The organism is Clostridioides sp. ZZV15-6598 (genome assembly GCF_020657705.1).
Classification (GTDB): domain Bacteria; phylum Bacillota; class Clostridia; order Peptostreptococcales; family Peptostreptococcaceae; genus Clostridioides; species Clostridioides difficile_F.
Map to the genome: position 1 here is coordinate 1 of NZ_JAGWCS010000023.1, position 44,296 is coordinate 44,296.

At 28.9% G+C, this 44,296-nt stretch carries 42 protein-coding genes; 31 read left to right on the forward strand and 11 right to left on the reverse strand.

Translation table 11 applies throughout. The features are described from left to right. Positions 1 to 340: 340 nt before the first annotated feature. Positions 341 to 2,983 (forward strand): bifunctional acetaldehyde-CoA/alcohol dehydrogenase, encoded by a 2,643-nt coding sequence (adhE, locus tag KGF50_RS06665; RefSeq protein ID WP_227847349.1) that lies wholly within the window; start codon positions 341 to 343, stop codon positions 2,981 to 2,983. A gap of 379 nt (positions 2,984 to 3,362) precedes the next feature. Here the strand turns inward: adhE and KGF50_RS06670 are convergent, their stop codons facing one another. The 4 genes from KGF50_RS06670 to KGF50_RS06685 form a co-directional block, all read right to left on the reverse strand. Next, positions 3,363 to 3,704 carry a hypothetical protein gene (locus KGF50_RS06670; protein WP_227847350.1) on the reverse strand — a complete coding sequence of 114 codons (342 nt, stop codon included), beginning with the start codon at positions 3,702 to 3,704 and terminating at the stop codon, positions 3,363 to 3,365. A 157-nt stretch (positions 3,705 to 3,861) separates the two neighbouring features. Further along, the gene (locus KGF50_RS06675) at positions 3,862 to 8,928 is read right to left on the reverse strand and encodes a DUF4132 domain-containing protein (RefSeq protein ID WP_227847351.1); all 5,067 of its coding nucleotides are present in this window, start codon (positions 8,926 to 8,928) and stop codon (positions 3,862 to 3,864) included. A 24-nt stretch (positions 8,929 to 8,952) separates the two neighbouring features. Further along, positions 8,953 to 9,372 (reverse strand): hypothetical protein, encoded by a 420-nt coding sequence (locus tag KGF50_RS06680; RefSeq protein ID WP_227847352.1) that lies wholly within the window; start codon positions 9,370 to 9,372, stop codon positions 8,953 to 8,955. Between the two features lie 233 nt (positions 9,373 to 9,605). Continuing rightward, positions 9,606 to 9,857 (reverse strand): hypothetical protein, encoded by a 252-nt coding sequence (locus KGF50_RS06685; protein WP_227435489.1) that lies wholly within the window; start codon positions 9,855 to 9,857, stop codon positions 9,606 to 9,608. Between the two features lie 88 nt (positions 9,858 to 9,945). Here KGF50_RS06685 and KGF50_RS06690 point away from each other — a divergent pair, with 88 nt between their 5' ends. From KGF50_RS06690 to KGF50_RS06745, 12 genes are all read left to right on the forward strand, one after another. Further along, the gene (locus KGF50_RS06690; protein ID WP_227847353.1) at positions 9,946 to 10,692 is read left to right on the forward strand and encodes a YkgJ family cysteine cluster protein; all 747 of its coding nucleotides are present in this window, start codon (positions 9,946 to 9,948) and stop codon (positions 10,690 to 10,692) included. Positions 10,693 to 10,736: 44 nt separating this feature from the next. Further along, complete coding sequence (locus KGF50_RS06695) at positions 10,737 to 11,648, forward strand: MBL fold metallo-hydrolase (protein WP_413926800.1); 912 nt, start codon at positions 10,737 to 10,739, stop codon at positions 11,646 to 11,648. A 50-nt stretch (positions 11,649 to 11,698) separates the two neighbouring features. Continuing rightward, positions 11,699 to 12,511, forward strand: coding sequence for a GTP pyrophosphokinase family protein (locus KGF50_RS06700; RefSeq protein WP_227847355.1), 813 nt, complete (start codon positions 11,699 to 11,701; stop codon positions 12,509 to 12,511). A gap of 107 nt (positions 12,512 to 12,618) precedes the next feature. Further along, positions 12,619 to 13,311: a metallophosphoesterase gene (locus KGF50_RS06705; RefSeq protein WP_227847356.1), complete on the forward strand. Its 693-nt coding sequence runs from the start codon at positions 12,619 to 12,621 to the stop codon at positions 13,309 to 13,311. A gap of 86 nt (positions 13,312 to 13,397) precedes the next feature. Further along, positions 13,398 to 14,333, forward strand: coding sequence for a hypothetical protein (locus KGF50_RS06710; protein WP_227847357.1), 936 nt, complete (start codon positions 13,398 to 13,400; stop codon positions 14,331 to 14,333). Positions 14,334 to 14,369: 36 nt separating this feature from the next. Further along, on the forward strand, positions 14,370 to 15,527 hold the full coding sequence (locus KGF50_RS06715; protein ID WP_227847358.1) for a class I SAM-dependent methyltransferase: 1,158 nt from the start codon (positions 14,370 to 14,372) through the stop codon (positions 15,525 to 15,527). A 151-nt stretch (positions 15,528 to 15,678) separates the two neighbouring features. After that, a complete protein-coding gene (locus KGF50_RS06720; RefSeq protein ID WP_227847359.1) occupies positions 15,679 to 16,239 on the forward strand; it encodes a 5' nucleotidase, NT5C type in 561 nt (186 codons plus the stop codon). A gap of 28 nt (positions 16,240 to 16,267) precedes the next feature. Then, positions 16,268 to 16,759: a hypothetical protein gene (locus KGF50_RS06725; RefSeq protein WP_227847360.1), complete on the forward strand. Its 492-nt coding sequence runs from the start codon at positions 16,268 to 16,270 to the stop codon at positions 16,757 to 16,759. A 228-nt stretch (positions 16,760 to 16,987) separates the two neighbouring features. Then, on the forward strand, positions 16,988 to 17,539 hold the full coding sequence (locus tag KGF50_RS06730) for a helix-turn-helix domain-containing protein (protein ID WP_227847361.1): 552 nt from the start codon (positions 16,988 to 16,990) through the stop codon (positions 17,537 to 17,539). A gap of 85 nt (positions 17,540 to 17,624) precedes the next feature. After that, positions 17,625 to 18,557: a D-aminoacyl-tRNA deacylase gene (locus tag KGF50_RS06735; protein ID WP_227847362.1), complete on the forward strand. Its 933-nt coding sequence runs from the start codon at positions 17,625 to 17,627 to the stop codon at positions 18,555 to 18,557. 71 nt (positions 18,558 to 18,628) lie between these two features. Continuing rightward, entirely contained in the window at positions 18,629 to 19,492 is an 864-nt protein-coding gene (locus KGF50_RS06740; RefSeq protein WP_227847363.1) for a GRP family sugar transporter, read from the forward strand. A gap of 159 nt (positions 19,493 to 19,651) precedes the next feature. Further along, positions 19,652 to 20,926, forward strand: a complete 1,275-nt coding sequence (locus KGF50_RS06745; RefSeq protein ID WP_227847364.1) for an MFS transporter — start codon at positions 19,652 to 19,654, stop codon at positions 20,924 to 20,926. A gap of 136 nt (positions 20,927 to 21,062) precedes the next feature. Here the strand turns inward: KGF50_RS06745 and KGF50_RS06750 are convergent, their stop codons facing one another. The 3 genes from KGF50_RS06750 to KGF50_RS06760 all read right to left on the reverse strand — a co-directional run bounded on the left by KGF50_RS06750 (position 21,063) and on the right by KGF50_RS06760 (position 23,582). Next, the gene (locus tag KGF50_RS06750) at positions 21,063 to 21,659 is read right to left on the reverse strand and encodes a TIGR04100 family radical SAM protein (protein ID WP_227847365.1); all 597 of its coding nucleotides are present in this window, start codon (positions 21,657 to 21,659) and stop codon (positions 21,063 to 21,065) included. Between the two features lie 26 nt (positions 21,660 to 21,685). Then, on the reverse strand, positions 21,686 to 22,213 hold the full coding sequence (locus KGF50_RS06755; RefSeq protein ID WP_227847366.1) for a TIGR04002 family protein: 528 nt from the start codon (positions 22,211 to 22,213) through the stop codon (positions 21,686 to 21,688). Between the two features lie 370 nt (positions 22,214 to 22,583). Then, on the reverse strand, positions 22,584 to 23,582 hold the full coding sequence (locus tag KGF50_RS06760; RefSeq protein WP_227847367.1) for a D-2-hydroxyacid dehydrogenase: 999 nt from the start codon (positions 23,580 to 23,582) through the stop codon (positions 22,584 to 22,586). A 689-nt stretch (positions 23,583 to 24,271) separates the two neighbouring features. Between KGF50_RS06760 and hadA the strand changes: the two genes are divergently transcribed. The 9 genes from hadA to KGF50_RS06800 all read left to right on the forward strand — a co-directional run bounded on the left by hadA (position 24,272) and on the right by KGF50_RS06800 (position 33,843). Further along, the gene (hadA, locus tag KGF50_RS06765) at positions 24,272 to 25,471 is read left to right on the forward strand and encodes an isocaprenoyl-CoA:2-hydroxyisocaproate CoA-transferase HadA (protein ID WP_227847368.1); all 1,200 of its coding nucleotides are present in this window, start codon (positions 24,272 to 24,274) and stop codon (positions 25,469 to 25,471) included. A gap of 38 nt (positions 25,472 to 25,509) precedes the next feature. Further along, positions 25,510 to 26,310: a 2-hydroxyisocaproyl-CoA dehydratase activator HadI gene (hadI, locus tag KGF50_RS06770; protein WP_227847369.1), complete on the forward strand. Its 801-nt coding sequence runs from the start codon at positions 25,510 to 25,512 to the stop codon at positions 26,308 to 26,310. A 14-nt stretch (positions 26,311 to 26,324) separates the two neighbouring features. Beyond that, entirely contained in the window at positions 26,325 to 27,551 is a 1,227-nt protein-coding gene (hadB, locus tag KGF50_RS06775) for a (R)-2-hydroxyisocaproyl-CoA dehydratase subunit HadB (RefSeq protein ID WP_169468259.1), read from the forward strand. Continuing rightward, on the forward strand, positions 27,551 to 28,678 hold the full coding sequence (gene hadC / locus KGF50_RS06780; protein WP_227847370.1) for a (R)-2-hydroxyisocaproyl-CoA dehydratase subunit beta: 1,128 nt from the start codon (positions 27,551 to 27,553) through the stop codon (positions 28,676 to 28,678). The genes hadB and hadC overlap by 1 nt, the downstream gene beginning before the upstream one ends. 47 nt (positions 28,679 to 28,725) lie before the next feature. Further along, positions 28,726 to 29,859: a putative isocaproyl-CoA dehydrogenase AcdB gene (acdB, locus tag KGF50_RS06785; RefSeq protein WP_227847371.1), complete on the forward strand. Its 1,134-nt coding sequence runs from the start codon at positions 28,726 to 28,728 to the stop codon at positions 29,857 to 29,859. Between the two features lie 32 nt (positions 29,860 to 29,891). Continuing rightward, complete coding sequence (etfB, locus tag KGF50_RS06790) at positions 29,892 to 30,677, forward strand: electron transfer flavoprotein subunit beta (RefSeq protein WP_227829325.1); 786 nt, start codon at positions 29,892 to 29,894, stop codon at positions 30,675 to 30,677. A gap of 18 nt (positions 30,678 to 30,695) precedes the next feature. Further along, the gene (locus KGF50_RS06795; protein WP_227847372.1) at positions 30,696 to 31,733 is read left to right on the forward strand and encodes an electron transfer flavoprotein subunit alpha/FixB family protein; all 1,038 of its coding nucleotides are present in this window, start codon (positions 30,696 to 30,698) and stop codon (positions 31,731 to 31,733) included. Between the two features lie 351 nt (positions 31,734 to 32,084). After that, the gene (locus KGF50_RS22320; protein ID WP_255654787.1) at positions 32,085 to 32,219 is read left to right on the forward strand and encodes a hypothetical protein; all 135 of its coding nucleotides are present in this window, start codon (positions 32,085 to 32,087) and stop codon (positions 32,217 to 32,219) included. After that, positions 32,212 to 33,843: a sigma 54-interacting transcriptional regulator gene (locus KGF50_RS06800; RefSeq protein WP_227847373.1), complete on the forward strand. Its 1,632-nt coding sequence runs from the start codon at positions 32,212 to 32,214 to the stop codon at positions 33,841 to 33,843. Before KGF50_RS22320 ends, KGF50_RS06800 begins: the two co-directional genes overlap by 8 nt. A gap of 202 nt (positions 33,844 to 34,045) precedes the next feature. Here KGF50_RS06800 and fba read toward each other — a convergent pair whose 3' ends face one another. Continuing rightward, positions 34,046 to 34,972, reverse strand: coding sequence for a class II fructose-1,6-bisphosphate aldolase (gene fba / locus KGF50_RS06805; protein WP_227847374.1), 927 nt, complete (start codon positions 34,970 to 34,972; stop codon positions 34,046 to 34,048). A 204-nt stretch (positions 34,973 to 35,176) separates the two neighbouring features. On the opposite strand from fba, the gene KGF50_RS06810 reads away from it, so the two are divergent. The 3 genes from KGF50_RS06810 to rlmD all read left to right on the forward strand — a co-directional run bounded on the left by KGF50_RS06810 (position 35,177) and on the right by rlmD (position 37,715). Further along, positions 35,177 to 35,506 carry a DUF1904 domain-containing protein gene (locus KGF50_RS06810; protein WP_227847375.1) on the forward strand — a complete coding sequence of 110 codons (330 nt, stop codon included), beginning with the start codon at positions 35,177 to 35,179 and terminating at the stop codon, positions 35,504 to 35,506. Then, positions 35,506 to 36,228 carry a pseudouridine synthase gene (locus tag KGF50_RS06815; protein ID WP_227847376.1) on the forward strand — a complete coding sequence of 241 codons (723 nt, stop codon included), beginning with the start codon at positions 35,506 to 35,508 and terminating at the stop codon, positions 36,226 to 36,228. The genes KGF50_RS06810 and KGF50_RS06815 overlap by 1 nt, the downstream gene beginning before the upstream one ends. A 131-nt stretch (positions 36,229 to 36,359) precedes the next feature. Further along, positions 36,360 to 37,715, forward strand: coding sequence for a 23S rRNA (uracil(1939)-C(5))-methyltransferase RlmD (gene rlmD / locus KGF50_RS06820; RefSeq protein ID WP_227847377.1), 1,356 nt, complete (start codon positions 36,360 to 36,362; stop codon positions 37,713 to 37,715). Between the two features lie 81 nt (positions 37,716 to 37,796). On the opposite strand, the gene KGF50_RS06825 is transcribed toward rlmD, so the two are convergent. Beyond that, complete coding sequence (locus tag KGF50_RS06825) at positions 37,797 to 38,924, reverse strand: site-specific integrase (RefSeq protein WP_227847378.1); 1,128 nt, start codon at positions 38,922 to 38,924, stop codon at positions 37,797 to 37,799. A 292-nt stretch (positions 38,925 to 39,216) separates the two neighbouring features. On the opposite strand from KGF50_RS06825, the gene KGF50_RS22470 reads away from it, so the two are divergent. Then, positions 39,217 to 40,779, forward strand: a complete 1,563-nt coding sequence (locus tag KGF50_RS22470; RefSeq protein WP_413926801.1) for a cell wall-binding repeat-containing protein — start codon at positions 39,217 to 39,219, stop codon at positions 40,777 to 40,779. A 15-nt stretch (positions 40,780 to 40,794) separates the two neighbouring features. Here KGF50_RS22470 and KGF50_RS06835 read toward each other — a convergent pair whose 3' ends face one another. Beyond that, a complete protein-coding gene (locus tag KGF50_RS06835; RefSeq protein ID WP_227847379.1) occupies positions 40,795 to 41,031 on the reverse strand; it encodes a helix-turn-helix domain-containing protein in 237 nt (78 codons plus the stop codon). Between the two features lie 630 nt (positions 41,032 to 41,661). Between KGF50_RS06835 and KGF50_RS06840 the strand changes: the two genes are divergently transcribed. Next, a complete protein-coding gene (locus KGF50_RS06840; RefSeq protein ID WP_227847380.1) occupies positions 41,662 to 41,799 on the forward strand; it encodes a hypothetical protein in 138 nt (45 codons plus the stop codon). A 28-nt stretch (positions 41,800 to 41,827) separates the two neighbouring features. Here KGF50_RS06840 and KGF50_RS06845 read toward each other — a convergent pair whose 3' ends face one another. Next, positions 41,828 to 42,220: a helix-turn-helix domain-containing protein gene (locus tag KGF50_RS06845; RefSeq protein WP_227847381.1), complete on the reverse strand. Its 393-nt coding sequence runs from the start codon at positions 42,218 to 42,220 to the stop codon at positions 41,828 to 41,830. Between the two features lie 187 nt (positions 42,221 to 42,407). On the opposite strand from KGF50_RS06845, the gene KGF50_RS06850 reads away from it, so the two are divergent. The 4 genes from KGF50_RS06850 to KGF50_RS06865 are packed head-to-tail and all read left to right on the forward strand — an operon-like array spanning position 42,408 to position 44,125. Beyond that, complete coding sequence (locus KGF50_RS06850; RefSeq protein ID WP_227847382.1) at positions 42,408 to 42,602, forward strand: helix-turn-helix domain-containing protein; 195 nt, start codon at positions 42,408 to 42,410, stop codon at positions 42,600 to 42,602. Between the two features lie 46 nt (positions 42,603 to 42,648). Continuing rightward, positions 42,649 to 43,440 (forward strand): phage antirepressor KilAC domain-containing protein, encoded by a 792-nt coding sequence (locus KGF50_RS06855; protein WP_227847383.1) that lies wholly within the window; start codon positions 42,649 to 42,651, stop codon positions 43,438 to 43,440. Positions 43,441 to 43,475: 35 nt separating this feature from the next. Continuing rightward, positions 43,476 to 43,730 (forward strand): hypothetical protein, encoded by a 255-nt coding sequence (locus KGF50_RS06860; protein WP_227847384.1) that lies wholly within the window; start codon positions 43,476 to 43,478, stop codon positions 43,728 to 43,730. Positions 43,731 to 43,768: 38 nt separating this feature from the next. Next, the gene (locus tag KGF50_RS06865; protein WP_227847385.1) at positions 43,769 to 44,125 is read left to right on the forward strand and encodes a hypothetical protein; all 357 of its coding nucleotides are present in this window, start codon (positions 43,769 to 43,771) and stop codon (positions 44,123 to 44,125) included. The last annotated feature ends 171 nt before the right edge of the window (positions 44,126 to 44,296 follow it).

Consider the following 44,296-nt stretch of genomic DNA (forward strand, 5'->3'; position numbering starts at 1 on the left):
TGTACAAATAACATATAAAATTTAATAAGTTAAAAAAATGAAAGATATAAATTATCATTTTAGTGTTTTATTTAGTTAAATTAAATTATTTAAATGAAATACATCTCATTTAAGTAAAAAATTTTAATAATAGTAAAAAAAATAATGTATTTGTTAAAAAATAAATTGACGAAATATTCAGAAAAAAACTTCTTGACCTAGAGCAATAAAGTAAATAAAATCTAAAGTGTAGAGATTAAATCTATAAAATTATTTTAAGTATAGGTTAAAAGATATAGATAATGCATTTAAGATTTATAAAAAATATGAGGATGCATAATTATTTAGGGAGGTTTTTGGTATGGATAAAAAAGAAAAGATTGTAGAAGCAGTGAATGTTGAAGTATGTAGTCCTGAGATTGTCAATAGTGTTGAAACATTAAAGATAAGGCTAGAAGAAATAAGATTAGCACAAAAAGAATTTGCAACATTTACACAAGAACAAGTAGATAAAATTTTCTTAGCAGCTTCAACAGCGGCAAATCAACAGAGAATTCCTCTAGCAAAAATGGCAGTTGAAGAGACTGGTATGGGTATTGTTGAAGATAAAGTTATAAAAAACCATTTTGCTTCAGAATATATATACAACGCTTATAAAAATACTAAAACTTGTGGTGTAATAGAAAAAGATGAGGCATTTGGATTTACGAAAATTGCTGAACCAGTAGGTGTATTATCAGCAGTTATACCAACAACTAACCCTACATCAACTGCGATATTCAAGTCACTAATAGCCCTAAAAACTAGAAATGGTATAATTTTCTCTCCTCATCCAAGAGCTAAAAACTGTACTATAGAAGCGGCTAGAGTTGTACATGACGCAGCAGTTAAGGCAGGAGCACCAAAAGGTCTTATAGGTTGGGTAGATGTGCCTTCAATTGAATTGACTAATGTTGTTATGGCAGAAGCAGACCTTATATTAGCTACTGGTGGACCTGGAATGGTTAAATCTGCATATTCTTCAGGTAAACCAGCTGTTGGAGTTGGACCTGGAAATGTACCAGCAATAATAGATGAGAGTGCAGATATAAAAATGGCTGTAAGTTCAATATTAGTATCAAAATCATTTGATAATGGTATGATATGTGCTTCTGAGCAAGCAGTAATAGTACCAGAAAAAATATATGAAGAAGTTAAAAAAGAATTTAAATATCGTGGAGCACATTTCTTAAATAAAGAAGAAACAGAAAAGGTAGGTAAAGTAGTAATAATTGATGGAACTTTAAATGCAAAAATAGTTGGACAACCAGCCCATGTAATAGCTAAAATGGCAGATGTAGAAGTGCCAAAAACAGTTAGGATAATAATTGGCGAAGTTGAATCTGTTGAAGTAGAGGAACCTTTTGCACATGAAAAACTTTCTCCTGTCCTTGCAATGTACAAGTCTAAGAGTTTTGAAGATGCAGTTGCTAAGGCCGAAAAATTAGTTGCTGATGGTGGGTATGGTCATACTTCATCATTGTATGCAGACTCTATAAATCATCCAGATAGAGTAGAGAAGTTTGTAAATGCTATGAAGACTTGTAGAGTATTAGTTAATACTCCATCATCACAAGGTGGTATAGGTGATTTATATAACTTTAAATTAGCTCCATCTCTTACACTTGGTTGCGGTTCTTGGGGTGGAAACTCAGTATCAGAAAACGTAGGAGTTAAGCATTTACTTAATATCAAGACAGTAGCTGAAAGGAGAGAGAATATGCTTTGGTTTAGAGCCCCAGAAAAAGTTTATTTCAAAAAAGGATGTTTAGGTGTAGCAGCAAGAGAATTTAAAGATGTTATGGACAAAAAGAAAGCTTTTATAGTAACAGACTCTTTCCTTTACAATAATGGTTATACTAAAAAACTAACTGATTTATTAGATGAAATGGGCATTAAGCACACTACATTCTTTGATGTTGCTCCAGACCCAACACTAGCTTGTGCAAGAGAAGGGGCTAAGGCTATGGCTGATTTCCAACCAGATTTAATAATATCTGTAGGTGGAGGTAGTGCAATGGATGCTGGTAAGATAATGTGGGTAATGTATGAGCATCCAGAAATAGATTTCCAAGATTTAGCAATGAGATTTATGGATATAAGAAAAAGAGTATATGCATTCCCTAAGATGGGTGAAAAAGCATACTTTGCAGCTATTCCGACTTCAGCAGGAACTGGTTCAGAAGTAACTCCATTTGCAGTTATAACTGACCAAGATTCAGGCGTAAAATATCCATTAGCAGATTATGAATTAATGCCAAATATGGCTATAATTGATGCAGATATGATGATGGAAATGCCACCAAGATTAACAGCAGCATCAGGTGTTGATGCCTTAACACATGCACTAGAAGCATATGTATCTATGTTAAGAACTGAACCAGCTGATGGACTAGCGCTTCAAGCAGGTAAAATAATATTTGAGTATTTACCTCGTGCATATAAAAATGGAAAGACTGATAAAGTAGCAAGAGAAAAAATGGCAATGGCATCTACTATGGCTGGTATGGCTTTCGCGAATGCTTTCTTAGGAATTTGCCACTCTATGGCACATAAACTTGGTGCATTCCACCATGTTCAACACGGTGTTGCAAATGCATTATTAATAAATGAAGTAATTAAGTTCAATTGTGCAGAGGCTCCAAATAAGATGGGTGCATTTTCACAATACAGACACCCTGATTGTATACAAAGATATGCTGAATTTGCTTCTTTTGCAGGAATTAAGGGGAATACAGACCAAGAAAAAGTGGATAATCTTATAAAAGCAATAGATGAATTAAAGGCAAGAGTGGGTCTTCCTAAGACTATAAAAGAGGCAGGAGTAGATGAAGCTAAATTCTTAGAAGGATTGGATGCTATGGTTGAACAAGCATTTGATGACCAATGTACAGGTGCTAATCCTAGATATCCATTAATGAGTGAATTAAAAGAGATATATTTAAAAGTTTATTATGGTAAATAATATTCATTTTAGAATATTAATTATATTGGACTTGAATATAAGTTATTAAACTTGTATATGAATTATTAGATTTGCATATAAATAGAACTTTATTAGGACCATATAAATAATTTGCTAATAATAGATTATAACTTAAAACCTAAATAAAAATGATAAAAGGCAAGAAAATTCATATTGATTTTGAATATGTATATTTAATCAATTAACTTTAAAATTAGTCACAAAATTTTTTTATTACATATAATTTTAAAGTAAAATATATAAAAAACTTTATGAAAAAATTATAAAAATATTCAGAAAATTCTATTGACTAATCCTTTTATCATGATATAATAGGTATAGAAAACAAAAAAAACTGGGGCCTATTAAGGCCCCCTTATTACTTTTTGATAGATTTATTTAGAATAACTTTCTCATTTTGATTTTTTATATTTATTATAGAGTCAGTATAATCTACTTCAAAGTTAGCAAAAGCAGAAAATAAATCTATATCTCTTAACAAATGAATTGTCATGTAATGATTGTTTTTATTCAACCTTAAAATTAATGCTCTTACAAATGGGAATTGGATTCTAGAATTAAATAAGTTAGAACCATCAGTATCTATATCTAAACTACGATAATTAATATCTATAAATATATCTACATCATCATTTTCCTCTCTTATTATTCGATAGTCAAAATCCAAATCTAAGTTTAAATTACCTAAAACTAATAACATTTAAATCCTCTTTTCTATAAATAGTTTTTGAGTGTTAGTTTAACTAAGCTCTCCATCTATTATAGATATAATTCTGTCTGCTTTTCTAGTAATATTTTTATTGTGTGCTACAAATGTATTTTATAAATTACTTAGTTATAGTATAAGATGTAGCATTTTAAAGATTACTTAAGATACTAGGGTCTTTAATCTTATTATCTTCAGCAAGTAATAATATCTTAGACATAATCTCAGCAGTCTTAGGGTCTTCGTCAGCAAATGGAAGGAATATCTTACCTCTACTTTGAGAATGTACAGGAAGTATATTTAAAGCACCCATTCCTTTTTTATGTACAATACCAGAGCCCATGTGTACAGAATAATCACCTAAATTACCTGCTATAAGAGCATGAGAGCCTTCAAAATTGACATTCTTAATCTTTAATAGCAATAGTAGCTCTTTAGCAATAGCTATACGCATCTCCACAGTAGAGTGGCTTGTCTCAGGGTCAACACCACCAGCATGAGCTACACTTACAACAAGGTCTATATCACGCATAACTTCAGAGAAAAGAATTGGTGGTATAGAAGTTAATTCTAAGCTTTTATAAGTCTTTCTATTAAAGAATTCTACTGTTTCAATAGTTGGAGGTTCAATGTCTGCTGGTGAAAACCAATCTGCAAGTGCAAACATCTTTGCTACTATATTTTCTTTATAGAATACTTTTTGTAAACCTTCCTCATAGTCAACAGTCCAAAGTTGATTTCTAAGAAGTGCTACAGTTTTCTTTGGCTGTATTTGATGACCAGCATATCTGCGAGATATAGTCTTTTCAGACAACTCATCAGCATTTATTCTATAATATTCACGGAATACTTGCTTAAATGGTTGAACAATTTGCTTATCAAATAAGTCATGTTGGAATTCACTCCATTTACCAGATTCAAACAGGTGAACTGGATGTGCAAGTTTTAATTTATTTTTTGCAGTTAATCTATAAGATTCACCAGTTGTATCACAAATAAAGAACTTAGACTTATCATTATAGATATATCCAATAGTATCATCACATACCCAAACTAGATTTTTAACTAAAGGACAAATAACTGGGTTTTTATAAATATTGGAGATTTCCTTAACTGTAAAGACTGTTTCATTTTTCATAGCTTGCTCTAAACTTTGTTTTGCACGAGAATATTGGCTTTTTAAATCTTTTTGTACTGATTTAAGCTCAAGTACATATGGATGTTTTGCAAGAGCTTTTGGTACACTTTTTAAAGCCTTATCGCCTTTTTGGACTTTTATAGATGTTTTTCCTTTTTCATCAACATCTATCCAAAGTGAAGTTCCATCAATATCTTTTGGTTTAAATATATGAGCAACCTCATTTAGTTTTTCCGTTTCAAGAGCCCACATCATACGATTGATATCTTCAAAACCAGCACTCCTTGCTAAGTTTTCCATTGCTATTGCACAAGCTTTTGATTCACTTTCACGACGCTGTGCACCAAATTGTTTGCTTTCTTTAGCAAACTTTTGAATAAATTCATAACGGAAAGTTGCTTCTTTAAGGTCACCTTTTTTCATAGGAAGTAAAGAGAAACTTCTCAATTTATCTTGATTTCTATTTGTTTCAATTTCTTTCATCAGCATGTCTTTATCAAGCTTTCCAAGTGTAGCATCAGCATAAAGTTGTGCACGTCTGTGAGAGTTTCCACCACTAGTTATGTATTTAGCTGATTTGTAAAGGATATTGAATCTTTCTTCTCCAATAGTTTTGTATGAATCCAAAAACCAATCCACATCAAATGCCCCATCCATGAAACTCTGTGGAGATATAGGAGAGAATAAAGCAACCTCTGATTCTTTTTGAGCAGAGAAGCCTTCATTTATATGTGCATGGAAATACCAAATTGTACTCTTTAGACCCTTCCAGTTTAAATATTTTTCAATTATGTTTACCCATTGAGGAGCATACATAGCAGCTTCTATTAATCTTAATTCAGTAATATCAGTAGTTTTAAGTAAATTTTTTAATTCCTTAGAATTATCTTCTTTAGTAGGATAACAATTTTTAAGTAGAGAACTCAAAACATCTTTTTTTGAATAGTTACTACCATATGAATATCCTCTCTGGAAAGTTTCTTTACCAAGAGCAACTAAGATATTTACAAAATAATTCATACCTTCAAAATGTTGTATATTATCAGCTAGATGAGAAACTTCTGTTGGCATATCACCTCTACGTGATTCAATTTCTATAATCCTATTTGTAACAGTTTTTATATTGTTTTCAAGCCATGGATGTTTTTCTAATGTATCACCACTCCATCTAGGATTTGTTAAAATTCTTATTATATTTGTTGCATTGTATCCAGTTACAATTTCTCGATTGATTTGTTCCTCAGTCATTAATCCCAATTCATATGCACGAGCAAATATGTCTATATTAGTATAAAATGGGAATTTATATTCTAAAAGTTGATAATTTGCAAATGTAGTATAGAAGAACTTAGTAAAAGAAATATCATCATAAATAAATGAATGTGCTTTTCCAAGCCAATAGTTCAAAATTGGGGCATCTAAAGCAGGGCAGTATTCATTTTGTCTATAGTAGTTTTTAGTAAATTCGACTCTTTGTTTTTTACATTGTTCAGTAGTCAATAGATTTCTTAGTTTGTAATATGTATCTAAACAGTATTCAAAAGTTTCTTTCTGGTCAAATTCATTTAGTAATACTGAAAGTATTCTTCTTGTAAGAACATCAAATTTTAATTTATCTAATTTTGAATATAACTTCTTTTGTTTTTTTTCATCAAGGACATTTGAATATATAGATGAAAACCAACTTTTTTCTATTTCATGATAAGCACATGGGCGTATACTATAAAATAAAATATCAAGGATTGTTTTATAATCTAAATTGAGTTTCTTGCTAGTTTCTCTCCAAAGCTCAGCTAATGGATAATTATCAATAGTATCCTTATTATTTCCAGTTATACGTTTAATAGGAGTTAGGTTATATGTAGAGTAACCTAAAAGTATTTTATCCATATTACCTGACCATCTCTCAACTTCATACTCATAATCTGCATTTTCAATAATAAGTTCATCAAATTTTTCATATACTTTTAATATTTTATTTATATCTACATCAAGAATCTTCTTAGCTTCTTTTTTAGTTGATATAGAAACAGAATCTTCATTAGAAGATAAGCTTAAATTGGAAATAATCTTATTAAGTTTTGATGGATTATAGGAATCGTATTTAAAATCAAATTGTTCAGGAATTTGAACCTTATTTTCAGGATTGTATATGCCAAATCCATTTTCTTTACAATAATCATTTTTTGCTTTACCTAATAAATTATCAATTAATATCTGAACTTGAGATGTATTCTTTTTAGACTTATCAACACTTTCTACTAATAAAATAAGTTTATTATATAGCTCTTGTCTATCAGCATTGTCTTTTAATAAGTTTACAATTTCAAGCCCTCCAAGACATTTTTGAGAATTTGAAGATTTTATTAAAGAAGAAGCAATATTTTCTAGTTTTAAATCATCTTGTTCAAGTAAAATCTTTATTACTGTTTGTCTGATGGAGCTTGTTTTTAAAGCAAGTAAGTTGTTTATTTTGTCTAATTCTACATCTGATAAGTCAAGTCTTTTAAGTAAACTTAATACAATTTCTCTATTGGAAACACTCTTATCGCTCAAGCATTCTAATAAGAAACTACGTTGTTTGTCTGTTTTTGGCTCATTTATAAAATTAGCTATAAGTGAAGCTCTTAAATCCGAACTCATAAGATGACAGTTGTCCATTAGAACATCCATAAATTGAGTATTCATATCATATGCTGTTAATGTCATCATGCATCTAAGTATATTGTGAGAAGAAATTTCAACCCAAGACCATGGGAATACACTTCCAGAAAATTCCTTAGTTTTTGAATTTAAAAGTTCTAAAGTATGTTTTAGGTTTTCAAATTGTTCCTTTCTAGCATCAAAGTCTTTATCAATAGGAGAATCTGATAAGTCAAAATCAACTTTTTTGTTTTGCCAATTATAGTAGTAACCAACAGAACTTTCTACATAAAAGTTTCTAATTACCCATGCAAGTATCTCTAAATCGTCGCCTTTAATATTTTTAGATGCGACAGAGTGCTTAAAATATGTACTTTCTGTATTTGATAAGAAGTAAAGTGCCACAAGTTTTTTGTACTTTTCATCATGTGAAAGTAATTTTTCAATAAGAGAGTAGGAATCATAGATATTGTAAGTTGCAGTTGCCCATAAAGCAAAATAAATTTCAAGGTTGTCATTACTGTTAATTGACTTCATACGAAACTCTTCATCAGTCAATGATTTATATGAAAGTTCTAAGCACTTACGAATTATTCCAGGTTTTTGGTCTGAAAAGCCAAGTCCTGTCCATGTATCCAAGGCTCTTATAACAGAACTAAATCTTTCTAAATTGTTATCTAGGATAGTTTTTAACATATAGACAGATGCAGGAATTGTACCTTCATCTAGACTTTCTACAATTTGTTGCCTAAGGCCTTCTTGTTGTTTAGCTGCTAGAAGAAGTTTAGAAAGCATTTCATAGCACTTTTCACTATGGCTTTTCATAATACCAATTATCATTTGTCTAGTAAGTAGGGCAGTCTGATTTTCTCCAAAAATTACTTCTTCTAAAGCATTGATTACATCATTATTTCCTTTATCTATTTCTAGTGCGATTTTATCGCTCATTATATAGTCATATTGAAGAACTTTATTTGGAAGTGTAAGATAATCTAAGGCAGAAAAATCATAATATATCAAACTAACATAATGTGAAATAAGCCTAATTATACTTCTAAAATAATCTTTAAGTCTATTTGAGCGATATCCTTTACGATAGTATCCTCCTGAATATGTATAATCCATTTTTCTTTTAATTAATTGGCAAAGTTCTTCTACTTGCTCAGGAGTAAACATTAATTCTAAAGCATTTTTTAAAGGGCCAGAGAGTAAAGTATCTACACTTTCAATTTCGTAGTAATAACAATTGTAGTATTTTTTTATCATATTTAAGAACTTATTTTCATCTTTTACATCATAATAGTATGATTCTTCTTTTACACAATCCCAAAGAGCTTTAGCTAAATCGTAATATGGTTTTGAAGACGATTTAGTAAAGTTTTGCTTGAAATCTTCAATTATTTTAGGATTTTTTTCTACTCTAGTACGTTCTGACATTTATGTACCTCCAATTTATTTATTTTAAAACATTCTTCCAGCAAGTAGAGTAAGTCTTATAAAAGTGAATATATCACTATCTTTTAAATTTATAGGAGAATTGAGTTCTTCAATGACATCTTCGTTTATAAGAACTTTATAGATTCCATCTTCAAATGCTTGTAGTGCAACTTCTATGGCTTTTTCTACAGATTGTTTGTTTTCATTGTAGATAGAGCCAAATCCAACTTTTCCAATGGAAGCTTGAGACTCAATCTCTTCACTAGTTAAAAAGCTTATTATTGATTTTTCTGGGGTCTTTTCATTATATTCAAGAACATTTTTAGATACAATTTCAGAGATAGCCTCTTTTAGGCAATTGATGTTGTCAGATAAATCAAAGGGGGTAAGTTCTAGCATAGGTCTACGTTTGCCAACAGCTTTAACTCTAAAATAAATTTGCATAAAATCACCTCGCAAAATATTAAGTATTGAGAAACTTAAAAAATTTATCTATTTGTTATATTATATCATTTTGTGAATTATTAGTGTAAATTATGGAATTATTTTACAAAAAATAGAAAAAAAGCTATCTTAAAGTCTAAAAAAGAGATAAAAGATAACTTTTGATTATGAAAATATATAATAACAACTACAGATAGTTATTAAAATTTAATTTAGATGATTCGTTTTAATAACTATCTTTTTTTATTTATGAATTTTACGCCTAAATATTTTTTGATATCTTCTTCAGGTGAAAAGTCATCAATAAGTATTTCTTTGCCAGTATCTTCAAATACTACTAGAACTTCACAGTCACCTTGTAAGAAAAATTTTCTGACAGTGTCCTCTTTAACTTCTCTAACTTTTATTACATTCTTTTTTTCTTTCTCAAAGTCTTTTGTATAGTAACTTCCCATCATATTAATGATTTTTGTATATCTATTCATAAAATGCCTCCTCATGCGATTAAATTTAAAAAATATGTTATAATAATTGTTTGTATTAACTTAATAATTATAACAAGGAGTAATAATAATGACTAGTATAAAAAATAAAGATATTTTAAATTGTATAGATTATTCCACTAAAAATAAGCTCTTTAATAAACTAAATGATGTATATGAATCCTTACCAACTGGAAATTGTTCTGGTTGTGGTAATTGTTGTATGGAATCAGTAGGTATAAATTTAATTGAGTTTTTGAATATATTTTGTTATCTTGAAGATAGAGCGGATTTAAGAAGAAGATGTATAATTAAAATAGTAGACTATTATTTTGAAGAGTATTCTAAAAAAAATTCATGTCCATTCAAAGATGATGATAATAGGTGTTTAATATATGAAGTTAGACCACTAAATTGTAGATTATTTGGACATTGGAAAAAAGAAGACTATAACAAAAATCTAAATAATGTAACTAAAAAAAATAATGACTATAAAGAGTTGATGAAGAGACAACATGGATTTGAAATAAATGATGAAGTAGTGAACTATAGAATAGATTATTGTGAAAGCTTTATTCCAGGCAAAGGTTATTTGAGCAAATATGAGAGATTAAGCTTTCTTGATGAACTTATGATACTAGATTCAAAACTCTATTCTAATAGCATTATAGATATAGATTTTAAGGATAGAGGGATAGTTGAATATTTTATAGAATCGCTATTTTACAGAGATTTAGCATATAATGTAAAAATAAGGATATCTAAAGAACCTAAAATAAAGAAAAGAACTATTAATAGAATAAAAAGGCTTATTCTACTAGAGTCTTATATTAAATAAATAATAACTTGTAGTATAAATATTGTCAAAATGAGGTGAAGATGGTGAATCTAACAAAAGTAAAAGGAAATACTTTTTTTATAAAAGGTGGTACAAATACAGGAATATATGTGTTTGAAGATAATACAGCACTTATGATAGACCCAGGATTATGTGGTTCAAGGCCTAGAAGAGTAACCAAAGTATTGGATGAAAATAAAATACAAGTTAGATATATTATAAATACTCATGGTCATGATGACCACTATGGGGCATGCAATCAATTTAAAGAACATTATAAAGATGTGTGCGTAATGTCATCAAAATACGATAAGTTATATATAGAAAACCCAGAATTATTTTCAAAGTATATTGTTGGGGGGAAAAGCAATATATTTATGGATAATATTTTAAAAAGTAAAATGCTAGATGATATAGAAATAGATAAAACTATAGATGCAGGTAGACTGGAATTAAATAATGAAATGTTTGATATAATTGAATTTCAGGGACATACACCTGGAAGTATAGCTGTTTTAACTAAAGATAAGGTGATTTTTGTGGGAGACCTTTTGATAGGAGATGAAATTCTATCAAAATACGATTTCTTATTTTTATATGATATACAAGAACAAATGAACTCATTAGAAAAGTTAAAAGGTATAGATTTTGAGTATTTGGTTTTGGGTCATGGAAAACAAGTGATATCAAAAGAAGAAGCTTATAAATTAATAGAAAAGCATTTGAATGCTTTAGAGAAATATTTATACCAAATAAGACAGTTACTTGAAAAACCAAAATCTTTAGAAATTTTATTAAAAAATATTATAAATAACAATAATTTAAGCAATAATTATAAAGAGTATCATTTTTTTAAATCTTCATTGATATCTGTCATAAGTTACCTAATTGATTTAGACGAAATAGGGTATATCTTAGAGGATGGAGAATTGCTTTACTATACAAAAACAAAATAAATTATGATAAAATAAAGAAGGTCATAAAAAACAAATAAAGGGTGAGCAATATGGAATACGAAAAATGGAATGAAATACTAGCACCTTATGAACATGCAGTAGAAGAATTGAAAATAAAATTTAAAAATATAAGAAAAGAATATTTAGCAAAAGGCGAATATTCTCCCATAGAATTTGTCACAGGAAGGACAAAAAAAATATCTTCCATAATATCTAAGTTAAAAAGGCTAAATGCAAAAGATATAGAAACTGAAATTGATGATATTGCTGGTATAAGAATAATGTGCCAGTTTGTTGAAGATATATATTCTATAGTTGATTTGATAAAAGTAAGAAACGATATGACTATAATAGGAGAAAAAGATTATATTACAAATTACAAAGATAGTGGTTATAGAAGCTATCATGTTATAATAAAATATCCTATAAACTCAATTGCGGGCTCAAAAGAAATTATATGTGAAATACAAATAAGAACTCTTGCAATGAATTTCTGGGCTACAATAGAACATTCATTAAAATATAAATATGACCATTACATACCTGAGACTCTAGCAGAAAGACTTAGAAGAGCATCTGATGCTGCGTTTCTCTTAGACCAAGAAATGAGTGAAATAAGAGAGGATATAATGAAAGCTCAGGCTATGTATCAAATGAAGTCTATAGCGATTAGAGACACTCTAAATAGAATACAAGAGTTATATGACTTAGGTGATACACATAAAGCTATGCAGTATCAAAGAAAGTTGGATAGAACTGAAACAGACAAAAACATAACCGAAATTTTAGAATTAAAACAAGAAATAGATATGTTATTAGAGCAATATAAGAATACTAAGGTAGATGATAGAGTGGTTCAATAAGGCTGCTTATAGAAAATTTACTAAATATTAATGGGGCTGCCTCTTAATGGAAAATAATTTCTAAGAAGAGACAGCCTATTTAGTTTAATCAAGGAAGGAATGATGTTATGAGTTTATATGCAATAGGCGATTTACATTTTTCAACATCAGTAAATAAGCCAATGAATATCTTTGGTAGTAATTGGGATGGTCATGAAAAAAAGATTATAGATAATTGGAAAGAGGTCGTTACAGAAGAAGATGTAGTATTAGTATTAGGAGATACATCTTGGGGAATTAATTTATCAGAAGCTAAAAAAGACTTAGACATAATAAATGAGCTTCCAGGTAAAAAAATACTTATAAAGGGAAATCATGACTATTGGTGGACAACAGTTACAAGTTTGAATAAGCTATATGAAAATATGAGTTTTATTCAAACAAATTTCTATGAATATAGAGATTATGCAATTTGTGGAGGCAGAGGTTGGATATGTCCTAATGATGTTAAATTTGATGAGACTGATGAAAAAGTTTATAAAAGAGAAGAAAATAGATTAAGATTGTCATTAGAGTCTGCTCGTAAAAAAGGTCATTCTAAAATAATAGTAATCACTCATTATCCACCTACAAATGATAGATTAGAGGAGTCTTTATTTACAAAATTATTTGAAGAATATAATGTTGAAAAGGTGATTTATGGTCACTTACATGGTAAAGAGTCTTTTAAAATGGGTCTAAAAGGGATTCGAAATGGAGTTGAATATATATTAGCATCTTGTGATTATACAGAATTTAATTTAATAAAAGTTCACGATTAAAAAACATAAATTGGTAAATACTATAAGATACATGATTAAAAATAAATATTTGAGGGATTTCGGTTTTGAGAAAGGAGACACGATTTATGAGGTGGATATTAGTTTTTATATTTTTATATCTTATTCCTTTGATAGTGATATTCAGAAATTACAAGAATTTTAAGAGGTCTTGTATCTACAGTAGTATTTATGTAGTATTAGCTACAACAATAATGATAAGTAACATCTATATGAGTGGGCTTAATAAGATAAAAGAATCTATGTATTATCATAATTATATTTCTGATGAGACGTATGATGAGAAATATGTATCAAATTTTAATGAAAAAGAAGATAATGATTTAAAACAAGATAAAAAAAATAGCAAAGAATCAAACAACAAAAAAGTAGATAATAAACAAGATAAAAATACACAAAGTACAGAAAATAATAACGAAGAAAATAATAAAAATGTAACAAAAGATAATGATTTAGAAAGAAATACTTCGACAAATAGTGAATCAGAAAAACAAGGAAATACTGAAGAAAACAATGATAATTATACAAGTAAAGAAAATGATAGTGAAGATATTAAAAAAATAGACCTAGAAAGTATAGGAATTTTCAAGAAAGAAATTTATAATATAGAAAGAGTAGCTTTAGTACCAATGAGAGAATGTATACCTTATACTAAGGATATTGCAAAAAATATAACTAAATTATCTAGTATAAAAAAAGATGTTACAAATGCTAGAAATAAATGTAAAGAAGTTATAGAAGAATATGAGAATATGCAAATCCCAGAACTTTCTAAGGATGAATATACAAAGGTATTAAGTAGTGCTAGAGATGATGTAAAAAAGGCGTATGAACTTAGACAAAAGTCCATGGATAGTGCCTTAAAATTAATAAATACTAAAAGTCCTAAATATATAGGCAAGATAACTGAGTATCTTGATTTATCAGATAAGCAGATAGAAAGTTTTAAAAATAGATTGAATGATTTAAATGAAGAAATAGATGGGTCAAATACCATTGATTAATAAGAGTTAAAGAGATATGTTAAAAGGGAGATTAGGATGAATAAGCAGAGTATAGGAAAACTAAATATGTTTTTTATGGGGATTACTCAGAGAAACCTTGAAAATGAAGATTTTTTTATTGAATTAGAAGTAGTTTTTAAATCAGGAAGAAAAGAATTTAAAGGAATTGCAATAGAAGAAGAAGGTAAGTATAAATTTAATTTTAAAGGTAAGTCAGAGTTATATACATTTAGTGAATTGTTAAAAAATATATCTAGAGAAGCAGAAAATTATGAAGGGCTAGTATTTAGATATATTGAAAGAGGTACTATTGTCGTAATAGAAGGAGACAATAAAAAGGTAAATGTAAAGTATCTAGATAATAAAGAAGAAGTACCAAAAATAGATGAATTTACAGCATCTCAAATAAAAAACAGAGAGTACTATGTAAAAGTAGGACAAGCAAATGCACTTTTAAAAGAAATTGGAGTACTTACAAAAGATGGTAAAATAAAAAATGATAAAATAAGAAAGTATAATCAAATAGACCACTTTGTTGAGCTTATAGATAATATTTTAAAAGAAATAAAAGACAAAGACTGTATAACAATATTGGATTGTGCTTGTGGTAAATCATATCTAAGTTTTGTACTAAACTTCTATATAAAAGAAGTATTAAAGAAAAACTGTTATTTTATAGGAATAGATTATTCAGATGTAGTTATAGAAGCATCAAAGAAGATGGCTAAAAACTTAGGCTATAAAAATATGTTATTTATAAAAGAGGATTTAACTAATTATACACCTAATAGAGATGTTGACCTTGTAATAAGCTTACATGCTTGTGATACAGCAACAGATATGGCCATAGGACTAGGAATTAGAGCAAAATCAGAAGCTATAGTAGTAGTACCATGCTGTCATAAGGAGTTATTAGGACAATATAAATATGAAGCTATGGAACCAATATTAAAACATGGAGTATTTAAAGCTAGATTTGCAGATTTAATAACTGATGGTTTAAGAACATTATTGTTAGAAGGAAATGGATACGATACTTCTGTGGTAGAATACATATCCCCATTAGATACACCAAAAAATTTAATGATAAGAGCAATAAAAACTAAAACAAATAATGAAAAAGCATTAAATGAATATAGAGAGCTAAAAACACAATTTGGAGTAGAACCAACTTTAGAAAAACTTATATATTAGTTGAAAATGTAAAATTTACAAAAAGCTTGCTTAAATATGCAAGCTTTTTGGTATTATATAGGTATAGTCATATATATGATTTTGATTTATAATTAAAGCTGTGCTATAATATTTGATTAATAAAATCAATAAATGTTACATGGAGGTAAAAATGAACAAATTAAATATATGTATTGATATAGATGGAACAATAACTAGTCCCTATCATTTTCTTCCATATCTAAATGATATCTTCAATAAAAACATTACAGAGTCAGAGTGTATAACTCACAATTGGGAAGAATTATATGGTTCAGGAATAAGGGATGTATATGCAGAATTTAATGATAAGTATGTACATTCATATGATGAAGCAGAAATTGTAGAAGGAGCTATTGAGGTAATAGATGAATTATCTAAGGGGCATAATTTAGCTTTTGTAACAGCTAGACATGAGTGTTTAACTGATGTAACTAAAAACTGGTTAATTAGACAAGGAATTTTAGATATAGATGTTTACTTATTAGGAAGTGATTATAAAGTTGAAAAGGCAAGAGAACTAAGTTGTGATATATTTATAGAAGATAACCCTTTAAACTCAGTCCAATTGGCTGATGCAGGTGTTAAAGTAATACTTTTAGATACTAACTATAATAAAGATATTGAACATCAAAATATAATTAGAGTTAATAACTGGATAGATATTAAAAAGATTATAGAACAAAGTAATTAAAAGACTTATAAATTGAAAGGGGGAGCATATGATAGATTTAAAACTAGAAAACAGAAAAGGAAAAATTCATGTAAAGAGTAGTGAAGTAAAAGATATTTTAGAATTACGTCCAGACTTTGAATATGTACAAGATATATCAAATACTATAAATCAGGAGAATATATTGGTTTTTGATTGTCAATTAACAGGAAATTCTTTTGATATGGATGATTTAGATATAGAAGAAATATTAGAAGAATTGGGTGAAGAACTAGATGAGTCTTATTTCAATGTCTTATTTGAAGATGTAAGGGCATATTTAAAAGATGCTACTGATGAAATAGAGGCAGATTTGCAAGAAAATTACTTATTTGATAATTTAAGATGCTATTTTGATATATATAATATAAACCAAGAATTTACTGATTTCAAGTTTGTATTTTTAGTTTCTTTTAAGGATATAAAAATATCTTCATTAGCTAATCTAGCTAAGATTGTTTCCAAAAGACAACTGATAGGAGCATCTAAGTTTTATAGTTAAAATATAATTTTATGATAACAAAAGCTAGTAGTCTTGTAAAAACATAGACTTCTAGCTTTTTTATTTACTTATTTTTAAAGAAAAAGTTAGAATAGTATTTACATTCTTAAAAAAGTATTATATATTAAACATAATGTACAGTATATTGACTAAAATATTTTAAAATAAGTTACTGTATTTAGATAAAGTACTTGAATCTACTTATTAAAGTAAACTAGAGGTGAATTTATGCATAATTTAAATGAAATAATTGCTGAGAACTTAAAAAAGATACGAAAAGAAAAACATCTTAGCCTAGATAAAATTTCTCAACTTAGTGGGGTAAGTAAGAGTATGTTGTCTCAAATTGAAAAATGCGAAGTGAATCCAACTATATCTACTATCAAGAAAATAACGAATGGATTAAAAATATCATTTACATCATTGATGGAAAGACAAGAAAGTGATATAGAATTGGTTGATAAAAAGGATGTAGACCATTTTATTGAAGATGATGGAAAATATGTAAGTTATCCAATATTTCCATTTGATTCTAAGAGAAGATTTGAAATATTTATGATTGAGATAGAAGAAGGTGGAACATTGGATTCAAATGCTGAACTTTCAGGAACTCAAGAGTTTATTACAGTTTTTAGTGGTGAAATAACTATTAAAATAAATGGAGAGGATTATATTGTATCTAGTGGAAATTCTATAAGATTTAAAGCTGATGTATCACATATATATAGAAACTCAGGTAGAGGTGTAGCTAAAATAAGTATGGTAGTATATTATGTATAATAATTGAATGGAGCATATAGTGATATTTAGATGATTTTAAGTATGAGAGTATATAATATTTAAATAATAGGAGCGTGATTTATAGATGAATAACAAAAAAGCAGTTTTCTTCTTTTGTAATAATTTAGATAAAGACCCAGTGGCTAAGAATGTAATTAACTATTGTGAGGGAGTAATGGATTTAAAGCAGACTGAGATTATTGTTGATGGTAATTTTGTATTAGAATTTACAGATAAAAACAATAACTTATTCCAGTTTGTAAAAACAGAAAATGTAATAAGTCATGACTATAAATATTATCTGCCAATTTTAAATAAGTATTTCAAAGATTTTGATTTTGCAGGAGTTGTAAATTGGCATGAAGGAGAGAATGCTCCAGTAAATATTCTAACAGCTCATACTATTGGGGATGTACCAACAGGTGAGTTTGGAAATTCAAATCCAAAATACTTTAGAAACTTAATTAATGCAATTGAAGATATAAAAAATGAAAACTCTCTTGATGAATTCACTACATTAACAGAAGCAACTCACTGGTCTGGAACGACCTATGGAGAAGTAGCTGAATTAATTACAGAATATTCTGTACCTATGTTAGATATTGAGATAGGAAGTGATAGTAATAGTTTTAATAATAAGACAGCAATACAAGTGTTGGCTAAATCTCTAATTAAAGTATTTGATAATGATGAGCCTATAAAAACCTTACTGTGTGTAGGAGGAGTTCACTTTGAAAATTCTTTTGCGGACATTATAAAAAATAGAGAATACAATATATCAATTGGGCATGTATTACCAAATCAATGGATTGTAAGTGGAATGTATGATAATGAGGATGGATTTGAAAAATTAGAAAAGTGTGTAGACAGTATTGATGGTGGAATTGATGGTATAGTTTTTCATGATAAGTTAAAGGGTACTTATAAAGAGCAATGTCGTAAGCTAGGGGAAAAGCTTAAGGTACCTGTATTTAAACATAAGATATTGAAAAACGCAAAAGATTTACCTATATGGTAGATTTGATTTATAATAATGAGATTTAGTAAGTATATTCAGTAAGTCAGATTAATTTTTAAGTGAGGTCAAAAATGATAATATCTTATTTTGCACTATTAATTAGAGTGGTGCTATTAGCCTTTGAAAGAGTAGTTGTAAGATTATTAGGTGATGAAGAAGGTGATATTTATAAAAATATAGCTTCATCATTTTTATTTTTCTTTATAGGTGGAGTATGTTTACTACCATTCAGTATAACAAGTAAAGTTGGAGATTGGTCTTTTTTACTACCATGCTATATAAGTAGCTTAGTTTATTCAATTGGGTCAGTAGCATATGTAACATCTCTAGCAACTGGTGAAGTTTCACTTGTAACTCCAATAAACAGTTTAAACTCACTATTTCTATTGCTTTTATCAGTTGTATTTTTAGGTGAAAGTTTTAGTTTAGCAAAAGTTGCAGGAATTATAATTATGATTGGCGGAGTATTTATATTAAAAAATGTAAGTTCTTTATTAAAAAATGCATCTGCCATTTTAAATAATCTACCATGTAGATTGATGTTTTTGTACATATTTTTTCAATCAGTAGGACGGGTACTAGATAAGGCATTTTATGTTCAAGTATCTCCTATACTATATTCAACGATACTTTACTTTTTCGTCGGATTAAATCTATTTGTTTTTTTAGTATTTAAAAAGAAACAAAAAGTAATTTATGAAATTTTTAGTAATAAAAAAGGGCTTTCAATTTTAAGTGGTGCTATTAATGGGTATTCTTATCTAGCATTATTAATTGCTTTAAATAATTTAGAACTCAGTATAGCAGAACCATTTTCTCAAGTATCTATGATAATAACTTTAATACTTGCTCACTTTATATTTAAAGAAAATATTAAGGAAAAAATACCAGGTTCAATTTTGATATTAATCGGTGGATGGTTATTATTGCTTTAGTATAATTAATAAATGTATGCATATAAATTTTTATTTGTATAAATTCTATTAATATTTATCACAATGTTATAATAGTTTATTTTAGATGCTATAATTATGTTAAATAAATGTAAAGTAGAAATTATTTGATAAATAAAGAATTAAGGTGATGAAATCTATATGGTTATACAATCTATTGAAGACAGAAGATATAAATCATATCAAGTGAGAATTTTTATATTATGTTGGTTGGCATATGCTTTAATATATTTTGGAAGAGGAAATCTTGCTATTGCAGTGAATGATTTAGAAGTATATTTTAAATCAGATAAGTCTACTATTGGTATGCTAGGAAGTCTGTTTTTTTGGTCTTATGCACTGGGTCAATTAATAAGTTGTGCAATAAGTGATAAGATAAATAGTAGAATATATATTTTTGTAGGAGTATTTATTACAGGTCTATGTAATTTGTTGTTTTCATTTTCAAATAGCATGACTGTACTTATGATTTTATGGACCATAAATGGATTAAGCCAATCCATGCTATGGGGAAGTATTGTAAAAACATCAGCATATTGGTTTTCTCCAAATCAATATACTAAAGTTATGGTAGGTTTAAATACATCTATGGTTTTAGGATATGTAATGGCTTGGGGAGGCTGTGGAATTGTTTTAAAATATTTATCATGGAGAAGTGTTTTTCTTATACCAGGAACTATACTTATTATGTTTGCTATCTTGTGGGCTATATTTGGAAGAGAAAAACCGCGTGAAGCTGGGTTTGATATAGACTTAATAAATATAGATTATAAAAATAAAGAAAATAATCAAACAAAACTGAAAAGCAAAAATACAATAACTTATAAAACACTTTTTTTTACCTCAGGACTTTTGTTGGTAGTAATAGCTTGTATAGCACAAGGTATGGTTAAAGAGGGTATAGGAGTATGGGCTCCAGCTATGTTAACAGAGCTTTATAAAGTGGATATGTCTTCTGCTACATCATATGTATTACTTATACCAATCATGAATTTAGTTGGAATCTTATTATCAGGGAGACTTAATAGTAAGCTCAGAGGAAATGAGCAAATTACCACTGTTGTATTGATGATTGGAACAGTCGTAGTTTTAATTTTAATGAGTATATTTGCATCATTGTGGTTTGGGATAGGAGTTATAGCAATGGGCATATGTTCAGGATTAATGTATGGTGTAAATACAATGTTACTTAGTGTACTACCAATAAGATTTGCTAAATATGAAAAAGCTGCTTTTGTAACTGGATTTTTAAATTTCTTTTCTTATATAGGAGCGGGTGTATCTGCTACATTAGCTGGTTTTATAATGGATAGAGGGTTGGGATGTATAAGTGTATTTGTGATTTGGAGTGCGATTACAGTTATCGCAATAATAGCCTTAACAATTAATATTAAAAGAAAGAATCAAGAAATATAGGTGTTAAAATTGGCAAAATAAATAGAGAATATAAAATAGGGAATATAAACATATTTATTTAGATAAATTTGTTTATATTCCCTATTTTTATATTGTTCATCATATATTTAAATTTTATATACTAGTTTTATAGTTATTAGTTCTTATGTCTGACCCTAAGTGGTATATCAAGTTCACTTGCTAGTTGCTTAGATTCTTCTATTTCCTCTGGAGATATTTCATCTACTACTGAAAAAGCAATTTCTTTTATATATTTTTTACAATCTTTTGCGAAATCTAACATATAGTCAAATGATTTTTCTCCAAATTTGGGTTGAGTAACTCTATTATAAGCTTCTTTATTTGGAGCATTAAGACTTACTGATACTGCATCTATTACATCTTTTAACATGATAGCAGTTTTTTTATTGTGTATTAAATCGCTTAGACCATTTGTATTTATTCTTGTTTTGATATTACTTTTTTCTTTTATAAATTTAGCAACTTCTACTAATTCATTTATTCTCATTAGTGGTTCACCATATCCACAAAATACAACTTCATCATATTCATCTAAATTATATTTGTCAAAGGCTTCTTTTACTTCATCAATGCTTGGTTCGTGTTCTAACCATAAACTACCGCTATTTGCTACTTCATCTTTTTCATTTCTTATGCAAAACACACAGCTACATGGACATGTATTAGTTATATTTACATAGATACTGTTTTCAATTGTATATAAGATATTCATAATTTTCCCTCCATAAATTTAAGTCTTTAGTTAAAATAACGTCTTTTAAAATCAAGTTTATCAAGTGCCACCCCTAGAAGTACAAACACAATAAAGCTTCCTATTGGCTGTAACAAACCAAGCAAACTCATTACAAAAGCACTTGTAAAGCTTCCAATAATTATTCCCTCAGCAAACATATATAAAACTAGACCCACTATGCCTGCTACAATTGAAGCAATTATATTTCTTTTGTTTATTATCTTGTCACTTTTAGAAGTGAAAAATAATACAAGTATTGGTTTTATAATTATAGTTGGTATTACCCACATTGCAGCTCCTGTAGATAAATCAGCTAGACCAGCACCTATTGCAGAGGCCGCTATAGCATAGTTTGTTGGCAAAATAGTTGCAGCTAAATAAATAAAAGCATCTCCTATGTGAACATATCCATTGTTTCCACCAACTGGAATATGTAATATATAAGCTATTGTCAAACATATTATAGATGCAAATAACGCTGAAGTGACGATACAGGTCGTCTTTTTAGAAGTAGCTTTATTCATTTTTTCCAATATAATCCCTCCTCAAAAATCCCAAACTAGTATTCTTGTAATGTTTTCTTATAAATATATTAATATTAATCATACAATTTTCATAGTTTGTTTGGTGTTTTTCTGGTAAAAAGTGAATTGTACCCATTCAAAGCCTTTTGATGGAAAAGTAGATTGTAATAGGATAATCTAATAGGATGATTATAAAGATGGTTGTAAATTCGATATAAAATGTAACAAATATTAGGTGTATACAAATAATATAAAAGAAGAAAAATAATATAAGAGAGTCATACTCAATGTATATTGAATAGACTCTCTTATATTTGGGAAATTAAAGGCTATTTTATTAGATAATAGCTAATTAATGAAAAAATATATTTATAAAATACTAATTTACTCTATTAGCAGCAGTTCCTGTGCTTATAACATCTACAGCACTACTTAAACTAGAATAAACTATATTTTCTATCGCTGTACTAGTGAAGAATCCAAGGTGATGAGTAAATATAACTTGTTCCATAGAAAGAAGTTTGTTGATTTCTGGGTCAGTTAATTCACCAGGGTTCATTTTTTTATTTAAGAATAATCCTTCAGTTTCAAATGTATCAAGGGCAGCAGCTCTTATTTTTCCAGCTTCTAGTGCTTCTATTAAGTCCCCTGTCTTAATTAAACCACCACGACCAGTGTTTACTATGTAAGCGCCATCCTTCATTATAGCTAAAGTATCTTTATTTATCATATGTTTTGTTCCTTCAAGTAAAGGAGTATGTAATGTTATAAGGTCAGCTTCTTTAAGAAGGTCTTCTAAAGAATCTTTATAAGTTAATATATCATTTAAATCTTTATTTGGATATTGGTCAAATGCAATTACATTAGCTCCTAATCCTTTGAATAATTTCGCAGAAGTAGCACCTATTTTTCCTGTACCTATAACACCAACTGTAATAGATCTAACTTCTGTTCCAAGAAGTTCAGCTATCCAACGATAGTCACCTTCACAGACTTTTTTCTTTACTAAAGGAGTCTTTCTTAAAAGGTTCATAGCTTGAGTAACAGCTAATTCAGCTATTGCATTAGGTGAATAAGAAGGAACATTTGTAACAATAAGTCCATTTTCATTAACTAAATCAAAATGTATCATGTCCATCCCTGCAGTTCTTGAAGCTATAACTTTAACCCCAGCATCTTTTAAAGTTTCATAAATATAAGGATTATCTATATAGTTAGTTTGTTGTATAGATATACCATCATATCCTTTAGCTTTTACTACATTTTCTTCAGTCATGTTTTCAGGATAAATATCCACTTGAACATCCTTATGCTCTTCAGACCATTGTTTTATTACTGGTTCTTCATAATCGCGTGCTCCAAATACTAGTATTTTCATATCAATACCCTCCTGTAATTATTAAATTATATGGTAATTTTTCATTTAGAAATAATATGTAGCAATATAAGGCTATATTTTTTATACAAAATTTTTAAGGTTAAAAATTTAGTTTTGAAATTGTTTTCCCTGTGTTATTTTTATATCTAGTCATTTTTTATTTAATAGAATAATTGCTTTAAAAATTTATCAAAGAAATTGTTATTTTTTAGATTAAATATTATTAAAAAATTATCTAAGTCTTAAATTAGTTAACTAACTTGCTGATTAATTACAATGATAACATGTGTTTTTGAGTTTAGCAATGAAAATTTTTTTTGAAATGTCAAGCTTTTTCATAAAAAAATATATAAAAAAAACTTTTATATGCATGGAAAAAATAGCAAAATGCAATGGAGAGTTGCATAATGCCACGAAATGAAATTAATAATGCAATTGCATATTGTTAAAAAACATTCAAATCAAGCGATATTTTGATTAAATATAAAGTTGGCACGATAAATGCTTAACAATATAGGTGTAAGACAATAAAAAATATAAAAAATAATCAATAATAACTTTTAATAATTTTATAAGTTATCTTAATAAGATTAGGAACTTTGACATCAAATAGTTAATATCAGAAAAAAGTACTTTATGTGTGATTTAATTGAATTTTTATAATTGATACTATTAAGGAGGAAAACGTTATGCTTTTAGAAGGAGTTAAGGTAGTAGAACTTTCAAGTTTCATCGCAGCACCATGTTGTGCAAAAATGTTAGGTGACTGGGGTGCAGAAGTTATTAAAGTTGAGCCTATAGAAGGTGATGGAATAAGAGTTATGGGTGGAACATTTAAATCTCCAGCATCAGATGATGAAAACCCTATGTTTGAATTAGAAAATGGAAATAAGAAGGGTGTAAGTATTAATATAAAATCAAAAGAAGGAATAGAAATATTACATAAATTAATATCAGAAGCAGACATATTTGTAACTAATGTTAGAGTTCAAGCATTAGAAAAGATGGGTATAGCTTATGACCAAATAAAAGATAAATATCCAGGATTAATATTTGCTCAAATATTAGGATATGGAGAAAAAGGACCTTTAAAAGATAAACCAGGATTTGACTATACTGCATACTTTGCAAGAGGAGGAGTTAGCCAATCTGTAATGGAAAAAGGAACATCTCCAGCAAATACAGCAGCAGGATTTGGTGACCACTATGCAGGTTTAGCATTAGCAGCAGGAAGTTTAGCAGCATTACATAAAAAAGGAAAAACTGGTATAGGTGAAAGAGTAACAGTAAGTCTTTTCCATACAGCTATATATGGAATGGGAACAATGATAACAACAGCACAATACGGAAATGAAATGCCTTTATCAAGAGAAAATCCAAACAGTCCATTAATGACTACATATAAATGTAAAGATGGAAGATGGATTCAATTAGCTTTAATACAATACAACAAGTGGTTAGGCAAATTCTGTAAGGTTATAAATAGAGAATATATATTAGAAGATGACAGATACAACAACATAGATTCAATGGTTAATCATATTGAAGGCTTAGTTAAGATAGTTGGAGAAGCTATGTTAGAAAAAACATTAGATGAATGGTCAGTTCTATTAGAAGAAGCAGACTTACCATTTGAAAAAATCCAAAGCTGTGAAGATTTACTAGATGATGAACAAGCTTGGGCAAATGACTTCTTATTTAAGAAGAAATATGATAGTGGAAATACAGGTGTTTTAGTTAATACTCCAGTTATGTTTAGAAATGAAGGAATAAAAGATTATACACCAGCACCAAAAGTAGGGGAACATACTATAGAAGTATTAAAAACTTTAGGCTACGACGAATCAAAAATAAATAACTTAAAAGAAGATAAAGTTGTAAGATACTAATTAGTATTTCTAGATTTTGGGAAAGGAGAATACTAAAGATGTATACAATGGGATTAGATATAGGTTCAACTGCATCAAAGGGAGTAATTTTAAAAGATGGAGAGGATATTGTGGCTTCAGCCACTATATCTTCTGGTACTGGGACTACTGGACCATCAAGAGTTTTGGAAAAATTGTATAGTGAGTCAGGTCTTGCAAGAGAAGACATTGAAAAAATAGTAGTTACAGGATATGGGAGAATGAAATATTCTGATGCTGACAAACAGATAAGTGAGTTAAGTTGTCATGCTAGAGGAGTAAACTTCATAATTCCAGAGACAAGAACCATTATTGATATAGGCGGTCAAGATGCTAAAGTACTAAAGTTAGATAAGAATGGAAGATTACTAAACTTTCTTATGAATGACAAATGTGCTGCAGGTACAGGAAGATTTTTAGATGTAATGGCAAAAATAATAGAGGTTGATGTATCTGAACTCGGAAGTATATCTATGAATTCTCAAAATGAAGTATCAATAAGCAGTACATGCACAGTGTTTGCAGAATCTGAAGTTATATCACACTTATCAGAAAATGCAAAAATTGAAGATATAGTAGCAGGTATTCATACTTCAGTAGCAAAAAGAGTTTCTAGCCTAGTAAAAAGAGTAGGAGTACAAAGAAATGTAGTAATGGTTGGTGGAGTTGCCAGAAATAGCGGTATTGTAAGAGCCATGGCAAGAGAAATTAATACAGAAATTATTGTACCTGATATACCTCAATTAACTGGTGCTTTAGGAGCGGCATTATATGCTTTTGATGAAGCAAAAGAATCACAAAAAGAAGTGAAAAATATATAAAAAGAGGGATGACAATGTCTGAAAAAAAAGAAGCTAGAGTAGTAATAAACGATTTATTAGCTGAACAATATGCAAATGCATTTAAAGCTAAAGAAGAAGGAAGACCTGTAGGTTGGTCAACATCAGTATTTCCTCAAGAATTAGCAGAAGTATTTGACTTAAATGTATTATATCCAGAAAATCAAGCAGCTGGGGTAGCGGCTAAAAAAGGTTCTTTAGAATTATGTGAAATGGCTGAATCTAAAGGATATTCTATCGACCTATGTGCATATGCAAGAACAAACTTTGGTCTTTTAGAAAATGGTGGATGTGAAGCTTTAGATATGCCAGCTCCAGATTTCCTACTTTGCTGTAACAATATATGTAATCAAGTTATAAAATGGTATGAAAATATTTCAAGAGAATTAGATATACCTTTAATAATGATTGATACAACTTTCAATAATGAAGATGAAGTAACTCAATCAAGAATAGATTATATAAAAGCTCAATTTGAAGAAGCTATAAAACAATTAGAAATTATATCAGGGAAGAAATTTGACCCTAAGAAATTTGAAGAAGTAATGAAAGTATCAGCTGAAAACGGAAGACTATGGAAATATTCTATGAGTTTACCAGCAGATTCTTCTCCTTCACCAATGAATGGATTTGATTTATTTACTTACATGGCTGTAATAGTTTGTGCTAGAGGTAAAAAAGAAACTACAGAAGCATTTAAATTACTTATAGAAGAGTTAGAAGACAACATGAAAACTGGAAAATCTTCTTTCAGAGGAGAAGAAAAATATAGAATAATGATGGAAGGTATACCTTGCTGGCCATATATTGGATATAAAATGAAAACATTAGCTAAATTTGGAGTTAACATGACAGGTAGTGTTTACCCACATGCTTGGGCATTACAATATGAAGTTAATGATTTAGATGGAATGGCAGTAGCATACAGTACTATGTTTAACAATGTAAACTTAGACCGTATGACAAAATATAGAGTTGATTCTTTAGTAGAGGGTAAATGTGATGGAGCATTCTATCATATGAACAGAAGTTGTAAACTTATGAGTTTAATACAATATGAAATGCAAAGAAGAGCAGCTGAAGAAACTGGATTACCATATGCTGGATTTGATGGTGACCAAGCAGACCCTAGAGCCTTTACTAATGCTCAATTTGAAACAAGAATTCAAGGTTTAGTTGAAGTAATGGAAGAAAGAAAAAAACTTAATAGAGGTGAGATATAATGGAAGCTATTTTATCTAAAATGAAAGAAGTAGTTGAAAATCCAAATAAGGCTGTAAAAGAATATAAAAATGCAACTGGCAAAAAAGCTATAGGTTGTTTCCCAGTTTATTGCCCAGAAGAAATTATACATGCAGCTGGAATGCTTCCAGTTGGTATATGGGGAGGACAAACAGAATTAGATTTAGCTAAACAATATTTCCCTGCATTTGCATGTTCAATAATGCAATCATGTCTAGAATATGGATTAAAAGGTGCATATGATGAATTATCTGGAGTTATTATACCAGGTATGTGTGACACATTAATTTGTTTAGGACAAAACTGGAAATCAGCAGTACCTCACATAAAATATATATCATTAGTACACCCACAAAACAGAAAACTTGAAGCTGGTGTAAAATACCTAATCAGTGAGTACAAAGGTGTAAAAAGAGAACTTGAAGAAATATGTGGTTATGAAATAGAAGAAGCAAAAATTCATGAAAGTATAGAAACTTACAATGAACATAGAAAAACTATGAGAGACTTTGTTGAAGTAGCTTACAAACATTCTAATACTATAAAACCATCAATAAGAAGCTTAGTAATTAAAAGTGGATTCTTTATGAGAAAAGAAGAACACACTAAATTAGTAAAAGATTTAATAGCAAAATTAAACACAATGCCAGAAGAAGTCTGTTCTGGAAAGAAAGTTTTATTGACAGGTATATTAGCAGATTCTAAAGATATATTAGATATTTTAGAAGACAATAATATAGCAGTAGTAGCTGATGATTTAGCTCAAGAAACAAGACAATTCAGAACAGATGTGCCTGCAGGTGATGATGCATTAGAAAGATTAGCAAGACAATGGTCAAACATAGAAGGTTGTTCATTAGCTTATGACCCTAAGAAAAAACGTGGGTCACTTATAGTGGATGAAGTTAAAAAGAAAGATGTAGATGGTGTTATCTTCTGTATGATGAAATTCTGTGACCCAGAAGAATACGATTATCCTTTAGTTAAGAAAGATATAGAAGATAGTGGAATACCTACTTTATATGTTGAAATCGACCAACAAACTCAGAATAATGAACAAGCAAGAACTCGTATTCAAACTTTTGCAGAGATGATGAGTTTAGCTTAAGTTCATTAAAATAAATTTACTATAAAATATGAAAATTGGAGGAAGCTATGTTATATAACAAAGAGCAAGAACTTTTAAGAAAAGCAGTAAGAGATTTTGTTAGTAAAGAATTAGATACTTTACCAGCAGAAATGGATAAAACAGGTGTAATGCCTAAGGAATTAATCAAAAAATTAGCTGAAACAAAATTTATAAGCAGTAATATCCCAGAAGAATATGGTGGTGGGGGAGCAGGATATGTTTCTTATGCTATCATAATGGAAGAAATAGCTAGAAGATGTGCTTCAACAGCTACATTCGTTACAGCTGGTTCTTCTCTTGCTACATTACCAATACTTTACAATGGTACTGAAGAGCAAAAACAAAAATACTTAAGAGGTTTAGCAACAGGTGAGTTAATAGGAGCATTTGGTTTAACTGAGCCAGGAGCTGGTTCTGATGCTGGTGGACAACAAACTACAGCAGAATTAGTAGGAGACCACTACATATTAAATGGTAGAAAAACTTTCATAACTAATGGACCATTCTGCGACATAGCTATAGTAATAGCAGTTACAGATAGATCTAAAGGTCTTAGAGGAACATCAGCATTTATAGTAGAAAGCAAATGGGATGGTTTCTCAACAGGAGCTCATGAAGATAAGATGGGTATAAGAGGAACTGAAACTTCTGACTTAATATTTGAAAATGTTAAAGTTCCAAAAGAAAACCTTATAGGAAAAGAAGGTAATGGATTTAAAATAGCAATGGGTACTTTAGAAGTAGGTAGAATAGGTGTTGCTGCCTTAGCTCTAGGAATTGCTCAAGGTGCTTTAGATGAAGCTGTTAAATATACAAAACAAAGAGTTCAATTTGGTAAGCCTATAGCTAAATTCCAAAATACTCAATTTACTATAGCTGATATGGAAACAAAAGTTTGTGCAGCTAGAGGATTAGTTTATGATGCAGCACAAAAGAGAGATGCAGGGATGAGAGTTGCTCAAGAATCTGCTATGGCTAAATACTATGCAGCAGAAGTTGCAAATGAAGTTGCTTATAAAGCATTACAACTTCATGGTGGATATGGATTCATAAAAGATTATGAAATCGAAAGAATGTACAGAGATGCTAGAATCGTATCAATATACGAAGGAACATCAGAAGTTCAAAAAATGGTAATTTCATCAAACATATTAAAATAATAAATAATCTAATGAAATTGGAGGTATAGACTTTGAAAATATTAGTTTGCGTAAAACAAGTTCCAGATACTAACGAAGTAAGAATAAATAAAGAAACAGGTACTCTTATAAGAGATGGAGTTCCAAGTATATTAAACCCAGATGATGCAAATGCACTAGAGGAAGCTTTAAAAATTAAAGATGAGCATGATGATGTAACTATAACAGTTATAACAATGGGACCTCCTCAAGCAGATTTTATGCTAAGAGAATGTTTAGCTATGGGGGCTGATGATGCAATATTATTAAGTGATAGAGCATTTGGAGGAGCTGATACTTGGGCTACATCAAATACTATCGCAGCAGGAATATCTAAAATAGGTGACTATGATATAATATTTGCAGGAAGACAAGCAATAGATGGAGATACTGCACAAGTTGGACCACAAATTGCAGAAAAACTAGACATTCCTCAAGTTACATATGTACAAGACTTCAAAATAGAAGGAAAAGACATAATAGTTCAAAGACAATTAGAAGATGGATATGAATTAATTAAAGTAAGTACACCTGTACTTTTAACAGCAGTAAAAGAATTAAATGCACCTAGATATATGTCTGTTGATAAAATAGTTAAAGCATATAAACATGATGTAAAAGTTTGGACAATTGATGATTTAGACGTAAATAAAGAAGAAGTTGGCTTAAAAGCATCACCAACTAAAGTATTTAGATCATTTACTCCTGAGCCAAGAGGAAAAGGAGAAATCTTAGAAGGTAAAGCTGATGAAATAGCTAACAAAATAATAATAGGTCTAAAACAAAAGCATATTATATAAGTTGGAGGAGTACAAACTATGAATGATATAAAAGATTTAAGTTCTTATAAAAATGTATGGATATTTGCAGAGCAAAGAGATGGAAAAATAACTCCAGTAGTTATCGAATTATTAGGAGAAGGAAGAAAATTAGCTAAAGAAGTAGATGCAGAACTTTGTGCAGTATTATTAGGAAAAGATGTTGATGGATTAGCTAAAGAATTAATTTCTTATGGAGCTGATAAAGTTTATGTTGCAGACGATGCTCTTTTAGAAAAATATACAACTGATGCATATACAAAAGTAATAAAAGATGCAATAGATGAAATAAAACCAGAAATAATGCTTTTCGGAGCAACTCATATAGGTAGAGACTTAGCACCTAGAATAGCTTCAAGAGTAGGAACTGGATTAACAGCAGACTGTACTAAATTAGAAATAGACCCAGAAGATAAGAAAATAAAACAAACTCGTCCAGCATTTGGTGGAAACATAATGGCTACAATCATTTGTCCAAACCATAGACCTCAAATGTCTACAGTTAGACCTGGTGTTATGGATAAAGCTGAAAAAGACGAAACAAGAACTGGTGAAGTTATAGCATTAGATTACAAAATAACTCAAGATGATATAAGAACTACTGTTTTAGAAACAGTTAAGAGTAAAAAAGATTTAGTATCTCTTACAGATGCAAATGTTATAGTATCAGGTGGTCTAGGATTAGGTGGACCTGAAGGATTTGAAATGCTTAAACAATTAGCTGACAAATTAGGTGGAGTAGTTGGTTCTTCTCGTGCTGCTGTAGATGCTGGATGGATAGACCATTCTCACCAAGTAGGTCAAACAGGAACTACTGTTAAACCAAACCTATACATAGCTTGTGGTATATCAGGAGCAATACAACATTTAGCAGGTATGCAATCATCAGATTTCATAATTGCTATAAACAAAAACCCAGCAGCTCCAATATTAGAAATTGCTGATTATGGAGTAGTTGGAGACTTACATGAAATAGTTCCAATGCTTATAGAAAAATTAGATAGCGTTGATGATTTATTAGAAGCTATAAAAGCTTAATAGGTAACAAGTACCTAAATATTACTGATGAAATAAGCCTTATTAGTTAGTAGCATAAATATTATTACATAATATAGTTATTGCTAAATCGTATTTGTCAGTTATTAAAAAGTCTGTTTGAATAAAATTTTATAATACAAGATATCTAGATAATCCTTATATGTATATTACTTACAAAATGTGAGTCGTATTCTATAAGGATTATCTTTATTTTCAAAAATAAGTATTAATTTTAATTAAATTGTGTTAAATAGACAAATAATTACCGAATATGTGATAAAATACAATTAAAAGCAAAATGAAATTTTTAACAAACTATGACCATTAAAATTATCTGTAGGTTGTATTTTAATGAAAGAAGATATTAAAAAAAAGACAAATAAGGAGTTGGTTGTATGTGCTAATAGTATTTATTGTAAGCAAACAATAAATTTTGTATGTAGTTCAATAAATTACTTAATGAAAGGTGCGAATATTGATGGATAATAATTTGATAGGGCTTATAGAACATGTAGAAAATCCAGTTATTTTATGCAAAGAGTCAGGCGAAATAATATATTGTAATCATCTAATAGATAATATTTTTAGCTTTCTCGATATAAAAAGACCTAAAAATATCAATGAATTAGATTCAAATTTTGACAAAAAAGACATACTGGTAAATGATAAAAAGAAAATAGCTTTTAGAGAATTAAGAATGACTGCACATATTTATAATATGAAAGATAATGATAATGAAAATAACATAGTTTATTTATTTGAGAAGTCTGTAATATCTGACAAAATAGTTGAGGATATAATAGAACATATAGATGAAGTTGTCGTTGTATTTAACAAAGATGGGGTAATTGAAAAGATGAATACTGTCAGTGATGAGATTTTACCTTTTAAAAGAACTGAAGTACTTGGTAGAAATATAACAGATCTTGTCAGACAAGGGTTAGTTGAGGAACCAATAATATTAAATATGCTTAAGGTAAAGAAAAAGATTTATAGAAATATTGTTTATCCTGATGGAAAACTTATTGCCTATACAGCTGTTCCAAGATGGGACTCAAAAGGAAAACTTACAGGGGGAGTACTTACAGGAAGGGATATATCAAGAGTTATTAAACTTGAATCTCAGATAAGATATAGTGATGTATCAGAAGATACAGAGTATATAAGCCAAAGTAAGACTATGGACAATATAAAAAAAGTTGTCAAGAGAGCTGCAGCATCAGATTCTTCTATATTTATAAATGGAGAATCAGGTGTAGGAAAAGAAATTATAGCTAGGACAATATATAAGTATAGTTCAAGAAGGGAAAAGCCTTTTATAGCTATAAACTGTGGGGCCATACCAAATGAATTATTAGAATCAGAGTTTTTTGGATATGAAGAAGGTTCTTTTACTGGAGCTAAGAAAAAAGGTAAAAAAGGACTTTTTGAAGAAGCAAATGGTGGAACTATATTCTTGGATGAAATAGGTGAACTGCCAATGCAAATGCAAAAAAAATTACTTAGAGTTATACAAGAAAATACAATTACTAGAATTGGTGGAAGTAAACCTATAAAGATAGATGTTAGATATATAAGCGCCACTAATATTTCTCATGAGGACCTTAGAAACAACCTCAAATTTAGACAAGATTTGTACTATAGACTGAGTGTTATTCCAGTAAAGATACCACCACTTAGAGAAAGAAAAGAAGATATAGTTCCATTAGTGGACTATTTCTTAAAACTTTATAATGATAAGTACAATAGAGAAGTAGAAGTTTCACCTAAGGTTATTGAATTATTGGAAGAATACTCTTGGCCAGGAAATATAAGAGAGTTAAAAAATATTATTGAAAGATTTGTAGTATTATCAGCCAAAAACGTAATTGGAGAAGATGAATTTAATATGCTTATAAATCTGGATATGATTGATAGCGAATCAGATGATTTATCACCAATAGTGGTAAATGGAATTATGAATCTGAATGATGCATATAAAATGGTAGACCAAATAATGATAAGTAAAGCTATAAATAAATATGGGTCAATAACAAAGGCAGCAGAAGTGATAGGAATATATCCTTCTACAATACATAGAAAGATAAAAAGCGGATATATTCGTGTTTAGTAAATAAGTTAATAGAGTAATTTGAATAGCTATAAGATAATTTTTTTAATGTGTAATATACTATAAACTTATGTGTATTAATTTTATAAACTAAGATATTTGTAAATACATAACCATATATACAACTTAAAAGAGATGGCTTAAAAATAATTTTAATTATTCTAAGTCATCTCTTTTCTTTTATAAATATTTAAAAGTTATATTAGTTTATAGAGTTAGCAGAACCTAAAACATCATCTATTTTACCTTCAACTACAGCTTGTATAGCATCTCTACCAGCACCAATGTATTTTCTTGGATCAAATTCTTTTGGATTTTCAGCTAAGAATTTTCTAACAGCAGCAGTCATAGCTAGTCTTAAGTCAGTATCCATGTTTATTTTACAAACAGCCATAGAAGATGCTTTTCTTAACATGTCTACAGGTACACCTTTAGCTCCAGCTATATTTCCACCAAATTCATTACATGTAGCAACAGCGTTTTGGTCAACAGCAGATGCACCATGAAGAACTATTGGGAAACCTGGTAATTTGCTTTGGATTTCTTCTAGTATGTCGAATCTTAATTTAGCTTCTCCTTTGAATTTGAAAGCACCATGAGAAGTTCCTATAGCTATAGCTAATGAATCAACTCCTGTTCTTTCAACGAATTCAACTGCTTCAGCAGGTTGAGTATATTTATGAACATCAGAAGTAACATCATCTTCTGTTCCAGCTAAAACACCAAGTTCTGCTTCAACAACAACACCTTTAGAGTGTGCATATTCAACAGCTTCTTTAGTTATTTTAACATTTTCTTCAAAGTCAAAATGAGATCCATCTATCATAACTGAAGAGAAACCAGCATCAATACAAGTTTTAATAGCATCCATATTTGGACCATGATCTAAGTGAAGAGCTACATCTACACCTATTTCATCAGAAGCAGCTTTAACCATCTCAACTAAAGTGTGAGGTCCAGCATATTTAACAGCTGACATAGAAGCTTGTATCATAACATAAGAATTTTTAGCTTTAGCAGCCTTTAAAACACCTTGTAATTGTTCTAAGTCACTTATGTTAAATGCACCTATAGCAAATCCACCTTCGTAAGCTTTTTTAAACATTTCTTTTGTAGTAATTAATGCCATTTTAAACTCCTCCTATTAACTTTTAAAATTTACCCATCACTTATATTATAACGTTAAATTAAAAAAAGTATATAGTAAATTGTAATAACTATAAATTACAAGTATAATATTAAATAGAAGATAATAGGATTAGGTAGAATAATAAAGAATAGAAATGATTTAGGAAGAATTAAAATAAAGAAGGGTTAAAATAAAGGAGTTAATATGCCACAGATAAAGATAAGAGGAATTAATGAAAATGATATATGTAAAATAAGTGAAAAAATGATAGATGATTTAGTTGAAGCTGTAAAATGTCCAAGAGATTACTTTGAGATAGAATGTATAAAATCAGTTGCAATAAGAGATGGTAAAATAGCAGAAGTGTATCCATTTGTTGAGATAGCATGGTTTGATAGGGGACAAGAAGTACAAGATACAGTAGCAAGAATAATAACTGATAGTATAAGAAATAATTTAGATGTAGAAAGTATGGATTTAGCATTTACACTATTTGAAAAAGAAAAATATTATGAGAATGGAGAACATTTTTAATGGCTAAGAAGCAACGTATAGATAAAATTCTTTCAAACTTAGGTTATGGAAGTAGAAGCGAGATAAAGAAATACTGTAAGCAAGGGTCTGTAGTAGTAAATGGAAGTGACGTTTCAAATCCAGGAACTCAAGTAGATACTGAAAACGATGAAATATTATTCAATGGAGAAGAAGTTATCTATAGAGAATATATATATTTAATGATGAATAAACCGGATGGATATATATCAGCAACTACGGATAAATACGACCCAACAGTTTTAGATTTGATTGATGTATCATACTTAGCATTTGAGCCGTTTCCTGTTGGAAGATTAGACAAAGATACAGAGGGATTATTAGTTTTAACTAATGATGGGAAGCTTTCTCACAGAGTTTTATCTCCTAAAAAGCATGTGCCTAAGACTTATTATGCAAAAATTGATGGAATCGTGACTGAAAAAGATATAGAAGCTTTTGCAGAAGGAGTAGTACTTGATGATGGGTACAAAACTATGGCATCTCAGTTAAAAATATTAAAGAGTGATGAGGAATCAGAGATAGAACTTACAATACATGAAGGGAAATTTCACCAAGTTAAAAGAATGTTTGAAAGTGTAGATAAAAAAGTAGTATACTTAAAAAGATTGTCTATGGGTAATTTAAAGTTGGATGAGAGTTTAGAGTTAGGTGAATATAGAGAGTTGACAGATGAAGAAGTAAAGCTGATTGAAGAAAGATAAGTAATTTAAATATAATACCATAAGATATTAATATAGAAAAATAAGTTTTTTTGAAAGAGCTTAGGCAAGTAATAAGACATTAACATAGAGTAAAACCGCAAATTATAATACAGTAAATTGGAGGAACGTTTGTGAAGAAAAAGGATATTATAGAATTTGAAGTAGATAAAATGGATTTTGGAGGTACATCCTTAAGCCAAGTTGGAGATAGAGTTATCCATATGAAGGGCGGAATAAGTGGTCAAAAGGTAAAAGCTGCTGTTAAAAAAGTTAGAAGCAAAAAAGCAGAAGTTAAGATGATGGAATTGCTTGAACATTCACCACTTGAAACCGAAACACCTTGTAAGCACTTTAGAGAATGTGGAGGATGTACATTACTATCAGTGCCATACGAAAAGCAGTTAGAAATAAAAGAAAAACAAGTTATGGATTTATTTTTAAAGCAAGACTTATTTGGATTTCAATTTTTAGGAATAGAAGGAAGTCCTGAAAACAAGTACTATAGAAATAAAATGGAATATACTTTTGGGGATGAAGTAAAAAATGGACCTTTAACATTAGGACTTCATAAAAAAGGAAAGCATATAGATATACAAACTGTTGAAGAATGTATGTTAGTTGATGAAGACTTTTCAAAAGTATTAGTATCTAGTGTAGAGTTTTTCAATGAAAAAAATCTTCCTTATTATAGAACAATGAATCACAAGGGATATTTAAGACATTTTGTAGTTAGAACAGGTATTCATACTAATGAGATTATGGTTAATATAGTTACTTCTTCTCAGGAAGATTTTAATATGAATGAATTTAAGGACATGCTTTTAGGACTTAATTTAAAAGCTGAGTTGGTAGGTGTACTTCATACTATTAATGATGGTCTAGCAGATGCTGTTCAATGTGATGAGTTAAGAGTTTTATATGGAAGAGATTATATACAAGAGGAGATTTTAGGACTTAAATTTAAGATTTCTCCATTTTCATTTTTCCAAACTAATACTAAAGGAGCAGAGGTTCTTTATAGTATTGCTAGGGATTTTATTGGAAATTACAATGATAAGGTTGTATTTGATTTATATAGTGGGACTGGGTCTATTGGACAGGTTATGGCTGGTGCAGCTAAGAAGGTGTATGGTATTGAAATAGTTGAAGAAGCAGTTGTTGCGGCTAATGAAAATGCCAAATTAAATGGGCTTACTAATTGTGAGTTTATTGCTGGAGATGTTGCTAAGGTTGTTAAAGATTTGAAGGATAAGCCTGATTTAATCATTGTTGACCCTCCTAGACCAGGTATTCATAAGGATGCTATTAGGGATATTTGTGGATTTGATGCGGAGGAGATTGTTTATATTTCTTGCAATCCTAAGTCTTTGGTTGTTGATTTGGTTGATTTTAAGAGTTATGGTTATGAGATTAAGTTGGTTAAGTGTATGGATATGTTCCCTAATACACCACATTGCGAGACTGTAGTTAAACTTATTAGAAAATAACAGGGTTTTAGCTGTTTGAATGATGTTATAAAGATGTATTTGCCACCGATTTGCCACCGTAATTACTTTTCGGTGGCAAATTTATTCTACAATGCTTTCAAAAATATTTACTGTTTGGTTTCTCATGTTGTTAGTTACATGTGAATATGTATCCATAGTTGTTGATATTTTAGCATGTCCTAATCTATGCTGTATGTCTTTTATGTTTGCGCCATTTTCTAACAACATAGTAGCATGTGTATGTCTTAAACTGTGAAAATTAAAATCTATGCCAAGTTCGTAGTTAGCAACTCTGCTTAAATATTTTAAACTATTTGTTGTTACATGCTCACCCATTTCTTTTGTACATACAAAGTTAGAGTCTATATACCATTCACCATATTTTAATTTCATCTCTTTTTGTAACCTTTTATGCTCTTTTAAGATTTTTGTTAATGTATCTCCAATATTTATTTTTCTATAAGAACTTTCTGTTTTTGGTGTACCTAATTCAAAGCCTTCTTTTCCTCTGCTTATTAAAGTGTGCCTAACATTTATAATTTTATTTTCTAGGTCTATATCCTCCCATTGTAAAGCAGTTACTTCACCACCACGTATTCCAGTATTGAATGCTATTTGTAGAGGCACATAAAAACTAGACCCTTGCGGGAATCTTTCTAAGATTCTATTAAAATCTTTTAAACTTATAATTTTCAAATCACTTTTTTTATTTTCTTGCATTTTGGGCATATGTACATATTGCATAGGATTTTCTTTTATAAATTTAAATGGGTATACAGCAGATTTTAAAGCTCCACTTAAAACACCATAAAAATTATTGATAGAATTTTTGCTAAGACCAAATCTTGACTTATCATTTAAAAATTTCTGTAATATAGCAGGGTTAAGATTTTTTAGTTTGTACTTGCCTAAGCCTGGCTTCAAATGATTTCTTATTATTTTTTCATAGTTTTTTTGTGTGCCATATTTACAATTTAATAAAACGTATTCTTTGTACCAAAAGTCCAAAAAATCAGAAAAACTCATTTCATTATCTGAAAATAATTGACCTTCATTTTCAAACTCACTTAGAGCATCTCTTAAAGCTTTTTCAGCTTCTTTTTTAGTTTTACCACCAACTCTTTCTATCTTTTTTCTTTTACCATTAACAGTACCTAAATCAAAGTAGTAATACCATTTTTCCCCACGTTTTCTTACTCCACCTTTCATGAAAATTTCTCCTCTCAAAATTAAATAGTCAGAGTATTCAACTCTAATTATATTATAACAATTAAAGATACTTTAAAAGATACATATATTAAAAATAGGTATATGGAAAATAATAACATAAATTTTAATTGATACAATTTTTAAATTATAGAGAATAAGATTATAAAAAAATGATTTATTCAAACGTTACTTAATGTCGTTAAATGAGTAGAAATAGTTTGTACTTTCGACAACATATAATATATTTTTGTTATACAATTTAATTGAGTGATATGAAAAAGGGGGAGATATTGTGAAATCAAAGAAATTATTAACAATAGGGTTATCTTTATCTATGTTTATTGCTAGTTGCCCTATATCTGCAAATGCTCTTGATAAAGTTGAATCAATTAAAGGTGCAGATAAATATGAAACTGCTGGTATAATTGCAGATAAGCAAAACTATACTACAGCTATATTAATTAATGCAGACAGTACAATGGCTGATGGATTAAGTGCAAGTGGACTTGCAGGAGCTACAAACGCTCCAATTCTTTTAACTAAGAAAAATAATATACCTAATGCAACTCTTAAAAGAGTAGAAAAAGCTAAAAAGGTATACATAATAGGTGGAGAAAGTTCTATTGATAAAGCAACAGAAATTTTTCTGAAAGATAAAGGAATAGAAACTAAAAGGCTTCAAGGTAGTGATAGGATTAAGACAAGTTATAATGTAGCAAAAGAAATAGGGACTATCAATAAGGTTAGTAAAGTTATATTAACTAATGCTTTCAAAGGCGAACCTGATGCAATGAGTGCTGCATCTGTAGCTGTTAGAGATAAAGCACCTATAGTATTAACTGATGGGAAAAGTGTACCATTTAACACTACTGGAATAGAAAGTTATGCAATAGGTGGTACTTCATCAATGAGTGATAAACTAGTTAATGATACTAATTCAACTAGATTAGGTGGTACAGATAGATACGATACTAATAAGAAGATAGTAAATAAGTTCTATAATGGCGCAAAAGAATTTTATATAGCTAGTGGGACTGATTTAGTTTATGCTTTAGTTGCTTCATCAATGGCTAAAAATACTCCAATAGTTTTAGTTGATTATGGAAGCGATAAAGGTATTTTAACTAATGCAACTAAAATAACAGCAGTAGGGAATTTATCCGAAGAAATTAAACAACAATGTTTAAATTCGAATTCAAAAGTATTAAGAGATATTTTAGGTGTTTGGAATGAAGAAAGTTATAGCGGGTATTCAATATTTGGTATAACAGATAGTACAATAGGTGGAAATCGTTATGATATATTATCTATAAATGAAAAAGAGAAAAGCATTGAAATAAATGTACATTATCAAGATGGAGATTGGAAGCATGTTATAAAATCAGAGAATAGTAATGAAATTTGGTTTTACACTTACAATGAAGTAAACGATAATTTTTCTGGTGGTGTACCATATCAAAGATTATATAGCTTTGATAATTCTGATACTATTTATAAAAATAGTGACTATGGATTTAGTTTAAGAATACCAAAGAATTGGGATGGAAAATATAAAATTAATGCATCAAAAGTCTCACATTATAACGGTTCAGAGGCAAATATAGATTTTGATTATATAAAAAATGGCAAAGTATATGATAACCTTTTTACTATATATGTTTTTGAAAAAGGATATGTGCGTGATTCAGATGATGAATTAGTTTATATGGGAACAACAAAAAATAAAACACTGTATTTTGAGATAGATGGAGACCCTTCTGTAGAAGCTTTAGAAAACGAAAATGTTTTAAATGAACTTATTAAAATGAATAAAGAAGCAATGCGTGTATGTAATAGTTTGAATTTGCTATATTAACAATATAAAAATAGACTAGTATTTAACTAGTCTATTTTTTTCTTTTCTTTTTCTCAATTCTTCCATTATGAATATTGCTGCTATTATTAAATAGTTAACCTCTAAACCGATTGCTAAGTCAACTATTGTAGTAACAGTTACATTTTTATAATTACCTTTCTCTAATTTAGATATATAACTTTTGTTATAATTAATTTTTTCTGCTAACTCTAATTGTGTTAAATGTCTCATTTTTCTCAGTTGTCTTAACATAAAATTAAATCACCTTTTAATATATTTTTTAGTAAATTCAGATAATTATATTATGTGCATTTTTAAGGGGAAAAGTTTCCTATTAGTCGATTTTTTTGTTGGAAATTTGTGCTAAAATATAAGTAAGAAATAACTCTATCTAGCTAGAGGAAAATAGAAAGTAATAGAATTTATTTTATAATTAAATTTTTAGGGAGTTGTGGAAACTGTAATAAATTGTAATAAAAAAATTAAAATTAAAATTATGAAAAAATAAATTAGTCAAACTAAATAAAATTAGTGATAATACAGATAGTACGAGATAAAAAAGATAATATGAAACACTTAAGAACATATGAAATAAAAAATAGAAGTAGATTTTTAAAATAAAAATTAAAATCTATATGTTAGTTAAGTTGCAAGAAAATATATAAATATATTTACAAAATATTTTTTAAAAGTTTTAAGTATTATATGTGTTAAAATAAATATAATCAAATTTATAAGTTAATGAATTTTTATAACTTTTTTGCGAACGTAAGTTCTGGGGGATATAAATTATATTATTATAAAAAGAAGGTGATTAGCTAAATATTTTACATACTTGAGAGGTAAAGAATAAATATTATAAATTATAAGAGGGTGACGTAAGTGGGAGATTCAGATTGTTCTAAAATATTAAAATTTTATGAAATTATGAAGAGATTAGAAACTATTGATGAAACTAAATTTTATAATTGCAAAGAAGAAATAAAATCAGAGCTTAAAAATATAAAAAAAGAGGGTTGAATCCTCTTTTTTTATATTTTATATATTTTTATTCTTTATTTTTAGTGTTTTGCTCTTCTAAAAAAAGTTTTGCTATTTTTAAAGCTTTGTTTTTAGAATCATCATCAAGTTCGCTAAAAATATTAAGTATTTCTTTCATATCATCAGAAGGATTTAACTTTTCAATGAGCTCTTTTTCTGTGATATTAGAAATATTAATTTTGATATTAGTTCTACCTAATAAATAGTCAGTTGATATATCTAAAGTATCAGCTATATGTCTTACAACATCAAGTGCTGGGCTTCTTTTACCAGTTTCATATCCGTTATAAGTATTTGCTGGTAAACTTAATTTATTAGCCATCTCTTTTTGCATTAAACCAAGCTCTTCTCTCTCTTCTCTTAATCTTCTAGAAAATATATTACTTTCATCTTTGCACATTGTAATTCTCCCCCTCTTAAAAGCTATAACGAATTCAGTTATCTTTATATTACTATAAAATACGCGTTTTGTGATTTTAATTCGCGAAAAGGAAGAAAAAAATGAAAAATAGATTGACAATTCACAAAATGAGGGGTAATATATAATTATAGAAACTTCAAATTGAGAATAAAAGGAGTGATATATATTGAAAAATTATATTTTGAAATCTCTTAGAGTAAGACAAGGATTGAGACAAAGAGATTTAGCAAAAATATTGGGAATGAATCCCAACACTTACTCAAGTAAAGAAAATGGCGATAGGCGATTCACAGTAAGTGAAGCAATGAAAATATCAGATTTTTTTAATACAGATGTAAAAGATATTTTTTTAAATAAATAATTCGCAAAATGTGAATAAAAATAAAAAAACAAGGAGGTTGGCAGGTGTGAATAACTTACAAATATTTGAAAAGATGGAGTTTGGACAAATAAGAATGGCTGAGGTTGATGGGAAACCATATTTTGTTGCAACAGATATAGCCAAATGCTTAGGATATATAAATACAAGTAAAGCAATAAATGACCATTGTAGGTGGGTAACAAAAAGTTATATACCTCATCCGCAAAACGAAAATAAGGTATTAGAAGTAAATGCAATACCCGAAAGCGACATGTATAGATTGATTGTAAATAGTAAATTACAAAATGCTGAAAAATTTGAGAGTTGGGTATTTGATGAAGTTTTACCAACAATTCGTAAAACTGGTGGTTATATACATACAACAGAAGATATGTCAGATGATGAAATAATGGCAAGAGCATTGCAAGTGGCTCAAAAGACAATAGAAAAGAAAAGCAGAGAAATAGAAGAAAAAGATAAGGTAATTCAGTTACAACAACCAAAAGTACTTTTCGCCGATTCTGTAGCATCATCTACTGATTCTATACTAGTTGGAGAACTAGCTAAATTACTTAAACAAAATGGAATTGATACAGGTGAGAAAAGATTATTTACATGGTTAAGAGATAATGGTTATTTAATAAAACGCAAAGGCGAGGATTACAATACACCAACTCAAAAAAGTGTGAATTTAGGGGTTATAGAAACCAAAGAAGGTACAAGAGTTCATCCGAATGGATATATAAGTGTAACTAAAACACCAAAAATTACTGGGAAGGGTCAAGTTTATTTCATTAATAAGTTTAAAAGTAACAAACAATTATCAATGTTAAGTTAGAACTTTGAAAATTAAAAATTATGGAGGTAATAACAATGAATGAAGATATATTCTATGGTATAAAAAATACTCTTGATGAAATATCAGAGGTTCAGATTAAAAATAAACAAGGAGTGTTAAAAGAAGTAGGAATGTTAATAAGTGATGATGATAACTCTTGTATTACTCATTGTTTAGATGAAGATTTAATTAAGTTTTACATAGAAGATGAAGAAGTATTGACAATAGATAAAGATAATCACTTATTATACATGCTTGATGCACTATTTTATAACTTTCTTGATAAATGATAAATACAGAATATTCTTGAAATGGTGGTGATTAAAATATGGAAAATTTAAATCTTGGAGAACTTTTTAATGAAAGCATTAAAACAATAATACTACAAGAAGTAAAAAATGCAAAAAAAGAAATAGAAAAAGAAATTAGTCAAGAAAAAATAGTTCTATTGATGCAAAGAGGGTATCCAAACGAACTACTTTCTACAAGAGTATCAAGAGAACGATTAAGTGTAGGGACTGAGACATTGAAAGACTTAATTGATTTGAACTTGATTCCTATTATAAAGAATAAAAAAAAGATTAAGATTTCTTCTTATGACTTAGATGACTTTATAGAGAAGTATAAAAATCAAGATTTAAAAGAAGTGATAGAGGAAGCTAGAAATAGAAAGGGGGTGATTTAGTTGAGTGTAAAGGTGCTAATAGATTATGTACAGTTCTGTAAGCAATATAATAAGAAAGCAAGTTTCGAAGGACTTAAAAAATACAATAAGGAGATAGTGATATGAAAATACTTGAAGTAAAATTTCCTACAGAAGCGCTTAAAGTAGGCAAAGCAATAAGAGTAACATGTG

What these genes read in the sequence shown, in the direction of transcription:
- adhE (WP_227847349.1), top strand. Translation starts at nt 341, where the DNA reads ATGGATAAAAAAGAAAAGATTGTAGAAGCAGTGAATGTTGAAGTATGT.
- KGF50_RS06670 (WP_227847350.1), bottom strand. Translation starts at nt 3,704, where the DNA reads ATGTTATTAGTTTTAGGTAATTTAAACTTAGATTTGGATTTTGACTAT.
- KGF50_RS06675 (WP_227847351.1), bottom strand. Translation starts at nt 8,928, where the DNA reads ATGTCAGAACGTACTAGAGTAGAAAAAAATCCTAAAATAATTGAAGAT.
- KGF50_RS06680 (WP_227847352.1), bottom strand. Translation starts at nt 9,372, where the DNA reads ATGCAAATTTATTTTAGAGTTAAAGCTGTTGGCAAACGTAGACCTATG.
- KGF50_RS06685 (WP_227435489.1), bottom strand. Translation starts at nt 9,857, where the DNA reads ATGAATAGATATACAAAAATCATTAATATGATGGGAAGTTACTATACA.
- KGF50_RS06690 (WP_227847353.1), top strand. Translation starts at nt 9,946, where the DNA reads ATGACTAGTATAAAAAATAAAGATATTTTAAATTGTATAGATTATTCC.
- KGF50_RS06700 (WP_227847355.1), top strand. Translation starts at nt 11,699, where the DNA reads ATGGAATACGAAAAATGGAATGAAATACTAGCACCTTATGAACATGCA.
- KGF50_RS06705 (WP_227847356.1), top strand. Translation starts at nt 12,619, where the DNA reads ATGAGTTTATATGCAATAGGCGATTTACATTTTTCAACATCAGTAAAT.
- KGF50_RS06710 (WP_227847357.1), top strand. Translation starts at nt 13,398, where the DNA reads ATGAGGTGGATATTAGTTTTTATATTTTTATATCTTATTCCTTTGATA.
- KGF50_RS06715 (WP_227847358.1), top strand. Translation starts at nt 14,370, where the DNA reads ATGAATAAGCAGAGTATAGGAAAACTAAATATGTTTTTTATGGGGATT.
- KGF50_RS06720 (WP_227847359.1), top strand. Translation starts at nt 15,679, where the DNA reads ATGAACAAATTAAATATATGTATTGATATAGATGGAACAATAACTAGT.
- KGF50_RS06725 (WP_227847360.1), top strand. Translation starts at nt 16,268, where the DNA reads ATGATAGATTTAAAACTAGAAAACAGAAAAGGAAAAATTCATGTAAAG.
- KGF50_RS06730 (WP_227847361.1), top strand. Translation starts at nt 16,988, where the DNA reads ATGCATAATTTAAATGAAATAATTGCTGAGAACTTAAAAAAGATACGA.
- KGF50_RS06735 (WP_227847362.1), top strand. Translation starts at nt 17,625, where the DNA reads ATGAATAACAAAAAAGCAGTTTTCTTCTTTTGTAATAATTTAGATAAA.
- KGF50_RS06740 (WP_227847363.1), top strand. Translation starts at nt 18,629, where the DNA reads ATGATAATATCTTATTTTGCACTATTAATTAGAGTGGTGCTATTAGCC.
- KGF50_RS06745 (WP_227847364.1), top strand. Translation starts at nt 19,652, where the DNA reads ATGGTTATACAATCTATTGAAGACAGAAGATATAAATCATATCAAGTG.
- KGF50_RS06750 (WP_227847365.1), bottom strand. Translation starts at nt 21,659, where the DNA reads ATGAATATCTTATATACAATTGAAAACAGTATCTATGTAAATATAACT.
- KGF50_RS06760 (WP_227847367.1), bottom strand. Translation starts at nt 23,582, where the DNA reads ATGAAAATACTAGTATTTGGAGCACGCGATTATGAAGAACCAGTAATA.
- hadA (WP_227847368.1), top strand. Translation starts at nt 24,272, where the DNA reads ATGCTTTTAGAAGGAGTTAAGGTAGTAGAACTTTCAAGTTTCATCGCA.
- hadI (WP_227847369.1), top strand. Translation starts at nt 25,510, where the DNA reads ATGTATACAATGGGATTAGATATAGGTTCAACTGCATCAAAGGGAGTA.
- hadB (WP_169468259.1), top strand. Translation starts at nt 26,325, where the DNA reads ATGTCTGAAAAAAAAGAAGCTAGAGTAGTAATAAACGATTTATTAGCT.
- hadC (WP_227847370.1), top strand. Translation starts at nt 27,551, where the DNA reads ATGGAAGCTATTTTATCTAAAATGAAAGAAGTAGTTGAAAATCCAAAT.
- acdB (WP_227847371.1), top strand. Translation starts at nt 28,726, where the DNA reads ATGTTATATAACAAAGAGCAAGAACTTTTAAGAAAAGCAGTAAGAGAT.
- KGF50_RS06795 (WP_227847372.1), top strand. Translation starts at nt 30,696, where the DNA reads ATGAATGATATAAAAGATTTAAGTTCTTATAAAAATGTATGGATATTT.
- KGF50_RS22320 (WP_255654787.1), top strand. Translation starts at nt 32,085, where the DNA reads ATGAAAGAAGATATTAAAAAAAAGACAAATAAGGAGTTGGTTGTATGT.
- KGF50_RS06800 (WP_227847373.1), top strand. Translation starts at nt 32,212, where the DNA reads ATGGATAATAATTTGATAGGGCTTATAGAACATGTAGAAAATCCAGTT.
- fba (WP_227847374.1), bottom strand. Translation starts at nt 34,972, where the DNA reads ATGGCATTAATTACTACAAAAGAAATGTTTAAAAAAGCTTACGAAGGT.
- KGF50_RS06810 (WP_227847375.1), top strand. Translation starts at nt 35,177, where the DNA reads ATGCCACAGATAAAGATAAGAGGAATTAATGAAAATGATATATGTAAA.
- KGF50_RS06815 (WP_227847376.1), top strand. Translation starts at nt 35,506, where the DNA reads ATGGCTAAGAAGCAACGTATAGATAAAATTCTTTCAAACTTAGGTTAT.
- KGF50_RS06825 (WP_227847378.1), bottom strand. Translation starts at nt 38,924, where the DNA reads ATGAAAGGTGGAGTAAGAAAACGTGGGGAAAAATGGTATTACTACTTT.
- KGF50_RS06835 (WP_227847379.1), bottom strand. Translation starts at nt 41,031, where the DNA reads ATGTTAAGACAACTGAGAAAAATGAGACATTTAACACAATTAGAGTTA.
- KGF50_RS06845 (WP_227847381.1), bottom strand. Translation starts at nt 42,220, where the DNA reads ATGTGCAAAGATGAAAGTAATATATTTTCTAGAAGATTAAGAGAAGAG.
- KGF50_RS06860 (WP_227847384.1), top strand. Translation starts at nt 43,476, where the DNA reads ATGAATGAAGATATATTCTATGGTATAAAAAATACTCTTGATGAAATA.
- KGF50_RS06865 (WP_227847385.1), top strand. Translation starts at nt 43,769, where the DNA reads ATGGAAAATTTAAATCTTGGAGAACTTTTTAATGAAAGCATTAAAACA.